This is a genomic window from Fervidicola ferrireducens (assembly GCF_001562425.1).
Classification (GTDB): Bacteria; Bacillota; Thermosediminibacteria; order Thermosediminibacterales; family Thermosediminibacteraceae; genus Fervidicola; species Fervidicola ferrireducens.
Window position 1 is genome coordinate 1 of record NZ_LOED01000006.1, and the last position, 57,552, is coordinate 57,552.

Consider the following 57,552-nt stretch of genomic DNA (forward strand, 5'->3'; position numbering starts at 1 on the left):
TCATGGTGAAAATACAGGCATATGGGTTAATCTGTCCATTTTTAGCTACAATGTCACCAAGTTAGCAAAACTGATGGTTCAAATCTGTTAGAAAATGGCAGGGTCGGTAAAAATAAATGAATAATGAATAAAGATTAGGTTATCAAGGTTCAACCAAAAAGGGATAAGATTTAAAATTGTGTTTTTCAATGGCAACTAATTAGCTGTTAATTATTATATCACAATAATGCTAAATGTGCTATATTATATATATTCAAAAAGGTAAAATATAATAGCATAACTCTCACAATAATACGGCATATAATGTTATGCTACATGCATACCTTCATACTTCAGCTCACAAGGCTGGGCTTTCTGGTGCTTTTTATTGTTGGCAGCGCGTTGATTTTTCCGGTGGTTGTGATAAAATAAGACTGTAATTCGTCCGGCATCCCGATGGAGCCGGAACGGGAGGTGAAAAAATGAACAGCAGCAGGGCGAAGGGAGCGGCACTCGGGGTAAGAACCCTAGCGGTAGCAGGGGTTCTGGGGGCTATCTCCATAGTCCTGGGTATGACTCCGCTGGGGTTTATACCGGTTCCCACTGCGGCGGGACATGCTACGATTATGCACATCCCGGCCGTGTTGGGAGGAGTGCTGGAAGGACCGGTAACAGGGGCCTTAGCAGGTCTCATTTTCGGCCTTCACAGCTTCATCAGGGTAGGCTCTCCAATTTTTGCCGACCCAGTAATTGCGATTTTGCCCAGGATAATGATTGGTGTGGTGGCGCACTACGCCTACCGGCTTACCGGTAGCGTGGCCCTGGCAGCGGCTTTCGGCACCATCACCAATACAGCGGGAGTCCTGGGGCTTGCGGTCCTGAAGGGGTATTTACCAGCACCCGCAGCATGGGCGGTTGCTGTTACCCACGGTATCCCCGAGATAGTGGCGGCTGTTTTGATAACCGCCCTGGTCTATAGGAGCCTTAAAAGGGCAAGAAGGTGATATTTTGCTTCTCACCATAGACGTGGGCAACACCAACATAGTTTTCGGAGTTTTCAAAGGGAAAGAACTCGCAGCCCACTGGAGATTTTCGACCCACAAGGAACAGACGGAAGACGAATACGGTATCCTTTTAAAGAACCTGATGGAAGATGCGGGTATCGACTGCGGGCAAATAAAAGGGGTCGTAATATCGTCAGTGGTTCCCACCGTTACTCCCTATTTGGAAAAAATGTGCGGGAAATATCTCGGAGTTAAGCCATTACTGGTCGGGCCGGGCATTAAAACGGGAATTAACCTAAGGGTGGAAAATCCCCGCGAAGTGGGAGCAGACAGGATAGTTAACATGGTGGGCGCAACCCACAAATATAAAGTTCCCCTAATCGTTGTAGATTTCGGGACCGCCACTACTTTCGACGCGGTAAGCTCTAATATGGAATTCCTCGGGGGCGCTATTGCCCCCGGACTTTTGATTTCGGCCGAGGCCCTTTTCAAAAGCGCATCAAAGCTTTTCCGGGTAGAGATAGTAAAGCCCGAAAGGGCTATAGGAAAAAATACCACGACTAACATTCAATCGGGCCTCTTTTACGGGTATGCGGGATTGGTAGACAACATAGTGGAGTTGATGAAAAAGGAAATGGAGGAAGAACTGGGTGAGGAAGACATATTTGTGGTAGCAACAGGCGGAGTTGCGCATCTTATTGCGCCCGGGACCAGAACGATAGATAAGATTGACAGCATGCTGACCCTCGAGGGGTTGAGGATAATATATGAAAAAAATGCAAGTTGATGGGGGAAACCGGGAAGGTTTCCCCAATCTTGACTTTCCGCCGATATTCCTTGCGCCGATGGCGGGAATAACCGACCTTCCGTTCAGGCTGATTTGCAAGGAGTTCGGAGCCGATGTGGTGATAACCGAGATGGTAAGCACCAGGGGCTTATGTTACGGCGATAAGAAGACCGAATCTTTGCTCTTGGTAGACCCATGCGAACATCCGGTAGGGGTACAGCTGTTCGGCAACGACCCTGAATTTTTCTGTAAAGCCATTGAAAAGATAAAGGATTACCCTTTTGACTTTATAAACATAAACATGGGATGCCCGACTCCGAAGATTGTGAAAAACGGCGATGGATGCGCCTTGATGAGGGAACCGGCACTTGCCCGGGAGATAATCAGGGAATCGGTGAGAGCATCAAGGGTGCCGGTCACGGTAAAAATCCGAAAGGGCTGGGATGACGAGCACGTAAACGCCGTCGAATTTTCGAAAATGGCCGAAGAGAGCGGAGCAGTCATGGTTATCATCCACGGAAGGACCAGGGAACAGTTTTACAGCGGGAAAGCCGATTGGGATATAATAAGGGAAGTAAAAAAAGCTGTAAGCGTCCCCGTCATAGGAAACGGCGATGTTTTTTCGGCTGAAGACGCTCTATCGATGCTGGAGCAAACGGGTTGCGACGGCGTTATGGTGGGACGCGGTGCTCTGGGAAATCCCTTTATTTTTCGTGAAATAAAGCATTATTTGAAGACGGGCGGAAAACTTCCGAAACCCACGCTGGAGGAAAGAAAGCTCGTAATATACAGGCACCTTGATTTGGCCTTTAATTTTCATGGTGAAAAAATCGGTCTGCTGGAGATGAGAAAGCACATAGCATGGTACTTGAAGGGGTTGCCTCATTCTTCAGCTATAAAGCAAAAAATTCAAAGAAGCAATAAGGTCGACGAAATTAAATCTTTACTGGAGGAGTATTTTGTAAGGTTGAGAAATGCCGCCGGGCAGGAGGTGATTTGATTGGAGACCTTTGCTCTTCCGATTACCAATGGCGTTTTACCCCGGATCAACGGGGGAAATATGACCGGCCTTTTTTTAGAACCCTATTTTTCAAAAATGCTCCTGAAGGCGGGAAAGGGAAGGGAAATATTTTTGTTTCCGATGTCACTGGAAGACCGGGAATTTTATCCGGTTGGAGTGATGGCCAGAATAGAAGAACTGTGGATAGAGCGGGTGGTGCCTAACAAAAACATCGTAGGGCTTTTCGCCAGGGTATCGGGGATGGAAAGGTATAAAGCGGGAGGCTTTGAATTTCACGACGAAGGGCTCGTAGCTTACAACTTGGAAAGAATAGACCTGACTGAACTGAGAGAAAGCGGATATCCCGTAATTTGCGGTGCGGGGTGGCGACCTGCGGGTGGCTATACCACCTTTGGTTCCGACAGAAAGAGCATGGAGATAACAATTTACGGGTGGGAATACGAGACGGGCAAAAAGGTGGCCATCGTGGCCCGCCTGAGCCGGGAAGAAATAGAGCCCCAGCAGGCGCACACAGTTGAGCATGCCATTATCAGGTCTTTAAAAAATTACGCCCTCTGCACTCCTAAAACCCTGAGGGTCTGCATGCAGAGGGAAGCCGAAGAGCTGAAGTGGTCGGTGGAAGTAGGAATCGCGCACAAACTTCCCGAAGTATTTGGGGTAACGGGAAGCGGCGTTTGCGGCAATCCTATGACCCGGATGACCTCGATTTACCTTGGGGAGGAATTAAGGAAACAATTGAAAAAAGGACTTGATATCTTTGAATCCTTGAGCGAAGCAAGAAAAAAGACATTATCCAGGATTACGCAGGACCTTGATATTTCCACGGAAAGAGGAGTAAGGGCGCTTCAGGGGCTTAAAAAGGGTATGTTTCACGACGATTCTCCGGTTGAGATGAGAAATCTAAAAAAAATTCTTATGAGATTTCCGCAAGACCCATGGCACTGACATGGGTTTTTTTTATTCTTGTTGATTTTCCATCTTATATGATGTAGAATAAAAAATGAGCACAAAATTGTGCACAGCAGGTGAGAGCATGGACCTCATACGCATAGGAGACAAACTGATAAGCATGACGAAAATAATCGCTGCGCTGGAGGAGATGCTGTCTTTAAGGCAAAAGGGATTGTCTCAGGCTGAGGTGGCGAAAAGATTCGGCATTGACAGGTCCTTCATTTCGAGAATAGAAAATTTGGGCGAAGTAAGGAAGGGAAAGACCATAGCCCTCGTTGGGTTTCCGCTTAAAAATACCGCCGATATAGAAAAGGTTGCCCGGGAAGAAGGGGTGGATTTCATCCTCCTCATGACCGACAGAGAGCGGTGGGATTTCGTTTATAAAAAATCCGGGATAGAGCTGGTAAACGAAATTATGAGTCTGATTTACAAGGTGAGGCAGCACGACGTAGTGATTATTTTGGGCTCCGACCAGCGGATAAAACTTTTCAGGGCGCTCCTCGATAACGAGGTGGTTGCAATAGAGATAGGGCGGTCTCCAATGAAAGAAGATGTTTACGTAGAGCCCGAGTACCTGAGGGAAATTATAAGGAAGATAAGGGAGTGATGAACCGTGAAGCACGTGATGAGTGTGAGTCTAGGTTCGTCGAAGAGAAACCATAAGGTGAAGGTGAACATATTGGGAGAGGAATTTCTTATAGAGCGGGTGGGTACCGATGGGGACAAGCAAAAAGCGGCCGAACTCATAAGGCAGTACGATGGCAAGGTTAGCGCCTTTGGCCTCGGGGGCATCGACCTTTACCTTTATGCCGGGAAAAAGCGCTACGTTATAAAAGATGCTGCAAAGCTGGCGGCTTGTGCCAGAATATCGCCCGTCGTGGACGGCTCGGGGCTTAAAAATACCCTGGAAAGAAAGGTAATAGAATACCTGAAGAGGGAAAACATCTTGGATTTTCGGGGGAAAAAGGTGCTTTTGGTTTCAGCCACCGACCGGTTCGGTATGGCTGAAGCTCTGGAAAAGACGGGTGCGTTGATGACCTACGGCGATTTAATATTCGCCCTCGGCATTCCAATTCCCCTTCACTCGTTGAAGGTTATAGATTTTTTAGCAAGGATACTGGTGCCGATACTGGCAAGATTGCCCTTTGAGATGCTTTACCCTACGGGCGAAAAGCAGGAAGTAAACAAATCCAGGTACGGCAAATTTTTTGAAGAGGCGGATATTATTGCAGGGGATTTTCATTACATAAAGAGGTATATGCCCTCAAAACTCCCGGGGAAGGTGATAATAACCAATACCGTAACCGCCGAAGACGTAGAGATGCTCAAAGAAAAGGGCGTTAAGATGCTCGTTACGACGACTCCGGAGCTTGAAGGCAGGTCTTTCGGCACCAACGTAATGGAGGCGGTCCTGGTTTCCCTTGCGGGAAAACCGTACAATGAGCTTACTCCTAATGATTACGAGGAGCTTTTAGAAAAAATAGGCTTTTTGCCCCGCATAGAGAAATTAAACTGAACGGATGAGGTGTTGGCAATGGACAGTTTCGCATTTATAATCCATCCTATCGATACTTACGATGCAACGAGAAAATTCAAATTCATGAGGTCGTGGCCGGAAAAGGTCATAGAGGGAATTATAAAGCACCTTCCGCCGGTGAAGGTTTCCCACATTACGGGAGTAAAATCACCGTACAACGAGGTAGAGGGTTGGTTCGTAGGCTGTCCCCTTACTACCCGGCAGATGATGACTCTTCCCGAAGATTTCGTGATAAAAAAGATAATAAAAGCGGGAAAGCTTGCCGAAAAGCTAGGTGCTAAGATAGTGGGCTTAGGGGCCTTTACCTCGGTAGTGGGGGATGCGGGAATTACCATATCGAAGAACCTGAACATACCCGTTACAACGGGAAACAGCTATACCGTAGCGACTGCCGTTGAGGGGGCCGTGAAGGCGGCGGAGCTGATGGGAAAAGACATAAGGGATGCCGAGGTAGTGGTAATAGGTGCTACCGGCTCCATCGGGAAAGTATGCGCGGAAATCCTGGCGAAGGATGCCCGGTTTTTGACATTGGTTGGAAGAAATACGCAGAGGCTCGAAGCTATTGCCGAGAAGATCCTGCGCGAAACGGGGCTTTCGGTACGAATTACCTCTAACGTAAAAAATGCCTTAAAGAAGGCGGATGTTGTGATTACCGTAACAAGCAGCGTGGATACAGTAATTGATGCGGAAGACTTGAAGCCCGGCGCGGTGGTGTGCGATGTGGCGCGGCCGAGAGATGTTTCTAAGGAAGTGGCCGAAAAGCGCGACGACGTTCTGATCATCGAGGGCGGCGTGGTGGAAGTGCCCGGAGATGTGAACTTCAATTTCAATTTCGGGTTCGAGCCGAAGACGTGCTATGCCTGCATGGCGGAGACCATGATACTCGCGCTGGAGCGGCGATACGAGTGCTTTACTCTCGGCAGAGATTTGACAGTGGAGCAGGTGGAAGAGATATCGCGGCTTGCCAAAAAGCACGGCTTTAAACTGGCGGGATTCAGGAGCTTCGAGCGGCCGGTGACCGAGGAGCAAATCGAGAGGATAAAGGAAAACGCCAGGCGAAATCTGGCAAAGTGGGATAGCAATGCCATATAAAAAAGGACGCCGAAAATGGCGCCCTTTTTAACCCATGGGATGGAGCGATTCGCGGTATATCCGCCCGATGAGCTCTTTCGTGGCCTCTACGGGAGAGAGGGAAAGCAAAAGCCCTAGCGACGGAGTGGTCATTGCCAGGTCAACGAGTTCGGGGATATCGGCTTCGGTAAAGCCGAAGTCGGAGAGTTTCTGCGTGCAGCCTACAGTAAAGAGCCATTCTTCCACTTTTTTTGCTGCGTAATCGGCTTCGCCGGGCACACCTTTCAGGTCAGGGACGATCGGAGCATAAACGTCGGCCAGCACATCAGCAGATACTGGATATATGGCCCTGACGATGGCGGGGAGAAGGGCTCCCAGCCCGAGACCGTGGGGAAGTTCGGGTTTTACCGCGCTCAAGGGGTGCTCCAGGGCGTGAGTGAGGTGCAGCAAGCCGTTGTCGAAGGAGATACCGGCCAGAGCCGAAGCGTAAAGTAGATAATAGCGGGCTATGAGGTTTTCCGGCTCATTTATGGCAACTGGCAGGTACCGGGCTATAAGCCTTACCGTTTCCTTGGCGGTCAGGATGCTGTACGGAGAAGCGCTCAGGGTAGTGGCGGCTTCGGTTATATGGTTCAGAGCGTCCACGGTGACCGAGACAGTTTGGGTCCTGTCGAGTTTGGTCATGAGCTGAGGATCGTCGATGGCGAACATAGGATAGATGCAGTCGTAAGCTATGGCGGGTTTGTGGTTCTTTTCGGGTATCGTGGCCACAGCGAACCTGTCTACTTCGGTGCCGGTGCCGTGGGTCAGGTTTACAGCTATGATGGGTACAGCCTTTTCCGGTATGAACTTCTGCTCGTACAGCTCCCTACCGTTTTTATCTCTGTACTCCAGCAGGATTGCCACGCCTTTGGCGGTATCGATGGGGCTGCCGCCTCCTATACCTATAACGGCCTGGGCTCCAAGTTCCTTGCCCATTTCAGCGGCCTCGTCGATCATGTCTACGGTGGGATTAGGTCCAACCCTGTCGTAGATTAAATACTCAAATCCCGCCCTTTCCAGCTCCGGTTTGACGACGTTCCAGGCACCGCTGGTTTTATACGAGTTTTTTCCAGTTACCAGAAGTACCTTGTTTATGCCTTTTTTCTTCAATTCGTCGAGGATGTCAGTGATCTTTTGTATTGCTCCAATCCCGAAATATGTGGTATTCTTGCACCGGAGCTCGAAAACTCTGTAAGGGTTGATTCTGGTTTCCCACATAATTATGACCTCCTAATTGTGAAAAATGTAACAATCTGATTTTATTATATTATAAATTAATCTGGTTGTAAATAGACTAATGTGAAAGAGGAACATCAGCCAGAAAAAAATGGTATAATAATTTTACGGCACCTTTATTATTATTGACGTGACATGTTTATGGAAATACTTGATATGAGACATTAAAGATACTCTGCCGAAGACGGGGGAAAATCCGCCTGCTGGGGACCCCCAATGGTAAGGGCGGAATAAAAATACCCCAGCCCCGGGTTGAACGCCCGGGCCAGGAGCCTGCCATGGGTATTGTTGGCTGTTACCTTATGCCCCATCCCCCAATAATGGTTCCGGAGGTAGGCGGGGATGAAGTACGGAAAGTTAACGCTTCCATCGAGGCCGCCCATAAAGTGGGAATGGAAATCCAAAAATTAAAACCGGATACTATAGTGCTCGTATCGCCCCACGGACCTGTCTTTCAGGATGCGGTATGCATTTATGATTTTCCTCTAAGAGGTAGTTTCGCTTCCTTCGGAGCGCCAAAGCTAAAGCTGGAATTTGAGCCCGATGAAGACCTCAAAGAGGAGATTATAAAAAGGGCCGGCAAAACTAGAATCCCTGCGGTTAAGTCCAGCAGTATGCACCTTTCTCGATACGGTATTATGGAAGATCTGGACCACGGGGTTATGGTGCCCCTTTATTTCATAACCCGCCACACTGCGGACTTCAAGCTGGTGCCGCTGGCCTTCGGGATGCTTCCCTACGAGGACCTTTATGCTTTCGGGAAGGCCATCGGGGAAGCGGCTGAATCTCTGGATAAAAAAGTGGTGGTGGTGGCGAGCGGCGATTTATCCCACCGGCTCCTTCCCGGAGCACCGGCGGGGTTTGATCCCGAGGGCAAGGTTTTTGACGAGAAACTGGTTTCTATTCTGGAGCGCTTCGACTTAGATGCTTTATACGACCTGGACCAGGACCTCATAGAAAGGGCGGGCGAATGCGGCCTCCGGTCCATCTGGATAATGCTCGGGACACTAGACGGCCGTGAGGTAAAAGCCGAAGTCCTTTCTTACGAAGGGCCCTTCGGAGTAGGGTACTGCGTGGCCGCGTTCCATCCCGAAGGGAAAACCGAAAGCTGGCTGGAAAGGCTATCAAAAAGGAGGGCCGAAGAGATTAAGATAAGGAGGGAAAACGAGGACCCTTACGTGAAACTGGCGCGCGAAAGCTTGGAGACTTACGTCAGGACGGGAAAGGTCTTAAAAGTGCCCGATGACCTCCCGGAGGAAATGCTCGAGAAAAGAGCGGGAGTTTTCGTTTCGATAAAAAAGCGCGGCCAGCTGCGTGGGTGCATAGGTACCTTTATGCCTACAAAAAAGAATATAGCCGAAGAAATAATAAGAAACGCTATAAGCGCAGGATGCGAGGACCCGAGATTTTCACCGGTTGAACCCGAAGAACTTCCCGAACTCGTCTATTCCGTGGACGTCCTCACGAAGCCGGAACCCGTGGATTCGCCGGATAAGCTGGACCCAAAAAAGTACGGCGTTATAGTAAAGAAAGGAGCGAGGACGGGGCTCCTGCTGCCGGATCTAGAAGGAGTGGATACCGTGGAAAAGCAGCTGGAAATCGCCTTGAGAAAGGCAGGTATAAGGCCCGACGAGGACTACGAAATTTTCAGGTTCGAGGTAGTGAGACACCACTAGAGGGGAGAGGGGTGTCAATCCTTGCAAGATGCGGGAAAAATGCCAATTAAAGAAGCAATGTTTTACGAAAAAGAGGAAGGCGAACTCGTCCGCTGTCTTCTGTGCCCCCACCGCTGCGCAATTTCACCTGGAAGGTCGGGTGCATGCAGGGTTCGGAAAAACGTAAAGGGCGTACTTTATTCCACCAATTACGGCAGGATATCCTCTTTGGGCATGGACCCCATAGAAAAAAAGCCCCTCTATAACTTTTACCCCGGCAGCCTAATCTTTTCGGTGGGCAGTTTCGGGTGCAACTTCCGCTGCAAATTCTGCCAGAACTGGCAGATAGCGCAGGTGACAGAAGTTCCTACCGAGTACGTCCCGGCCGAACGGCTGGTAAAAATAGCAAAAAGCCAGCCGGGAAACATCGGGATAGCCTACACGTACAATGAACCGTCGATATGGTACGAGTACGTGATCGAGTGTGCCCGGCTAGCAAAAAAAGAGGGGCTTAAAAACGTGCTCGTCACCAACGGGTTCATAGAGATGGAGCCGCTGGAGCAACTGCTTCCCTATGTAGATGCCATGAACATAGACGTCAAGGCTTACACCGAAGATTTCTACAGGGACCTGACCCTGGGGAATCTTTCGGCAGTCAAGCGGACCGTGGAGCGGGCTCAGAAGACCTGCCACGTTGAGATAACCACCCTGCTGATCCCCGGGCTCAATGATAAAGATGAAGAAATAGAAGCCCTTGCTTGCTGGCTTTCTTCCATCCGCAGGGATATCCCGCTGCACCTTACGCGGTATTTCCCCAATTACAAGATGGACCTGCCGCCCACCCCCGTCAGCACCCTGAAGAGGGCCAGGGCGATAGCCATGAGGTACCTGGACTACGTTTACACCGGCAACATCGCCGATGAGGAGGGCAGCAACACTTACTGCCCCCGGTGCGGGGAAGTCGCAATACGGCGGTATGGCTACAGGGTGCAGGTAGAGATCCGCGGCGGCAGATGCGGAAAGTGCGGCGGTGAAATTTCTGTGGTAAGCTGAAGGCAAAAATGCGACAGCGTTTGTCTATTTCCCGGGAAATGTAGGATATAATGTCGTTTAGGGTAGGTAAACGCCCAATTTTCGGTATTAAAGTTGCAAGCGAAGGGAGGGGAGAATATGATAAACTTTACCATAAAGGAAATAACAGCGAGCGACCGGGAATGGGTAGCCCGGTTTTTAGAAAAAAGCTGGGGTTCAACAAAAATAGTCAGCAGAAACAGAGTTCATGACGCGGTTAACCTACCCGGATTTCTTGCGGTAGAGGAAGGAAATCCCCTGGGTGTCATTATTTACAATATTGAGGGCGACCAGTGCGAAATCGTGGTACTGGAAAGTATGGTTGAGAACAGAGGCATAGGCTCGGCGCTGGTAGAAGTCGTCAAGAGGGCCGCCGTTTCCTCCGGATGCAGGAGGCTGTGGCTCATTACCACCAACGATAATATGAAGGCTCTGAAGTTTTACCAGAAAAGAGGTTTCTTACTTGTAGCTGTTCATAGAAACGCCCTGGAGCAAGCTCGAAAGCTGAAGCCTCAGATACCCGTGATAGGAATCGACGGTATACCTTTACGGGACGAAATAGAATTGGAAATGCCCCTCCAGCCTTTGGAAGGAAGTGGAATATGATTCTGGAAAGACTGGCCGTAAAAATATTTTCCGGTACTGAAATAGATAAGGAAAAGGCTCTGAGAAACGCATATGGAATCCTGAGCGGCGTCATGGGTATAGCCGTGAATGCGCTGCTATTTGCGGTAAAGTTTGCCATAGGAAGGATCACGAACAGCATAGCGATTCTCGCCGATGCCTTCAACAACCTGGGCGACATAGGGTCTTCGGTGGTGACGATAATCGGATTTAAATTGGCATCAAAGCCACCTGACAGGGAACACCCTTTCGGCCATGGAAGGGCTGAATATATCACGAGTTTAATAATCTCCCTCTTTGTAATGCTCGTGGGATTCGAACTTTTTAGGGACTCCATCGGGAGGATATCAGATCCTTCCGCCGTGGTCTTCAGCCTTCCTTCTTTTATTATTTTGATTTTTTCTATAGGTGCAAAGCTTTGGCTGGGCAAATTTACAGGAAAACTGGCGGAAAAAATAGATTCCAAGGCTTTGGATGCCAGTTCTATGGACAGCTACGGCGACGTGGTATCGACGTTTACCGCGGCTTTAGCCTTGCTTTCTTCAAGGTTTACTTCATTTCCGGTAGACGGATATGTAGGTTTATTGGTTTCCCTATTCATTATGTACGCCGGTTACAACCTGATAAGGGAAGCGGTGGACCTTTTAATAGGCGGAAGACCAGACCCAAACCTGGTGGAGGAGATAAAAAGGAAGGTGTTATCCTACGAGGGCATAATAGGAGTGCATGACCTGATGGTTCACAACTACGGCCCAGGGAGGTGCGTTGTATCGCTTCACGCCGAGGTCCCGGAGAACATGTCGGTGGTGAAAGCCCACGATATAATAGATAACGTGGAAAGGGACCTTTCCGAGGAACTCGGGGTTTTTATAACCATCCACATGGACCCCTTGAATGTAGATGATGAAGAAATAGTGAAAACGAGACGGGAAATAGAAATGATAGTAAATGAAGTTCCCGGAGTGCTTTCCATCCACGACCTTCGGGTGGTGGGCTCCGGCGAAAAAAAGAACGTCATTTTCGACGTGGTCGTATCGAGCGATGTAAGGGAGCACGAAGAACAGGCAGTAAAACATAAGATAATATCGGAGATAAAAAAAGTGTATCCGGGGTATAATCCGGTGATAACCGTAGACAGGCATTATGTTTGAGCTTTTTTCAAATATTTTCTGCAGGACCTTGTGTTAATAAGCCGCGTATGCTATAATAACAAAGGTTAGGTTTAAGTTTGAATGTGAAAACAATTTTCGGTGAGGTGATATAAATGAAAAAGGGCATACACCCCAATTATGGTAAAGCCATCGTGAGATGTGCATGCGGGGAGACCTTCGAGACCGGTTCTACAAAGCCCGAAATCCACGTCGAGATTTGCTCCAAGTGCCATCCCTTCTTTACTGGCAAGCAGAAGCTGGTTGACACTGGCGGGCGCGTGGAACGTTTCAAGAAGAAGTACGGCATAAAGGATGAAGAATGATTAAAAGGTTAGAGTTTCAACTCTAGCCTTTATTCGTATTATAGAAAGGGATAAAAGATGAAGAGGGAAGGACCAGCGATAGGCGGTCAAGCCGTTTTAGAAGGCGTCATGATGAGGAGCCCTAAATACACCGCCATAGCCGTGAGGAAAGACGGCGAAATCGTAATTAAAAAGGAAGAAAACTTTTCAATTTCCGACCAGTATCCTTTCTTGAAAGCTCCGATATTAAGGGGAGCCGTGGCATTAATAGAGATGCTGGTGGTAGGAGTGAGGGCCCTGTCCTATTCGGCGGGTGTAGTCTCCGATGATGATGAAGAAGAGCTAAATAGCAGGGATATTTTTTTAGCCGTTGTAATGGCCCTGGCATTTGCGCTGCTGCTTTTTATCGTTTTTCCGACCATTTTGACAAAATTCATAGCTGGAAGCATAAAGAATCCCTTTTTGCTCAACCTCATAGAAGGGCTTGTTCGCATTCTGGTTTTTTTATTGTATTTGATATCCATTTCCTCGATGAAAGATATAAAAAGATTTTTCGAATATCACGGGGCAGAGCACAAGGCCGTTCACTGCTATGAAAGCGGAGAGGAATTGACGATAGAAAACGCAAAAAAATACACGACACTGCATCCGCGCTGCGGTACCAGTTTCCTGTTGGTGGTCATGGTTGTGAGCATTTTGCTTTTTTCCATGCTGGGATGGCCGGGAATAGTAGCCCGCATAACTTTCAGGGTTTTGCTCTTTCCGATGGTGGCGGGGATATCTTACGAATTCATAAAGCTAGCCGGGAAAAGCAACTCCGTGCTTGTTCGGCTTCTCAGTGCACCTGGCTTATGGCTTCAAAAACTGACTACCCGTGAACCCGACGATTCCCAGCTGGAGGTGGCTTTAGAGGCTCTGAAGTGCGTATTGTCTGGAGGTGATGGATTTGTTCGATAAGCTGGACTCCATAGAGAAAAGGTACGAGGAACTCACAAAAGAGATAAGCGATCCCGCCGTGATAGCAAGACAGGAAGAATGGAGGAAGCTGGCTAAAGAGCACGCTTCTTTGGAAGAGATAGTATCTTGCTATCGTGAGTATAAAAAGGTCGTGGAGGAAATAAAAGAAAGCAGGGAACTTCTTAAGGAAAGTTCCGACGACCGTGAGATGGAAGAGTTTATCAAAGAGGAAATAGAGCGATTGAAAGAAAGGGAAAAGGAACTCCAGGAAAAATTAAAGATCCTGCTCTTGCCTAAGGACCCCAACGATGAAAAGGATGTCATAATGGAAATCAGGGCCGGGGCGGGGGGAGAAGAGGCGGCGTTGTTTGCCGGAGACCTTTTCAGGATGTATACCCGCTATGCCGAGCGGAAAGGCTGGAAGGTTGAGGTGATGAGCTCCAACCCTACGGAGCTGGGTGGATTTAAAGAAGTTATCTTTGAGGTGATGGGGAAAGGAGCGTACAGCCGCCTGAAGTACGAATCCGGCGTCCACCGGGTGCAGAGGATACCGGTGACCGAGGCCGGAGGGAGAATCCACACTTCCACGGCCACGGTGGCGGTGCTGCCGGAAGCCGAAGAGGTAGATGTGGAAATAAATCCCAACGAAATCAGAATAGATGTCTTCAGGTCCTCGGGTCACGGCGGTCAGTCAGTGAACACCACCGATTCGGCGGTGAGGATAACGCACCTTCCCACGGGGATTGTGGTCACCTGCCAGGACGAGCGTTCGCAGCTAAAAAATAGAGAACGGGCCCTTAAGATATTGAGGGCCAAGCTCCTGGAGATGAAGAGGCGGGAACAAGAAGAAAAAATAGCCCAGAGCAGGAGGAGCCAGGTGGGCACGGGAGACAGGAGCGAGAGGATAAGGACTTACAATTTCCCGCAGGGGAGGGTTACTGACCACCGCATAGGCTTTACGACGCACCAGCTGGAGAACATATTGGATGGGGAACTGGACGAACTGATAGAAAGGCTGATCGCGGAAGATCAGGCAAAGAAGCTTGCCGAGGCCGACGGCGATGAGATGAGGGCGGTTCAATGAACGTCGTTGAAGGTTTAAGGTACGGCCGAAAAGTACTCCTCGAGGCGGGGGTCGAAAATCCTTTGCTGGATGCAGAGGTCATACTTTCTCATGTGCTCGGGGCAAGGCGGATGGATCTCTACCTTGAACCTCAGAGAGAGCTGAAAGAAGAGGAAATCAAAACCTACAAGGCCTTGATAGAAAAGCGGAGTTCGCGGATTCCAGTGGCGTACATTACCGGGAAAAAGGAGTTTTTTACCCTGGAATTTTTCGTGAAAGAAGGGGTATTGATTCCCCGGCCCGAGACCGAGTTTCTGGTGGAAGAAGTTCTAAACCGTATTTCAAACATAAAAACGCCCAAAGTGGCGGAACTATGCTGCGGAAGCGGAGCTGTAGCAATATCTATAGCTTTTTTTAAAAAGGACGCTATCGTGTACGCTTCAGACATATCGGAAATAGCCGGGGAAGTGACCATGCTGAACGCTACCAAGCACGGTGTGGAGGACCGGGTTCGTTTTTTAAGGGGGGATCTCTGGCAACCTTTTGAAAAAGAGGGGCTAAAAGGATTTGACGTGGTGGTGGCCAATCCCCCTTATATCCCGTCCAATGAACTGGAAAACCTGCCCCCAGAGGTAAAAAAAGAACCGAGAGAGGCTCTGGACGGAGGTCCCGACGGGCTGGATTTTTACAGGCGCATAATTACAAGGGCTCCCAAATTTTTAAAATCCAGGGGAAGTATCGTCCTGGAAATCGGCAATGACCAGCGGGAGAGGGTCTGTAGTTTCCTCAAAGGAGAATGCTTTGAGGATATCAGGATTATAAAGGATTACGGCGGCTTTGAACGGGTGATAGCCGCATCACTACATGCGGGAGATGGAAAAAGTGAATGAAAAAATACCCTTTCGCAAGCTCTTTTTTATGTTTTGGGCTTTCTTTAAGATAGGGGCTTTCACCCTCGGGGGCGGGTTTGCCATGATTCCTCTCATGAAAGCGGAATTTGTTGATAAATTGAAGTGGCTCAACGAAGATGAATTTCTCGACATAATCGCGGTATCCCAGTGTGCTCCGGGAGCTGTTGCCATAAATTCTTCGATTTACATAGGGTACAGACTTTACGGGCTTCCGGGCGCGGCTATTGCCGCCTTGGGAACGGTTCTTCCGTCCTTCCTCATAATTTTGGCAGTTGCTTTGGTTTATGCAAAAATTAGATCAATGCCGGCAGTTCAAAAGGCTTTCAGGGGAGTATATCCCGCCCTGGTGGTGCTGGTTATGAGCGCCGCCATTAATCTCTGGAAAGCGGCCTTCAAAAACTATGTCGATATAGGTATAGCCGCAATCTGCCTGGCAGCGCTATTTATATTCGATGTGCATCCCGTTTTTACCGTTCTTGCCGCGGGAATCAGCGGAGTCCTTTTTGATTTGAGGAAGGAACACGGGGAAGAAGGCGATATCGGGTGATATTAATAAAGCTTTTTTGGGCTTTTTTTAAAATAGGGCTGTTCAGCTTCGGCGGCGGCTACGCGATGATACCTTTCATACAGAGGGAGATAATAGATATAAACGGATGGCTTACCCCCGAGCAATTTATGGACATAATCGCCATATCCCAGATGACTCCGGGGCCCATCGCGGTCAATGCGGCAACTTTTGTTGGATATAAAATTGCCGGTTTCTGGGGTTCGGTGTCTGCGACCTGCGGTGTGGCCGCTCCTTCGGCTGTAATCATAATTACCCTGGCTTTCATGATTAAAAAATACAGGAGCCTAAAATGGGTGGACCGCTTTTTTTTAAGGGTGAGACCTGCGGTTATTGCCCTGATTGTAAATGCCGCCTACTCGCTAGGCAAAAATTCTATAACGGGCATAAAGGATGTATTTATAGCCGTCCTGGCTTTGTTGGGACTTTACATGTTTAAGATAAATCCCATTTTGTTGATAGTTCTTGCTTCCTTTTTAGGAATTTTGCTCAACTAAGCGGGGAAAGTGATGCTATGGAGACGAAACTGATTAAAGTAAATCCTGAAAAGCCGGATTTGGGAAGCATTAGAATTGCCGCGGGCGTCATAAGAGCCGGGGGACTTGTAGCCTTTCCGACAGAAACGGTATACGGCCTTGGGGCCAATGCCCTTGATGAGGATGCTGCCCGCAAAATATATAATGCCAAAAACAGGCCTCAGGACAATCCGTTAATCGTCCATATATCATCTCATAAAGAAGTGGAAGGGCTTGTTCGCAATATGCCGCCTGAAGCTCGAATATTGATGGAGAGGTTCTGGCCCGGCCCCCTCACACTGGTCCTCGAAAAGTCGAATAAAGTTCCATACAGTACTACAGGGGGACTCGATACGGTTGCGGTGAGAATGCCGAGACACCCCGTGGCTTTAGCGCTCATAAAGGAATCGGGAGTGCCCATAGCCGCTCCGAGCGCCAACATATCGGGAAGGCCGAGTCCCACCACCGCCGAAGACGTGTACGAAGACATGGCCGGGAAGGTGGACGTAATCTTGGATGGGGGCCCATGCGAGGTCGGCGTGGAATCCACAGTCCTTGATTTGACCGGTGATGTCCCGGTGATTTTGAGGCCCGGCGGAGTGACCCGGGAGGAACTGGAAGAAGCGGTCGGCAGGGTGGAACTGGACGCAGGGCTTTTGCCCGGGCAGAAGCCCAAATCGCCCGGCCAGAAGTACAGGCATTATTCGCCGAAAGCCCCCATGCTGGTGGTAGAGGGCCCAGTTGAAGCTCAGATAAAAAAAATCTCCGAAGTGGCAGAAAGGCTTTCCGTCGAGGGCAAGAAAGTGGGCATAATGGCCACCGCCCAGACGCGCATGTATTATAAAACGGGATACGTGATTTCCGTTGGAGATAGAAATGCGCCTTTGACCATATCGGCAAACCTTTTTTCCGTGCTGAGAAAATTCGACAGAATGGGGGTAGACCAGATACTGGCAGAGGGTATTCCGGAGACCGGGCTGGGCCTTGCGGTCATGAATAGGCTTAGAAAAGCCGCAGGGTATAATATAATTAAGCTTGAATGAATATCTTGGGAGGGCGCCCTATATGAAAAGAGTGCTTTTCGTGTGCACGGGCAATACCTGCCGCAGCAGCATGGCGGAGGGCCTTTTTAGAAAAATGATAAAGGAGCGCGGCAAGGAAGGGGAAATAGATGTGGATTCATGCGGGATAGCCGCCGTTGCGGGAATGCCCGCGTCCCCTCAAGCCGTAAAGGTTATGAAGGATATTGGTGTAGACATTTCCTCGCATAGAGCAAAGACCCTTTCCGAAGAGCTTCTAAGGGCCGACCTTATACTCACTATGACGAAAAGCCACAAAGATTACATTGTAAATAAGTTTCCCCATACGAAGGGCAGGGTCTTTGTCCTTGCCGAGTTTGCCGAAGACGAAGGCGACGAAGGGGTGGATATCGCCGACCCTTACGGCGGTGATGAGGAGACTTACCGCCGTGTGGCGGAAGCATTGAAGGAGAAGCTCGAAAAGGTTCTGGAAAAGCTGGACAGGGCTTGATGGTTTCAAATATAATGTAGTTAGCGCAAAGGAGGAAAGTGCAATGAAAATAGCTGTAGCCAGCGACCATGGCGGATTTGGTTTGAAAGAGGAGATTATCAAATTTTTAGAAGAGAAAGGCATAGAATACGAAGATATGGGTACCTTTTCCGAAGAGCCGGTGGATTACCCCGATATCGCATTTAAACTCGCCGAAGCGGTTGCCCGCGGTGAGTACGACAGGGGTATTTTGATTTGCGGGACGGGAATAGGAGTTACCATAGCGGCCAACAAAGTGAAGGGAATCCGCGCTGCTCTGTGCCACGACGTGTATTCGGCAAGGATGTCCAGGCTTCACAACAATGCCAACGTCCTGACCATGGGAGGAAGGGTAATAGGCCCCGGCCTTGCCAAAGCTATAGTGGAAGAATGGCTCAAGGCGGAATTTGAAGGAGGACGTCACCAGCGGCGGATCGACAAAATAAGCTCTTACGAAAATCGATAAAAGAGGAGGGGTTTTATGGAAGTTTTGAAGGTGGTAGATCCCGAGGTTGCAGAGGCAATAGAAAACGAATTAAAGCGCCAGCAAAACCACCTGGAGATGATAGCCTCCGAAAATTTCGTAAGCAGGGCGGTAATGGAAGCGCAGGGGTCGGTGCTGACCAACAAGTATGCGGAAGGGTATCCCGGCAGAAGGTATTACGGCGGTTGCGAATTCGTGGATGTCGTGGAAAATTTAGCAAAAGAGCGGGCTAAAAAGCTCTTTAATGCCGAACATGCAAACGTCCAGCCCCACTCGGGGGCCCAGGCCAATACTGCCGTATATTTTTCCGTCCTGAACGTCGGCGATAAGGTCATGGGGATGAACCTGGCTCACGGGGGGCACCTAACCCACGGAAGCCCTGTGAACATTTCGGGGAAGTATTTCAATTTCATTCCCTACGGCGTTTCCAAAGAAACCGGATTTCTGGATTACGAAGAACTGGAAGCTCTGGCCGAGCAACACAGGCCGAAAATGATAGTGGCCGGAGCAAGCGCCTACCCCCGGATCATTGATTTTGGAAGGATAGCCGAAATCGCAAGGAAAGTCGGGGCGTATTTGATGGTGGATATGGCCCATATTGCAGGTCTTGTGGCTGCCGGCTTGCACCCCAATCCAGTGCCGGTATCCGATTTCGTGACCACAACCACTCATAAGACCCTGAGGGGCCCCAGGGGCGGAATGATACTTTGTAAAAAAGAATATGCCCAGGCCATAGATAAGGCGGTGTTCCCCGGAATTCAGGGAGGACCTTTGATGCACGTCATAGCCGCCAAAGCGGTTTGCTTCAGGGAAGCTGATACGGAGGAATTTAAAAAATACCAGGAACAGGTTGTAAAAAATGCAAAAGCCCTGGCAAAGGCCTTAATGGAAAGGGGATACAACCTGGTGTCCGGTGGGACGGACAACCACCTGATATTGGTGGACCTGAGAAATAAAAACCTGACGGGAGCCGAGGCGGAAAAACTGCTCGATGAAGTGGGCATAACCGTGAACAAAAACGCCATACCCTACGACCCCGAAAAGCCCAATGTCACAAGCGGCATAAGAATAGGAACGCCGGCTTTAACTTCGAGGGGCATGAAGGAGAGCGAAATGGAAGAAATAGCCGAACTCATAGACATTACCCTCTCTTACCGGGATGATGAGATAAAGAAGGCGAAGGTTATAAAGGCTGTTAAGGGCCTTTGCGAAAGGTTTCCGCTTTATTCAAATATTTAGAAATGGGGGATAGAATGAGGAACGTTTACGTAATAGACCATCCCTTGGTACAGCATAAACTAGCCCTTATAAGGGACGAGAGGACAGGGGCTAAAGAATTCAGAGAACTTGTGGAAGAAGTGGCGATGCTGATGGCCTATGAGGTCACCAGATATTTACCGCTGGAAGAGGTGGAGATAAAAACGCCTATAGGCCCGTGCAAGGCGAAGATGATTTCCGGCAAAAAACTGGGGGTCGTTCCCATCCTCCGGGCGGGTCTGGGAATGGTCAACGGCCTTTTAAAGTTAATCCCTGCGGCGAAAGTGGGCCACATCGGCCTTTACAGGGACCCCGAAACCCTACAGCCTGTGGAATACTACTGCAAATTGCCGGCCGACGTTGGAGAAAGGGAACTCATAATCCTTGACCCGATGCTCGCCACGGGTGGGTCTGCGGTTATGGCCGTAGACCTGTTAAAGGAAAAAGGCGCAAACAGCATAAAACTGATGTGCCTTATTGCAGCGCCGGAAGGCATAGAAGCCCTTCACAAAAAACATCCGGATGTGGATATATATACAGCTGCAATCGACGAACGCCTCAACGACCACGGCTACATAGTTCCAGGGCTTGGAGACGCCGGCGACAGGCTCTTTGGCACAAAATGAAAAAAGTAGAAAGGCCACCCTGGGATGATTATTTTATGGAAATCGCCAGGGTGGTGGCAAAAAGGTCCACTTGCCTCCGGCGCAGTGTGGGAGCTGTCGTGGTTCTGGAAAAGCGAATACTGACCACAGGTTACAACGGAGCGCCGACCGGCCTTGCCCACTGCCTTGAAGTGGGTTGTTTGAGGGAGAAGATGGGTATTCCTTCCGGGGAAAGGCACGAACTGTGCAGGGGGCTGCACGCCGAACAGAATGCCATAATCCAGGCAGCGGTCTGGGGGATAAGCATAAAAGGCGCCACTTTGTACGTAACGTGTCAGCCCTGCGCCCTTTGCGCCAAGATGCTCATAAATGCAGGGATTAAAAAGATTGTGTACGAAGGAGAATACCCCGACGAATTGGCGATGGAACTGCTGTCAGAGGCGGGAATCGAGATTGTAAATTATCGGCGGAATTGACAAGAAAGAATTTGTGGAATAAAATTAGAAAAGCGAAATCTGGCGTTAAAGGGGCGATTAAAAAATGCCATTATATATATACGCCTTTATAATGTCGATGGCCTTATCTTACCTTGCCACACCGAAGGTTATAAAACTGGCCTGGAAGATAGGTGCCGTCGATATACCGAAGGATGCCCGGCGGGTTCACAAAAAACCCACGCCGAGGTTAGGCGGGCTTGCCATATTCGCCGCATTTGCAGCGGTAGGATTGATTACCCTGCCGCTTGAGCAAAGCTCCATCCGCGGCATGTTGATAGGCGGAGCTTTCCTGGTTCTGGTAGGTGTGATGGATGACATTTACGGGCTCCCCGCCAAGGTGAAGCTGCTTCTTCAGACGGCTGCAGCATATATCCTGGTCCTTTTTGGGCTGAAGGTAGAGTGGGTGACCAATCCTTTTGGAGGGATGTTTTATCTTGGCAAGTGGAGCATTCCCGTTACGCTTTTCTGGGTAGTCGGCATAACAAATACCTTGAATTTCATCGACGGCCTCGACGGACTGGCGGCAGGCATCGCGGCCATAGCATCGGTGACGATGATGCTGGTCAACATAAGTCTGGGGCAGGTCAACGCAACCCTGGTTACGGCGCTGCTGGCAGGAGCCGCATTGGGATTTTTGCCGTACAACTTCAACCCCGCGAAGATTTTCATGGGGGACACGGGAGCCATGTTTTTGGGATATATCCTGGCCGCGGCAGCCGTTGACGGGGCGGTAAAGAGTGCAACGGCCATTGCGCTTATTGTTCCCATCTTAGCTCTGGGACTTCCCATCTTCGATACCGCCTTTGCTATAGTGAGGAGACTTGTGAACGGAAAGCCCATAATGCAGGCCGACAGGGGACACATCCATCATCGACTGCTGGATGTAGGTTTTTCCCATAGACAAGCCGTTATCTATATGTACCTCATGAGTCTGGCCCTTGGACTGTGTGCGGTGTTACTGATATGGGTGGGGATAAAGCAGGCCTTCCTGACACTTGTGGCCTTTCTCGTTGCCTTTTTGCTGGGAGGAAGGCAGTTCATTATCTCGCACGACAAAAAGTCGGAGGAACTATAGATAAAAAGGGGAATGGGCTTTGGAAAGAATAAAAGTTTTGAGCGTCTTTGGCACCAGGCCCGAGGCCGTAAAAATGGCCCCGCTGGTGCAGGAGCTCAAAAAGAGCAATTATATTGATTGCAAGGTGGCAGTTACAGCTCAACACCGCCAGATGCTCGACCAGGTGTTGAGCCTTTTTGATGTAAAACCCGATTATGACCTGGACATAATGGAAGAAAGGCAGAGCTTGTTTGACATCACCGTAAAGGCGCTTTCCGGGTTAAGGGATGTGCTAAATGAGGTAAGACCCGACCTGGTACTGGTCCACGGGGACACCACCACTACCTTTGCGGGAGCCCTTGCCTCCTTTTATATGCACATCAAGGTGGGACACGTGGAAGCGGGCCTGAGGACCCACAACAAGTGGCTGCCCTTTCCTGAGGAAATGAACCGGAAGCTCACCGGAGCTCTCGCGGACCTCCACTTTGCGCCAACGATGACGGCAAAGGAGAACCTCATCAAAGAAGGGGTTGACCCGGAATCCATTTTCGTTACAGGAAATACGGTAATAGACGCCCTGAGAACTACCGTTAAAAGGGATTACGTATTCAAACAACCGGTGCTCAATGCTTTGGATTACGAGAAAAACCGGGTGATTCTCGTGACCGCCCACAGGAGGGAGAACCTGGGGAAACCTCTTGAAGATATATGCCGGGGGCTCCGGGACGTGGTGGAGCGTAATCCGGATGTTATCCTCGTTTATCCCGTCCACCTGAACCCTGCGGTCCGAGATACGGCTTACGGCATACTCAAAGACAACGAGAGAATAATTCTCCTTCCTCCACTGGATACCGACGAATTGCACAACCTGATGGCCAGGTGCTACATGGTCATGACCGACTCCGGAGGCCTGCAGGAAGAGGCGCCTTCCCTGGGAAAGCCGGTGCTGGTGCTCAGAGCCGAAACCGAGCGGCCCGAGGCGGTGAAAGCGGGTACCGTGAAGGTAATAGGAACGGCAAGGGAAAACGTGCTGAAAGAAGCGGAGGTACTCTTGAAAGATAAGTCCGAATACACCCGCATGGCCAATGCGGTGAACCCCTACGGGGATGGATTCGCCTCAAGGCGGATAGTTGAGAGCATCCTTTACCATTTTGGGCTTTCGGACAAAAGGCCGGAGGAGTTCAGGCCGGAAAAGAAAACCTGTTGGCTAAAAAATGAGCCCTCCACAAAAGGCAAGGACGGTTTTTATAAAAGGGGTTGAGGCAAGGTTATGCCGGATATACCTTCGGAAAGGGTTTACAAAGTAGGGGAAAAAATCACCCTTTATCTTGAGGATTGCCTATCGGGTATAAGAAAATACTTAAAGCAGGAAGAAGTGGACGTGGTGGTCACTTCCCCGCCTTACAATATAGGCATCCGTTACAACAGCCATTATGACAACATGCCGCGGGAGCAATATTTGGAATGGCTCGAGAAAGTGTCGGTGGAGATTAAAAGGGTGCTAAAAAACGACGGTTCTTTTTTCCTCAATATTGGAGGAAAACCGAGCGATCCATGGATACCCTTTGATGTGGCGCAGAAACTAAGAAAGCATTTTGTACTTCAGAATGTTATCCACTGGGTAAAGTCTATCGCCATCGAGAAAAGCTCGGTCGGCAAATATCCTGGCATATCCGGCGATGTGGCAGTAGGTCATTACAAACCCATCAGGGGAAAGCGCTTTTTGCACGATAATCACGAATACATTTTTCACTTTACAAAAACCGGAAGGGTCGAGCTTGACAGACTTGCCATAGGAGTGCCTTATCAGGATAAGTCCAATATTGGCCGCTGGAAAAGCGCAAAGCAGGACAAAAGATGCCGTGGGAATACCTGGTTTATTCCGTATGAAACTATATGGGACAGGGAAAAACAGCGGCCACACCCGTCTACTTTCCCTGTTGCTCTTCCGGAAATGTGCATAAAGCTCCATGGGGTTGAGAGAACCAAACTGGTTCTCGACCCTTTTATGGGTATTGGCACCACGGCCATTGCGTGTTTAAAGCTGGATGTAAATGCCGTAGGATTTGAGATAGACGAAGAGTATATGAAAAAGGCGATAGAGCGTCTCCAGTCCTTTAAAAATTTTTAAGTATTGACTATAGACCCCCTGTGTGATAATATATTACAGAGCAAAAAATGAATAAGCAAGCCTTTAAACTGGTCCTGTGAGGCTAGTAAGGCAAAGGGAAGAAAAAAGAAAGCCTTTCTCTGCCTGACAGAGGAAGGCTTTTTTTATAAGAAAGCCCCTGCTGCCTCACAGCAGGGGTTTAAATTTTGAAAGGAGGAAAAGCGTGAAAGAATTGACCGCAAATTCCAGGGAATTGTCAGGTCCTTTGAAAGAAGAAGACAGGATATCACTATTGCAGCTTCTAATCCTGGGGCTTCAGCATACCTTCACAATGTTTGGAGCTACTGTATTGGTTCCGCTTCTTACCGGGCTGGATGTCGGAGTGGCTCTTTTTACGGCGGGAATAGGCACACTGTTTTTCCACATGGTCACGAGAGGAAAAGTGCCGATTTTTTTGGGTTCGTCCTTTGCATTCATCGCACCAATAGCACTGGTGGTAAAACAGTGGGGAATTCCGGCAGCTCAGGGCGGCATTATAGTGGCAGGGCTTTTGTACGTATTGATGGCACTGCTGATTTACTTTCTCGGAAGAGAATTCATGGAAAGGCTCCTTCCTCCAGTCGTAACCGGGCCGATAATTATGGTGATAGGTTTGAATCTTGCGCCGGTAGCGGTTCAAAGCGCCTCCAAAAACTGGGCAATTGCTTTAATAGTACTCGTCACCGTGATGGTGGTCAGCGTTTATGGCAGGGGATTTTTTAAGCTCGTGCCGGTGCTGGTGGGATTGATCGCAGGCTATGCTGCATGCTTGATATTTGGAATAGTGGACCTAAAACCCGTTCAGGATGCAGCTCTTTTTGCCGTACCGAACTTTACCAAGCCCGAATTAAACCTTGCTGCCATAGGATTGATAGCTCCGGTAGCCGTAGCTACAATGGTGGAACACGTTGGAGACATGCTGGCAGTCGGGGCAACGGTGGGGAAGGATTTCGTAAAGGATCCAGGACTGCACTGGACCTTGATAGGGGACGGTATAGCCACGTCCCTTGCAGGACTTTTTGGAGGACCTGCCAATACAACGTACTCTGAAAACACTGGAGTACTTGCTTTGACCGGTGTTTGGAAGCCCCAGGTGATGAGGGTGGCGGCTTTCATGGCTATCCTGCTTTCGAGCTTTCAGAAACTTACCGCTCTAATTAGGACAGTTCCGGAACCGGTGATAGGCGGCATATCCATAATCCTGTTCGGGATGATATCAAGCATTGGAGTGAGGACCGTGGTGGAAAACAACGTGGACTTCAAAAAGTCTAGGAACCTGATAATTTCCAGCGTTATCCTGGTAATTGGCATCGGTGGTGCTGTGATTAAATTCCCGGGAGGAATTCAGCTGGGCGGTGTGGGCCTCGCAGCGGTTTTGGGCATAATTTTGAACCAATTGCTGCCGAGAGAATAATGGAAATGAGTTAACGTGGGTAAAAGGGGGATTATACCTCCTTTTTTTTTGTTTAATAACCGCCGGAATTTCTGCTATAATTGAATGGGGTTACTTTTTGGCATTTGGAGGTAGCCATGACTCAACCTTCCATAAACGAACGGGTAATGATGATTAAGAAAAATGTAGACGACATAAGTCAGTTCATCGAGGAGTACAAGCCCTTCATCGCTTCAGTGGTAGAAAAATGCGTGGGACGTCGTGTTGAATACGGCATCGACGACGAGCTTAGCATCGCCATGATAGCTTTTAACGAAGCCATTCAAAAATACGACATCAAAAAGGGCAATTTCCTTGCTTTTGCCAGAAATGTGATAAAAAACCGCCTTATAGACTACTACAGAAAGGAACAAAAGAGTTCGGAAACTTTGATTTATATCGGCCAGAGCACGGAGGATGAGGAGGAAATCGAACTGGAAATAGGCACTGAAGAATCCATAAAAAAACACCGGGAAGATGAAATAAGTCGGTTAAGAAGGCTCGAAATACTGGAGATTAAAGAAGAACTTGAAAAATGGGGGATTTCCTTTTCGGATGTTGCAAAGAGCTCGCCCAAACAGGAAGGCACCCGCAGGATTTATCTTCAGGTTATCGACTACATTATGTCTTCGCCCGAAATCTTGAAGATTATAATGGAAAAAAAATATCTGCCCATAGATAAAATTGAAAAAGCCACAAAAATACCCAGAAAGAAAATAGAGCGCGGGCGAAATTATATAATAGCGGCGATTGTAATCCTCTCGGTGGACTATAAATACATAAAAGATTACATAAAATGGAGGTAAAAGGGTGAAGGCTGTTATTGTAGATATTCAGCGTGACTACATTATAGCGGTCAATCAAAAAGGGGAATTCATAAAAGTACACAATAAATACAAAGACCGGCAGATTGGCGACGAAATAGACATTCGCGAAATAGATACCCGTATGATATTTAGAAGAATAGCTTCCATAGCGGCAGTTTTGATAATAACGGCAATCCTTACCGGATACGGGATGGCTTTTTACCGTCCCGTGACCTACGTTACGATGGACGTGAATCCTAGCGTAGAAATATCCCTCAACCGGTTCGACCGGACGGTTGACGTCGTGGGTTTAAATGAAGAGGGAGAGCGATTGGTAGGGGACGGGAAATCTTTTAGGGCTTTGCCCGCCGAAGAAGTTGTGGGAATCCTGCTTGACAGGGCAAGAGAGCAGAAGTTTCTCACTGTGGAATCAGTGGTGATGATTACGATATCCAACCTGAAGGATGAGAAAAAGTTAGATCTGGAAAGAAAGCTGGAATATACTGTCAGAAAGGAATTAGAAAAAGTTAAAGGAGAAAACGGTATTTCCGTGCAGCAGGAAGGCGGGAATGAAGTTGAACTATACGTGCAGCACGCTTCCATAAAATTGCACAACGAAGCGAAAAAACTTGGAATATCTCAGGGAAAACTGGTGCTTTACGAAAAGTTGAAGGAACGGGACTCTAAGTTGGAGTTAGAAAATATAAAAAAGATGCAGGTTAAAGACATACTCGAGGAGCTGAAGTTTAGCTCCGGAAACGAAGAAAAAGAAAACGAAGGCAAAGCCGGCGATACGCCAAAAAAACCCGAAAAGGGATTAAAAGAAGAAAAGAAGTTGAAAGAAAACCAGGCTATCGATGATGGTAAAAATAAAATTGTGAAAACTAATGAGGAAAAAATAAATCAGAAGCAAGAAGTCAAAATTAATAAAAAAGAAAATGATGCAGGTTATGGTAAGCAGCAAAATAAACCGGATAAAGAAAAAGTGCCGCGACTGAAGGAAAAATCCAAGAATAGCCCTGAGAGGCCAAAGTAGTATTGAAAGATTGTGATACAGTTCACAAAAAAGTGTTATAATTGAGTTTAAAAAGAAGATAGTGTAAGAAATCGGTCGTAAGTTTCCAATCATCTGGTTTGAATTTTTTTTGGCTATATTGTATAATTACCTCTATGAAAGATATAAGATTAGTTCAATATATTGCACTTTTGACTCAAATCGGGTTGAATATGGCGCTGCCTATCCTGGGCGGTGTGTATTTCGGAGCCTATCTGGACGCGAGGCTTTCGTCGGGCAGCCTTTTTTTGATTCTAGGAGTGTTTTTGGGAGCTCTTTCAGGAGCATTGAGCGTATATAAGCTTTTATCATTAGAATTCAAAAAAAAGAAATAATTTATATCAGCGGGAGGTGATTTCAGCTTGAGAGAGATACTGGACGATATAAGGATGACCGAAAGCAGAGCCAAAGCCCTGGTGGAAGAAGCCGAAAAGGAAGCAAAGTCCATTGTAGCCAGGGCCAATCGCGAAGCGGAAGAATTGATTTCTAGTGCCCGCAAAAAAAGCGAAGAAATCTTCAATGACATTGTAGAAAATGCAAAAAAGGAAGCGGAAAGAGAAGCGCTGTCTTTAAAGGGAGAGTACGAGGAAAAAATAAAAAAGTTAGTTGAAAGATCAAAAGAGCGCATCCCACAAGCAGCTGACTTTATCGTAAAGAAGGTAGTGACTTCATATGGCGATAGTTAAGATGAAAAAGATGTACCTTTTGGGTTTAAAGAAGGATTTAGACCGCTTCCTCGATGCGCTACAGAGGCTGGGGGCGGTTGAAATAGCGGACATTGAAGAGGAAGAGGGAGGCAGTTCAAAAATAACTGCCGAGCTTTCAGACCTGGATACGAAACTTTCGAGATTGAAATTTGCCATAGAATTTTTAAGGCCTTACGCCAAGGAGCAAAACCCTCTTTTTTATGGAAGGCCAAAAGTTAGTTTGCGAAAACTGCGGGAAATTTCAAGCCGCGAGGGAGAAATTTTTGAAATAGTAGACGCCATTTACGGCTTTGAGCAGAGGTTTTCAAGGTTAAAAACGGAAGAAGGAAGGATAGGAAACCAGATAGAATTAATAAAACCTTGGGGAGCTCTCGATATTCCCGTAGAGGACCTTGGCACCACGGGAAGGGTTGATTTAAAAGCCATCTCTGTTCCGAAAAAGAATTTTAAAGCGCTCTTGGATAAGTTGAAAGAAACCGACTTGCCGCTGGAAGTAATTCCGGTTGGCGAAAGCCGGGAGGAAAACCTGGCCTTAGCCATTTATCATCGCTCGGCTAGGTCTGAGGTGCAGGAACTCTACAAGGAATTTTCGGTAAATACCGAAGAATTCAACGGATTTGCGGGAACGCCTGCGGAAATTGTTCGCAAGTTACAGGAAAGGTTGGAGGCTATCGAAGTCGAAAGGAAAAAAATAAAAGAGGAAATTGCTAAGCTGGCAGATAGGCTGATGGACCTCAAAGCATTTTACGATTACTGGCTGCTGGAACGGCAAAAGAAAGAAAATCTGCAGAAGATGGCCGACACCGAAAAGATATTTGTAATGAAGGCGTATGTTCCCGAAAATTCGGTAGAATCGGTAAAAAAGGCGGTAAATTCTGTTACCGATGCAGTGCATCTGGCTTTTGAAGACCCTGCAGAAGACGACGATATACCGGTAGTCTTATCAAATCCGAGGCTGGTGCAGCCTTTTGAAATAGTGACGGAGCTTTACAGCCTTCCTGACCCAAGAGGAATCGACCCCAACGTGTACATGGCGCCGTTTTTCTTCGTATTTTTCGGTATGATGGTCAGCGATGCGGCTTACGGATTGGTACTGTCGCTACTGTCGGCCCTTGCTTTGTGGAAGCTTAAATTGGCCGGGATGGGCAAAAAACTGGTGGAGCTTCTCTTTTTAGGTGGAATATCTACTTTCATCTGGGGGATGATTTTTGGTAGCTGGTTTGGTGATCTTATAAAGATAAAGCCCCTTTGGCTGAATCCTTTGGATAATCCCATGGCGGTTCTGTATTTGAGTTTTGCTATGGGTCTTGTGCAAATATACACCGGAATAATTTTAAGCGCCTATAAAAACATAAGAAACGGAAAAGTTGCCGATGCGTTGATGGACCAGGGGTTGTGGCTGGTATTCCTGACCGGGCTCATAATGCTGGCTTTTCCAAGTATGGTAGGGATGGCGAAATATATTGCTCTCGCTGGAGCTGCAGGCCTTGTACTAACTCAAGGGAGAACGCAAAGGAGCCTAATTAAAAAATTTACGTCGGGCTTATTGAGCCTTTACAACGTGACAAGTTACCTCAGCGATGTGCTTTCGTATTCGCGACTTTTGGCCCTGGGCTTGGCGACGGGTGTGATAGCCACCGTTATAAATACCATGGCGAAAATGCTCGGCGTAAATATCGTAGGGTATATAGCGATGATTGCAGTAATGGTAGGAGGTCATATATTCAATATAGCGGTAAATGCCCTTGGCGCTTACGTCCACAGCAGCCGTCTGCAGTACATTGAATTTTTCGGAAAGTTTTATGACGGTGGTGGAAGACCCTTTGACCCCTTGAGGATGAAGACCGAGTACCTTGATCTAGAGGATTTCTGATGACACCGATAAGCAAAAATTAAATTATATTTAACATTTTTCATAAAAATTAAAACAGTATTGAAGGAGGAGTTTTAAAATGGAAATTACTCTTGGACAAGTTCTTGCACTTTTAGGAGCTGCCATGGCAGTTTTTCTGCCGGGAGTAGGTTCCGCTAGAGGAGTAGGAATGGTAGGCGAAGCTGCAGCTGGGGTTGTAACCGAAGATCCGAGTAAATTCAGCCAGACCCTGATACTTCAGGCGCTGCCGGGAACGCAGGGAATTTACGGACTCCTCACTGGATTCGTGGTCATGCAGAGGATAGGTCTATTGGGAGGCAAACTTCTACCTCTAACAACGTACCAGGGACTGTTGGTATTTGCAGCATGCTTGCCAATTGCTATAGTAGGGTTGCTTTCCGCTATCTCCCAGGCAAGGGCAGCGGCTGCAGGCGTAGGAATAATAGCAAAAAGGCCGGAAGAACTGGCCAAAGGTATTACCTATGCGGCGATGGTAGAAACTTATGCAGTGCTGTCGCTGCTCGCATCGATATTGATGCTCTTTGGTCTAAGGTTCTCTTAAGGAGTGCTTAATAATGCAGGGCATTGCAAAAATAAAGGAAAAGATAATGGAAGAAGCTTCTGAGGAAAAAAACCGGATAATTAAAGAGGCAGAAAGGGAAGCATCCGAAATCCTGAAGAAGGCCAGGGAAAAAGCACATGAAATTGAAATTGAGGCAAAAGCCAGAGCGCAAAAGATGGCTGCGGAAGAAAAAAGGAAGATCCTCTCCATGGCGGAACTGGAAGAAAAAAAGCGCTTTCTTGAAGCAAAGCAGGCTTTGATAGATGAGGCCTTCGCCCAAGCCGAAAAAAAGCTCTGCAGCCTAGATGTCCAGAGATATCTGGACCTCATCCGGCGGATGCTTATCTTAACTTCGGTTGACGGCAATGAAGAAGTCATAATTTCGGAAAATGATAGGACAAAAATAACCCCGGAATTCCTCTCGGCGGTCAACGAAGCTTTGAAAAAACAAGGTAAAGCGGGCAACCTTCGCCTGTCTGAAGAAAAAAGGCCTATAAAAAGCGGATTTATATTAAAGTCGGAAACTCTAGAGATAAACTGCGCCTTCGATTACCTGCTCAAAGCCCAGCGGCAAGAGTTAGAAACCGAAGTGGCTCGACTACTTTTCGAGGAGTGATGCCGGTGCTGAGGGATGAGGAATTCCTCTATGCGTCGGGCAGGATAAAAGTCCTTGAAAACAGGCTGTTGAGCAGGAGCGTCATAGAAAGGGTACTTGAGGCGGAAAATACGGAGGCGGTGCTGAGGGTCCTGTCTGAGACCGATTACGCTCCGGAATTTGAAGAACTGGAGTCAGTATACGATTTCGAAAAAGCGCTCGAGAATAGTATGAGAAAAACCCTGAATACAGTAAAGGAATCGCTGAAAGACCACAGGATAGTGAGGTTTTTCACCTTAAAGTATGATTATCACAACCTCAAGGTCATAGCAAAGAGCAGGATTCTAGGCGTGGATGCTCCGGAGAACCTTTCAAATTTAGGTGATGTTCCCGTTGATGAACTTATAAAACTGGGCAAAGGCGAAGGAGATGCTGCCGTTCCGGAGACCATGAAGGCTGCTTTCGAAGGAGCAATGAGGTTATTTGAGGAAACCCGGGACCCCCAGCAGATAGACCTTTTTCTGGATAGGGCATTGTACGAAGAACTGGTTGAGCTCACGAAAAAAATCGGCCACGAATTTTTAAAAGATTACCTGGCTGCTTCGGTGGACTTAATCAATATTAAAACGATGGTAAGATTAAAATATATGGAATCCGATTTCAGGACTTTAGAAAAATCCCTGCTGCCCGGTGGGACCATCGAGCCGGCGTTTTTCGAAAAATATTTCCAAGAACCGTTACAGTCACTAGTAGAGGCCCTTTCTTCCTCCAGGTACTCCGGAGTTGTCAAAGAGGGACTGGAAAATTGGATTTCCACGGGAAGTCCGGCCGCTTACGAGAAACTGTCGGACGATTTCCTGCTGGGCATACTGAAGAAAGGGATTTATAAGCCCTTCGGGCTTGAAACGGTGGCGGGATATATCGGAGCAAAAGAGAACGAAATTAAAATCCTCCGGGTGTTGATGGTGGGGAAAATAAACGGCATTTCTGAAGACGTGATTCGAGAAAGGTTGAGGGATGTGTATGTATAAGATTGGAGTAATTGCAGACCATGATACGGCTCTTTCTTTTAAATCTACAGGCATAGACACTTTCCCCACCGTCGATGAGTCGGAGGCCGCCGAAAAGCTGTTGAAGCTGGCACGGGAGAATTACGCCGTGATTTTCATTACCGAGTACTTGGCGGAAAAAATAATGGACAAAATCGACCTCTTCAGAAATAAAACCCTGCCCATAATCACCCTGATTCCCAGCAACCGGGGTACTCTGGGAATCGGTATAACTGACGTGAAAAAATCTGTCGAGAAAGCTATTGGAGTGGATATCATTTTTGAAAGAGAGGGAAGGAAATGAGCCAGGGAATAATAACAAAAGTTTCCGGTCCCCTCGTGGTAGCTACGGGTCTTCCCGAGGCCAAGATGTTCGACGTGGTAAAGGTAGGGACACAGGGCCTCATCGGTGAAGTTATAGAGATCCGGGGAGATAAAGTTTCGATTCAGGTTTACGAAGAAACTTCGGGATTGGGCCCCGGAGACCCGGTGGTATCCACAGGAGAACCCCTCAGCGTCGAACTGGGGCCGGGAATGCTCGAAGGCATTTTCGATGGAATCCAAAGACCTCTTGACGTCATAGCGAAAAAAGTCGGCAGCTTTATAACCAGGGGTATCGACGTGCCGGCTTTAAATCGAGAGAAAAAATGGAAATTTACGCCCAGAGTAAAGCCCGGAGACAGGGTTGCCGGCGGTGATATAATCGGCACAGTCCAGGAGACGGTGATAGTGGAGCACCGAATAATGGTGCCCCCTGGGATTTCGGGAGTGATAGAAGACATCAGGGAAGGAGAATTTACGGTAACCGAGCCGGTAGCCGTACTGAGGACCGAATCCGGGCAGACGCTGGAGCTTACCATGATGCAAAAGTGGCCAGTAAGAAAAACCAGGCCGTATAAAGAAAAGCTGCCGCCTGAAATTCCTATGTCGACAGGCCAGAGGGTTATCGATACGTTCTTCCCTGTGACAAAAGGTGGGACGGCCTGCATACCGGGACCCTTCGGCAGCGGAAAGACCGTGGTGCAGCACCAGCTGGCAAAGTGGGCCGACGCGGAAATTGTCGTCTACATCGGCTGTGGCGAGCGAGGCAACGAGATGACCGACGTTCTTTTGGAATTCCCGGAATTAAAGGATCCGAAGACCGGCGAGCCGCTCATGAAGCGCACGGTATTAATTGCAAATACGTCTAACATGCCGGTTGCGGCCCGAGAGGCTTCCATTTACACGGGAATAACCATTGCCGAATACTTCAGGGATATGGGGTACAGCGTGGCCTTGATGGCCGATTCCACTTCCAGGTGGGCGGAAGCCCTGCGCGAAATGTCGGGCAGGCTTGAAGAAATGCCGGGCGAAGAGGGCTACCCTGCATACCTTTCAAGAAGGCTTGCGGAATTTTACGAGAGGGCAGGAAGGGTTATTTGCCTTGGCAGCGATAACCGCGAAGGAGCCCTAACGGTAGTAGGAGCCGTATCGCCCCCCGGCGGAGACCTTTCGGAACCCGTTACCCAGGCGACGTTGCGCGTGGTAAAGGTGTTCTGGGCTTTAGATGCGCAGCTTGCTTATGCGCGCCACTTCCCCGCCATCAACTGGCTGACGAGCTATTCGCTTTACTCCGATGTGGTGGAAGAATACATGAACAAAAATGTCAGCAGCGATTGGGGGGAACTCCGCTCCGAGGCCATGAGGCTCTTGCAGGAAGAAGACAACCTGCAGGAAATCGTGAGGCTAGTAGGTATAGATGCCCTTTCCACAGGAGACCGCCTGGTGCTGGAAGTGGCAAGATCCATAAGGGAAGATTTCCTACACCAGAATGCTTTCCACGAGGTTGACACCTACTCTTCTATGAAAAAGCAATACAGGATGCTGAAATTAATACTGCTGTTTTATCACGAAGCGCAAAAGGCGTTAGAAAAAGGTGCTTCTTTCCCGGATATAGAAAAGCATCCGGTGCGCGAGAGGATAGCCCGTGCCAAGTACATCGAAGAATCTAATATGCACGTGTTCGATGAAATAGAAGACGAAATAAGGAAAGCTATGCAGGACCTCGCAGAAGGAGGTGCAGCCGATGCTTAAAGAGTATAAAACAGCCAAAGAAATCGTCGGACCGCTGATGCTGGTTGAGAACGTGGAAGGGGTAAAGTACAATGAGCTTGTTGAAATCGAAACCGGGAGCGGTGAAATTCGCCGGGGACAGGTGTTGGAGGTCAGCGGCGATAAGGCACTGGTTCAGCTTTTCGAGGGTTCTACTGGCCTTAATATACACGACTGCAAGGTCAGGTTTGTCGGAAAAAGCATAGAGCTCGGTGTTTCCATAGATATGCTGGGCAGGGTGTTCGACGGCTTCGGCCGCCCACGGGATAAAGGCCCAATGATAATACCGGAAAAGCGGCTGGATATAAACGGCAGCCCCATAAACCCGGCGGCCCGGGACTACCCTTCCGAATTCATACAAACGGGAATTTCGGCCATCGATGGGCTGAACACACTGGTAAGGGGACAGAAACTTCCGATTTTCTCGGGTTCGGGTCTGCCCCACGCCCAGCTGGCGGCGCAGATAGCAAGACAGGCAAAAGTTATCGGAACCGAAAGCAAGTTCGCAGTAGTTTTCGCAGCGATGGGTATCACATTTGAGGAAGCCGACTACTTCATCTCGGATTTCAGGCGCACCGGAGCCATAGATAGGTCGGTTCTGTTCATTAATTTGGCCAACGACCCGGCTATCGAACGTATAGCCACACCGCGCATGGCCCTGACGTGTGCGGAATTCCTGGCGTACGAAAAAGATATGCACGTGCTTGTAATCCTAACGGATATGACCAATTACTGCGAAGCCCTTAGGGAAGTTTCGGCTGCCAGAAAAGAAGTCCCCGGACGCAGGGGTTATCCGGGGTACCTTTACACGGACCTTTCCACCATATACGAAAGAGCAGGACGAATAAGGGGTAAGAAGGGGTCCATAACGCAGATACCGATTCTGACCATGCCGGAAGACGACAAGACTCACCCCATACCGGACCTTACAGGATATATAACCGAAGGCCAGATAATCTTGAGCCGCGAACTTCACAGAAAGGGCATATATCCTCCGATTGACGTGCTCCCGTCCTTGTCGCGACTCAAGGACAAAGGCATAGGCAAGGGTAAGACGAGAGAGGACCACGCTGATACCATGAACCAGCTCTTTGCTTCCTACGCCCGCGGCAAACAGGCCAAGGAGCTGGCTGTCATCCTGGGTGAGGCGGCCCTTTCCGATACGGATAAGCTCTATGCGAAATTCGCCGATGAGTTTGAGAAAAGGTATGTGGCCCAGCGGGAAGACGAGGACAGGAGCATTGAGGAAACCCTGACGATAGGATGGGAACTCTTGACCATACTTCCGAGAGCAGAACTCAAGAGGATAAGGGACGAATACATCGAAAAGTACCTTCCCAAAAAAGGAGAAGAATAGACATGGAAATAAGGGCTAATCCCAACCGGATGGAGCTTTCTCGATTGAAAAGAAGGCTTGTGACGGCAAAGCGGGGCCACAAGCTCTTAAAAGATAAACAGGACGAGCTCATAAAGAAATTCATAGATATGGTAAAGCAGAATAAAGCCCTGCGGGAGGAAGTAGAGCGCGAACTCGTAGCAGCCTTCCAAAGTTTTACGATGGCACGAAGCCAGATGCCCGCGAACGTAGTGGAAGAAAGCCTAATGATTCCAACAGCTAAAGTCAGCATAGATATAAAAAAGAGCAATATAATGAGCGTCAACGTGCCCCGCATAGAGATATCCATGGAAGAAGGGAAGAATTTGTACCCTTACGGGTTTGCGGGTACTTCCGCCGAAATGGACTCGGCCATCCGGACTTTGTCGGCCATGCTGCCGAAAATGTTGAAGCTGGCCGAATTCGAAAAGGCATGCCAGCTCATGGCCGATGAAATAGAAAAGACGAGGCGCAGGGTGAACGCCCTGGAGTACGTGCTTATTCCTCAGCTAGAAAACACCATAAAATATATCACGATGAAACTGGACGAAAACGAGCGCTCCAGCCGCACAAGATTGATGAAGATAAAGGAAATGGTGATGCAGGAATAATATATAAAGCAGGTTAGACGTAGCCGAACAGTCTAACCTGCTTTTTGCACCTTATATTAATTTGTAAAGAGGTGAAGGTTTTGGAAAACTACCTGGAGTTTATTAAAAAGGCCTGGAGAGATTTCGTAGAAAACGGAAATCTGAATCCATTCATAAAACCCATAATTGCAGAATCGTGGAAAAGATGCAAAAAATTTGGAGTAGACCCCATGGGAGGAGTTGGAAAAGTATTAAGCAAAGATTTATTGGAGCTACGGATAAAGGAGAACGAGGAATTGATCTCTATAGCTCATCCGATAATGGAAAACATATATAGTATGGTGGCTGGTTCGGGTTTCGTAATAATTCTTGTGGATAAAGATGGTTACCTGATAGATGTCATTGGAGACGAAGAAGTTATGGAAAGGGCCGTTGAATTAAACTTCGTAAAGGGTGCGCTGTGGACGGAAAAAGCAGTTGGGACAAATGCCATAGGAACTTCTTTATTTACGGATAAACCCGTGCAGGTTATAGGTGCAGAACACTACTGTATAACGCATCATTCCTGGACATGCTCCGCAGCACCCATCCATGATGAGGAAGGCAATATAATAGGATGTCTCGATATGTCCGGGAGCTGTTATAAAGCTCATCCCCATACTCTGGGTATAGTTCTGGCAGGTGCTTATTCCATAGAAAAACAGCTGGCTTTAATGAGATCGCATAAACTCATAAACGCTACTTTTGATTCAATATCCGAAGGCATGATAATAACGGATGAAAATCTACAGGTGAAAAAGGCAAATGACATGGCTGCAAAAATTTTAGGGCTTACACTAGAGGAAATCTTGAAAGTAGATATTAAAGATTTACTGCGGGATGTGAATCTCGTAAATACTGTTTTGAAATCAGGGAATCCCTACTATGACATAGATTGCAATTTTTATGTAAAGGATAAGAGAATAGCGTGCAGCGTGAATGCGGTTCCTGTGGTATCGAACAAAAAAAGCATAGGAATTGTCATAACTTTTCGAGAAGCAAAGTATATTCACAATGTTGTTAATAGAGTAGTGGGATATAAAGCAACTTACAGGTTTGAGGATATAATAACAAGGAATGAAGAGATGAAGAGGATTATAGAATCGGCCAAAAGGGCGGCACTGAGTGACTGTAATATCCTTATAGAAGGAGAGAGCGGGACGGGGAAGGAGTTGTTCGCCCAGGCCATTCATAATTACAGCAGACGTGCCCAGGGACCGTTCGTTGCAGTGAATTGCGCTTCACTTCCAAGGGAACTGGTTGAGAGTGAACTCTTCGGGTATGAAAAGGGAGCCTTTACGGGTGCTTTGAAAGAAGGTCATCCTGGCAAGTTTGAATTGGCCGACGGCGGTACTATATTTCTCGATGAAATCGGAGAGCTGCCCCTGGACCTGCAGTCCAAACTGTTGAGGGTTCTGGATAATAAGAGGATTACCAGAATTGGAGGGACCTATGAAAAAAGACTCAATGTGAGGATAATAGCAGCCACCAACAGGAACCTGAGGGAAGAGGTGGAAAGGAAAAATTTTAGAGGAGATCTTTATTACAGGCTTAATGTTATAAACATAAAACTGCCGCGCCTGGTGGAAAGAAAAGAGGACATTGAATTGCTGGCCCACTATTTTATAGACAGGCTAAACCACAAAAATGTCGCTCATCCCAAGATTTTGAGCAAAGAGTATATAGAAAAATTAAAAAATTATGACTGGCCCGGAAATGTAAGAGAGCTTCAGAACGCGATAGAAAGGTCGTATTATTTGTGTGAAGGTGATGTCATTACAGAAGAATATTTACCGGATAACATACTTCGCAATGCGAAAATGGGCAAGATGAATTTAGATTCGGTTCTTCCTTTTGAGACTCTGGAAAAGGAAAATGTAAAAAATGCTCTTTTAAATTGCAAAGGCAATGTGAACAGAGCAGCTGAACTTCTTAATATAAGCAGGGCCACGATGTATCGAAAGATTAGAAAATATAATATAGACTTGAAATCCATAAAAATGAATCAAAATGAGATTTTTAATTAGGTTTATATAGTTTGAAAATCTGTATTATATCAATAATGAGAAATCGCGTTGTATCACAACTGAGACACGTGGACCTAAAGCCCGCGGAAATGCGGGCTTTTTTGTTTGGCACGAACTTTGCACATATTATATAACCAAGAAAAGAAAGCAATATATAAAAAGAGTTTTAGCGTGGAAAAATATGAGTATGACAAAGGAGGTGGTTTTATAAGAAGATTCGTGATCGAATTTGGATATGGAGTTGACCTTCATGGTCAGGATGTGAACAACGCAGCCAAAAAAGCTGTGAAAGATGCGATTTCTCACAGCTGCCTGTGCGGGCTTACCGAAATTTTAAACATTGAGAACCTGGACGACGTGATTGTAGAAGTTACGGTAGCGGTATCGAGGCCCGATGAAATTGATGAGGACGCCATAAAAGAATTATTGCCGATAGGGAAAAAGTCTGTGAAAGCGGTGGAAGGTGGAATGAGGGTCTCGGGTCTAAATCTGGCTCAATTTGGAGATATAAATGACAGTATAGAAGTTGCTGTTGCTTGTGTAACGGTAGGTATAGAATGAGGAAGGAGGGGTATTTGTGGATTTAACGAAAGAATTGCTTCTCGATATGTATACCAAAATGAATAAGATCAGAAAGTTTGAGGAGAGGGTTTCGGAATTATTTGCCCAGGGTAAGATTCTCGGTTTCGTTCATTTGTATATAGGTGAGGAAGCCACCGCTGTAGGAGTTTGCGAAAATTTAACGGATAAAGATTATATAACCAGCACTCACAGAGGCCACGGGCACCTGATCGCCAAGGGTGGCGACCTCAAATTTATGATGGCCGAGCTTTATGGTAAAGCGACGGGATACTGTAAAGGTAAGGGAGGCTCCATGCATATCGCCGATGTTCAGAAAGGAATTTTAGGAGCCAATGGCATAGTAGGCGGGGGCCTGCCTATAGCCGTCGGTGCCGGACTGTCGGCAAAATTGAGGCGCACCGACCAGGTGGCGGTGTGCTTTTTCGGCGATGGGGCTTCAAATCAGGGAACTTTTCACGAGGCTTTAAATATGGCTTCCATCTGGAAATTGCCTGTTGTGTTTGTATGTGAGAATAACCTTTATGGTATATCCATGAGGCAGGATAGGCACCAGGCAATAGCCGATATAGCGGACAGGGCAATGGCCTACGGCTTCCCCGGCGTCACTGTAGACGGCAATGACGTGCTGGCCGTATATGAAGTAGCCCGTGAAGCTGTAAAAAGGGCAAGAGAGGGTGCTGGGCCGACACTTATCGAGTGCAAGACTTACAGGTGGAGAGGTCACTTTGAAGGGGACCCAACGGTGTACAGGCCAAAGGAAGAAGTGGAAGAATGGATGGCGAGGGATCCAATACCCAGGCTGGCCCGGTATATATTGGATAATAATATCGCCACAGAAGAAGAATTAAAGGAAATTGAACACAACATAATTAGTGAGTTGGAAGAAGCTGTAAAGTTTGCAGAAGAGAGCCCCTATCCTGAGGAGACCTCTGCTGTTGAAGATGTCTATACAGACCTTGTGGAGGAAGGGAGAGTAAGATGAGACAATTAACGTATGCTGAAGCTATAAGGGAAGCTATAAGGAATGAGATGAGAAGGGACCCGCGGGTATTTATATTAGGTGAAGATGTGGGGAAATTCGGCGGGTGCTTCGGCGTCACCCAGGGTCTTATAGATGAGTTTGGAGAGGAATTGGTAAGGGATACTCCGATATCGGAGGAAGCTATAGCCGGCGTCGCAGTAGGTGCTGCGGCCACGGGTATGAGACCGATAGCGGAAATAATGTTTATGGATTTTGTGACTGTTGCTATGGATCAGCTGGTGAACCAGGCAGCAAAGATGAGATACATGTTTGGCGGCAAAATCTCTTTGCCAATGGTTATAAGACTTCCCGAAGGCGGTGGGCTCCAGGCGGCAGCTCAGCATTCGCAATGCCTTGAGGCCTGGCTGACCCATGTTCCGGGCATTAAAGTGGTATATCCCTCAACTCCCAAAGATGCTCTGGGGTTGCTCATTTCCTCCATAAGGGATGATAATCCCGTTGCATTTATAGAGCACAAGCTCCTGTATAATTTAAAAGGAGAGGTCCCGGATGAGAATGAACCAATTCCTCTGGGAGTTGCCGATGTAAAAAGGCCCGGCAGGGATGTAACTATAGTGGCTACCGGTTTAATGGTTCACAAGGCGTTAAATGCGGCAAATGAGCTCGCCAAAGAGGGTATAGAAGCGGAAATCGTTGATCCCCGGACGCTATTCCCGTTGGACAAGGAGACGATCTTTAACTCCATAAAGAAGACCCATAAGGTAGTTATAGTTACGGAAGAAGTTAAGAGAGGGGGATGGGGAGGAGAACTGGCTGCTCTAATTGCCGAAGAGATTTTTGATTATCTAGATGCTCAAATAGTGAGAATAGGATCATTAAATGTGCCGATACCGTTCACCACTGTGCTTGAAAACTATGTAATACCCAATGAAATCGACATAATAAATGGGGTTAAGTCAATTTTATAGATTAAAAAAAAAAAAAAAAAAAAAGGGGGGTAACTTCAGTTACCCCCCTCACCTTGATGGAGGATGGCATGAGTAAAATTGGAATAATAGCAAATCCCGCCTCAGGTAAGGATATAAGAAGGTTGGTAGCTCATGCGACGATAATAGATAACAACGAAAAAGTAAATATCGTAAAAAGAATAATACTGGCATCCCAGGAGCTGGGAATTGAGAAGATTTATATAATGGCTGATACTTTTAATATCGGTTACAAGGCGGTGAACGACCTCGTTTATTTAAAACAATTGAAAGCTGATGTGCAAATACTGGACATGCCTCTAACTGCCGGATTCAGGGATTCTATGGTTGCCACCAGTATGATGGAGGAGAAGGGCGTCGGCTGCATAGTGTCTTTGGGCGGGGACGGAACCAACAGGGCCATTGCCAAGGTTATTAAGGATACGCCACTGCTTCCGATTTCAACCGGCACCAATAACGTCTACCCATCGATGATCGAGGGTACAGTGGCCGGCATAGCTGCGGCTGTTGTAGCTTCAGGTCTATTTGACAAAGCTGCCACATGCAATAAAAACAAACGAATAGAAGTATATAAAGGAAGGGAATTGGTAGATATTGCCCTAATAGATGCTGTCATTTCCAGGGAGAGCTTTGTCGGCGCAAAAGCTATATGGGATCAGGAAAGTATAACCGATATATTTGTGACCAGAGCTCATCCGGCTTCAATAGGGTTTTCTTCAATAGTGGGCTATAAGGAAATAATTGATGACGGGGATGACGTTGGGGCTCACGTGCAATTGGGGGCAGGAGGTGAAACCATCCTGGCGCCTATTGCTCCGGGGATTGTGAGAAAGATAAACATAAAGAAATTTAACCTGCTAAAGCTGGATGAAGATTATATTTACAATGCCGAGAATCGAGGTATTATAGCCCTTGATGGTGAAAGAGAAATACCCGTCAGGGCAGGTGACTGTATTTTATTCAGGATTTCAAGGAACGGACCTTATCAGGTAGATATCAGGAGGACTTTAGAAATAGCTCAAAAATCTAATTTTTTTAGAAAGGTGTGATGGCGTATATGGCGGTTTATATAGTAATGCCAAAACTTGGTCTCACAATGAAAGAAGGAACTTTAACCAAATGGTTGAAAAAAGTGGGGGATAGAGTAGCAAAAGGGGAAGAGGTAGCTGAAGTTTCCACCGAGAAAATCACAAATGTGGTTGAATCTCCTGCAGATGGTATTCTGGGGAAAATTTTGGTGAGTGAAGGCGCTGTTGTACCTGTAGCTACTCCGATCGGCATTATCCTGGCTGAAGGCGAAAAACTCCCGGTAGAAGATGAGGCAGGTCCCGCAAATACTTCTTCTTCCACAGTAGCTGTACAGGCTAGCGAGCTTGAGACACCGGAAGTGGAAAAGAATCAGGAAAAGTTTGTAAAAGCCACACCTTTGGCTAGAAAGATTGCAAAAGAGAACAATGTGGATCTTTCCCTCATTGCTGGCACCGGACCCGGTGGCAGAATTACCGAGGAAGACGTAAGGAAATATATAGAAAATAGAATGAATGTAAAGAAAGAGAGCCCTGCGGTGGTTGAAGAAATCACGGGATCTGTAAAGAAAGTACCGATGGACAATATGAGAAGGGTCATTGCCGAAAGGATGAAAAATAGCTGGAATAGCGCTCCCCATGTCACGGAGAATATTAAGGTTGATGTTACCGAACTTGTTAAGTTTAGAGAAGAGCTTAATAAGTTTGCGGATGAGAAATTTACTTATACCGACTTAATAGCTAAAGCGTGTGTGCTTGCACTCAAAAGAAACCCTGTAATAAACTGGTCTATTGAAGGAGAGTATATAATCCAGCACGAAAAGATAAATCTCGGAATAGCAGTCGCTCTAGAAAATGGGTTAATAGTTCCGGTGATAAAGGATGCCGGGTCAAAATCCCTCACGGAGATCTCTAAGATGATAAAAGACCTGAGTGCTAGGGCCAGGGAAAACAGATTATCTCCCGAGGAAATAAAAGATGGCACGTTTACCATAACGAATCTCGGCATGTACGGTATAGATAGCTTTACGCCTATTATAAATCCGCCGGAAAGCGCTATATTGGGAGTTAACACGATATACAAAGAACCCGCAGTGGTCGGAGACAGTATCACTATAAGACAGGTTATGATGCTGAGCCTGTCCTTCGACCACAGACTTATTGATGGCGCGACGGCTGCCAAATTCCTGATGGATCTCAAGCGTATACTGGAAAATCCTGCAGCACTGGCTCTGTAGAGATTTGGATTTTACGGGGTGAGGTGGTAAAGCATGGACTATAACGTAATAGTAATAGGGGGCGGACCCGGTGGTTATACGGCAGCCATAAGGGCGAGTGAACTGGGAGCAAGGGTTGCCCTGGTAGAGGAAGATTCATTAGGGGGCACATGCCTGAACAGGGGGTGTATCCCTACTAAGGTTTATGCGCACGCCGCATCGATAATAAATGAAATAAAAAAGGCCGGGGAGTTTGGTGTAGCATCCCAGTATACTCTCGACGTGGATAAACTGAGGGCGAAAAAAGAGAAAGTGGTAAAAAGGCTCGTAGACGGCGTGGGCTATCTGATGAGGGCGCACAACGTGGACGTCATAAAAGGCAAAGCCAAATTTCTCGACAGAAACACAATACAGGTGGATAGGAAATACACGGCGGAAAAATTCATCATAGCTACAGGTTCCAAAGCACTGATTCCACCGGTGCCGGGTATTGACCTTCCCGGGGTTATGACCAGTGACAGGGCCCTCGAGCTGGAAAGGGTACCGGAAAGAATCGCGATAATAGGAGCGGGGATAATAGGGCTGGAGTTTGCCAATATATATAGCTCGTTGGGTAGCCAGGTCACTGTAATAGAAATGCTGCCGGAGCTGTTGCCCATGGTAGACAGGGACATAGCCGGTATATTGCAGAGCGCTCTTGAAGATAAGGGAATTGAGCTATATCTCAACAGCAGGGTTGAAAAGATAGAAGAGGGCCCGATAGTGGTGTTTACAAAAGGCGGGAATACCGAACGGCTGGAGTGCGATGCGGTACTGGTGGCAGTAGGAAGGGTAGCAAACGTGAACGGCGTTGAAGCGCTCAACCTGCAGATGGAAGGAAAAGGAATAAAAGTGGATGACTTTATGAGGACGAATATTGACAACATATACGCAGTGGGAGATGTAACGGGAGGAATACAGCTTGCCCACGTGGCAGCCTATCAGGGTATAATTGCAGCTCACAATGCCGTTGGGGAAAAAAGGAAGGCCGACATGAAGGTCGTGCCGAGCTGCGTATACACGGAACCGGAGATCGCGTGGGTGGGGCTGAATGAGACTCTTGCCAGAAAAAAATACGGGGATATCAAAGTAGGAACCTTTACCTATTCGGCCTCAGGCAGAGCGCTGACTATGGGAGAAGATTATGGCTTAATAAAGATAATAGCCGAAGCAAAATACAACCAGATAGTGGGAATGGAAGTTATCGGCAGGGATGCTACGGAAATAATACACGAAGGCACGCTGGCTATAAAGGAAGAATTTACGGCAGAGGAAATAGCGGAGACGATACATGCGCACCCGACCATATCGGAGTGCATAAAGGAAGCGTGTGAAGATATATTGGGCAGACCTATTAATAAATAACTAAAGTAAGTTTTAAAATAATACACACATAGAAAAGGCAGCGAGAAGCTGCCTTTTCTATGTGCGCCTGGCATGGGCGTTAACTCGGTGGTGAAAGTCCACTGCAGGCGAGGGCCTGACGAGCTTAATCGAACGCTATCAGAGACTTTGTCAAGCTTGGTGAACTGGCCGGATGCGGACCCGCATATCCGGTGGTGGGTGAGGGGAAGGGTGTTACTCACCCTTTCCTACTTGATACCTGACAGTAACTAGCCTTTCATATTAAATTACCCCCTTTACTCATCTAAAAATAGGCATAAAAGTTGTAGCCGGCAAATATTAATTGAAAATAAGACAATCATTACAGATTTAAAGGGGGTAGGTCAATTGAGTTTTTTCGGTTTGTTCCTATGTCTTGCTGTCTTTGCCATTGGAGATATCTTGGGAGTAGGGACCAGGGCCAAGCTGTCGTCGGTATTTGTGGCATTGATGCTGTTTTTGATTGGATTTTTAACAGGTATTTTTCCAAAAAATATTATAGAACAGGCTGGGCTTAGTCAGATAGCTAAATGGGCATCGCCATTCATTATTTTTCACATGGGGACCATGATAAATTTTAAAGAACTGATTAAGGAATGGAGAACGGTCGTATTGTCTATAATAGCAATGGGGGTAGCTGCGATCTCAATTTTTGCTGTGCTTCCTATAATAGGAAAAGAATCGGTTATTGTGAGTATTCCGATAATTAACGGTGGTATTGTGGCAACCCAAATAATGACCGAAGGAGCAATGGCGAAAGGGTTGTCGCAGGCTGCGGCTCTCGGAGCAATTATATACGCCGTGCAAAAATTCGTGGGGACACCGCCGGCATCAATTTTTGGATTGAAAGAGGCTAATATCCTTATTGAAAAGTACCGCGGGGGGTTGATTGAAAAAGGAGCATCATCTGTGGATGAAGGTCGTGAAAATAGACAGAAAAATAAAGATGTAAAATTCTTTTATCAAAAATATGATAAATACTTTACTCCTTTTACTTGCCTGGGAGTTACGGCCTTTTTTGCCTGGCTGTCTAGGTTTCTCGAAAGCTTAACTCCGGTTAATTACTCAATTTGGGCTTTGCTGCTAGGTGCAATTATGGGATACATCGGTCTTGTCCCGCCTAAAATATTGGAAAAAGGTAATTCCGCCGGTTTATTGCAAATGGCTATTTTTGCAAGCATAATACCTTCATTGGCGGACATAAACATCTTGGACCTTGCAAAACTCAGCTTACAGACTGCATTTATTTTTGCAGTGGTGCTAATAGGAATATTTATCTTTATTTATTTGTTGCCCTTGTGGAAAATCGTCGGCTCGAAAAATTTGGCGGTTGGAATTTCCATGGCCCAGCTGTTAGGTTTTCCCGCAACTTACTTGATTGCGAACGAAATAGCCACGGCTGTTGCAAAAAACGAAGAAGAAAGGGAACTCATCCTCAGTAAAATAATGCCCGCTTACGTGGTAGCGGGTTTTGCATCTGTAACCACATTGTCGATCGTGGTAGCGGGTATTTTCGTGAAGTTTCTTTAATTAAAAGGGAGGTGCTATATATGGAATTTGACTTACTCCAATACAATTATCCTTCCCGGAGAAACGTGGTTATGGCCAAAAGGGGTATGGTTGCGACTTCCCAGCCCCTTGCTGCTCAAGCGGGACTTGAGATTTTACGAAAAGGCGGAAATGCTGTGGATGCCGCCATTGCTACAGCTGCGTGCCTTACAGTAGTCGAGCCTACCGGCAATGGGATAGGCGGGGATGCTTTTGCGATAGTATGGTTTGAAGGAAATCTCTATGGCCTCAATGCCAGCGGGCCGGCACCGAAAGAAATTTCAGCGGAAAAACTGCGCGAAATGGGAATAAAGGAAATTCCAAAATACGGCTTTATACCCGTTACGGTTCCGGGGATTCCCGCGGCTTGGGCTGCGCTTTCGAAGAGGTTTGGCAAGCTTCATCTTAAAGAAGTTTTGGAGCCGGCCATCAAGTATGCCGAAGAAGGATATCCGGTCTCGGTAAACGTAGCAAAACTCTGGAAAAAAGCTTACGATACATTCGCAAAGCTTGAAGGTGAAGAGTTCAAACCCTGGTTCGAAACTTTTTGCCCCGATGGGAAGCCCGTGAAAGCCGGGGAGATATGGAAGTCGAAAGCCCATGCAAAGACCCTTATTTCCATTGCGGAAACCAATGCAGAATCCTTTTATAAAGGGGAATTGGCCGATAAAATCGATGCATTTTCGAGAAAATACGGTGGATTCATCAGGAAGGAGGACCTGGCTTCCTACGAACCGGAGTGGGTAGAACCCATAGGCGTAAATTACCGAGGATACGATGTATGGGAGATTCCGCCAAACGGTCAGGGCGTTACGGTGCTTATGGCCCTAAATATCCTGAATGAGATGGAATTTGACGCAAAAGAAACGGTAGATACGTACCACAAGCAGATTGAGTCAATAAAACTTGCCTTTGCTGACGCTAAAAAGTACGTTGCAGACCCTAGATTTATGAAGGTGTCGGTAAAAGACCTGTTGAGTAAAGAATATGCGAAAGAAAGGAGAAAATTAATAACTGAGGAAGCATTGATGCCCGAAGCCGGGAAGATGCCAAAAGGAGGAACTGTCTACCTTGCAACCGCCGACGGCGAAGGGAATATGGTTTCGTACATTCAGAGCAATTATATGGGATTTGGTTCAGGGCTTGTGGTGCCCGACACGGGGATTGCTTTGCACAACAGAGGAAACAATTTCAGCCTTGAGGAAGGCCACGTAAACTGCATAGCACCGGGCAAAAAACCTTACCACACCATAATTCCCGGCTTTTTGACGAAAGACGGCAAGGCCATCGGTCCCTTCGGAGTCATGGGGGGATTCATGCAGCCCCAGGGACATCTGCAAATCATTGTCAATATGATAAACTTCCATTTAAATCCCCAGGATGCCCTTGATGCTCCAAGGTGGCAGTGGGTTAAGGGGAAAACCGTACACGTGGAACCGGGCTTTCCGGTAAATATAGCGCAGGCCCTCTCCAGGAAAGGTCACGATGTCGTGTACGAAACCGACTCTATTAATTTCGGAAGAGGACAAATTATATGGAGGAAAGAAGATGGGGTGCTGATTGGAGGTACCGAGCCGCGCACCGATGGACATATTGCTGCCTGGTAGTGATTATATTATTGAATCCCGCCTCTTTTGTAGAGGCGGGATTTTTTTAATAAAAAAGGATTGAAGGGAGAAAGATAATAAAGGGTGGGAAGAGTGGACCGGGCGAGAAATACTTTTCTAGAAATAACAAAAAAGAGTTTAGTATTGACGATGGTAGTTACCTTATTTTTACTATTTTTAGAAAAGGATGGTTTACTGGCGAGGGGATTTATTTTAGGGGCCTCTCTTTCAAATTTAAAATTTCTACTCATTTACAGAGAACTTACAGGGCTTGCTTCCCGAACGCAAAAGGAGGCGGTATTAATTGCTGTCAAGGGATTCTTGTTGAGATTCTTCGTGACCTGCATCTTTTTAATTTTCGCTTTAATTTGTGATGAAAAGTTTTTTATTGCGTCGGCTACAGGCTTGATGGTGATAAAAATCGCCATCTTGTCAAATACTATCCGGTGGAGGCAAAAAAGATGGAGTTCTTCCCGCGGGTAGTTTTTTACCTCAAGTTTCTGGATTATAAAGTGCCCATTACGGAAACGGTAGTCGTCACCTGGTGTGTAATGGTTATCCTTATGGTTTTTTCATACTTTGCGGGGAAAAGCGTGGGCAAAGAAGAAGGGACCTTGCAAAAGGTATGCGCTGTTTTTTACGAGGCGATGGAGGAAGTCCTCAACGAGACTATGGGCGAGACTGCTTCCACTTATATTCCCTATATCGGAACACTTCTGGCATTTCTTTTATTGTCGAACCTGTCAGGACTCTTCGGAGTAAGACCGCCTACTGCGGACCTTTCAACGACCCTGGTGCTGGCCTTTATAACCTTTTTTCTGATACAAAAGGAAAGCATAGGGCGTAAAGGTCTTCTAGGGTATATAAAAAGTTTTTTTGAACCATCACCCGCCCTTTTTCCATTGAATGTAATAGGTAGTTTTTCCACTCCGGTATCTATGGCTTTCAGGCTTTTCGGCAATATACTCGGCGGTCTAATTATAATGAATCTCGTGTATTCTGCCCTTCCATTATTCGTTCCCGTGCCCTTGCATTTTTACTTCGACATTTTCGCTGGGATACTTCAAGCTTTTATATTCGTCATGCTGACAGCCGTGTTTATAGCAACGGCCGATTAGAAAAAATTAAAGGAGGTCAATTTTATGCCTGCAATCGACGGTAAAGCTCTGATACTCGCCTTCTCGGCCTTGGGGGCAGGGATGGCCATGATAGGAGGGTTAGGTACCGGTATCGGGCAGGGAATAGCCGCAGGGAAGGCGGCGGAAGCGGTGGCCCGCCAGCCCGAAGCCCAAGGAGACATCATTAGGACGCTGCTTTTAGGCGATGCGGTGGCCGAAACCAGTGCCATATATTGCCTGATAATAGCCTTGATACTCATCTTTGCAAACCCGCTTGTCAGGTTGCTTTAAGGTTAAGGGAGGGAGTGCCTGTTGCTCTTTAACGTCCCGACAGCTATCTTTCAACTTGTGAATGTAGCAATATTGTTTTATTTCATGAAAAGGTTTTTCTTCAGGCCTTTAAGCGATTATCTGAAAAAAAGAGAAGAAACAATAAGGGGCAGGTTTGAAGAAGCCGAAAAACGGCTTAAAGAAGCGGAGGCCATTTACGAGAGGTACAGGGAAAAAATTGAAAAAGCAAATCAAGAAGCCCGAGAAATTATCGAAGCTGCGAATAGCCGGGCGAAGGTCATAACGGAAGAAGCGGAACGAGAAGCAAGGGAAAGGGCAAGGCTTCTCGTCGAAAGGGCTCGGGATGAGATCGAACGCGAAAAAATAAAGGCCCTCGCTGAGATAAAGTCAAAAGTAGCCGAACTTTCAATTAAGGTGGCCTCAAAAATAATTGAGGAGAGGCTAACTCCTCAGGAGCATCATCACCTCATAAAAACGGCCATCGATAGATTGGGTGAGGAAAAATGGCTGCAGTAGGTGGTGCATATGCAAAAGCTTTTTTTTCTTTGGCAAAGAGAATGAATAAGGTTGAAGACTCTAAAGAGCAGCTTTCCCTCGTGATAAGGATAAAAAAAGAATCAAAGGCCTTCAGAGATTTTCTTCATCATCCGGAGATTAAAAAAAATGAGAAGAAAAGAGTAGTGACCGAAATGTTTTCAGGGGTTTTATCGCCGCTCATGATGAACTTCTTTTTCCTTTTGATTGACGACGGGTTAGAACGTTTTCTTGAGGATGTATTTCGTGAATACGTGGATTTATGCCGCAAATATGAAGAATCTCGAATAGCAAGGGTGATAACGGCAGTAGAATTAACTCCAGATGAAGAAAAAGCGCTGAAAGATAAACTCGAGGAAATATATGGGAAGAAAATAATAATGAAAAAAGAAGTTAACCCGGAAATTATAGGTGGACTAGTCGTCAGGCTGGGTTTTCAGGTGATCGATGCCAGCATCAGGACCAGTCTTGAAAATATAAAGGCAGTGATAGAATGGTAGATAAAATAAATCGGGATTTAAATTTAAATGAATTGATAACGACAATAGAACGGAGAATCCTCGATTACCAAAAAAAATTGGACGTTGAGGAAACGGGGTACGTGATAAGCGTCGGCGATGGAATAGCCAGGATATACGGGTTGAATAAGGCCATGGCAGGAGAATTGATAGAGTTTCCAAGGGGCATTTTTGGCATTGCTATGAACCTGGAAAAAGATACGGTGGGATGCGTGCTTCTCGGCCCGGATTCACTGGTGAAAGAAGGGGACGAGGTTCGAAAGACAGGCAGGATAGCACAGGTGCCTGTGGGAGAGGAATTGTTGGGACGGGTCGTTAACGCATTGGGAGAACCTCTAGATGGGAAAGGACCAATAAATACCAAAAAGACAAGGCCCATCGAGCACCCTGCTCCCGGAATACTAGAGCGAAAACCGGTAAACACCCCCCTCATGACGGGGATTAAAGCCATAGATGCGATGATACCCGTAGGACGGGGGCAACGGGAGCTCATAATAGGCGACAGACAGACCGGGAAAACGGCCATAGCGGTGGATGCCATACTTAACCAGAAAGGAAAGGGTGTTTACTGTATTTATGTGGCGATAGGTCAGAAAAGTTCAGAAGTGAGTCGGATAATCGAAACTTTAGAAGAACGGGGTGCTATGGAATATACGGTAGTTGTAGCGGCTCCCGCAAGTGAAAGCGCATCCCTTCAGTATATAGCGCCTTTTTCGGGATGTGCCATAGCCGAAGAGTTCATGTACTCCGGCAAACACGCCTTAATAGTATACGACGACCTTTCAAAGCACGCCGTGGCTTACAGGGCCGTGTCCTTGCTTTTAAGAAGACCGCCGGGACGGGAAGCATTTCCCGGGGACATATTTTACCTGCATGCCCGGCTGCTCGAAAGGTCGGCATGCCTTAACGAAAAGATGGGGGGAGGCACGATGACGGCTTTGCCCATAGTGGAAACGGTGGCCGGCGACATATCGGCTTATATTCCAACCAACATTATTTCCATTACCGACGGGCAAATTTATCTGGAACGCGAACTTTTCAATGCGGGCGTGAGGCCAGCTATAAATGCAGGTCTTTCGGTTTCAAGAGTGGGGGGAGCAGCTCAGTATAAAATCATGAAGCAGGTGGCAGGGAGGGTGAGGCTGGAGCTTGCTCAGTACAGGGAACTTGAGGCATTTGCCCGATTCGGCCTGGAACTTGACAAAAAGACCCGGGAAAAACTTGCCCGGGGAGAAAGAATAGTGGAGATTTTAAAGCAGGGCCAGTATGAACCCCAAAATCTTGAAGAACAAATCCTCTCCTTATATGCGGTGACTCACGGGTACTTAGATGATGTCCCCGCTTCCGATATAAAGCGGTGGGAAAGGGAAATGCTGGAATTTGCAAGGACATCACGCCAGGAAGTGCTTAATGAAATAAGGGAAAAAAAGGAAATGGATGACGGACTGGAGGAAAAGATAAAGGGAACTTTAGAAGATTTCAAAAAGAGATTCGTTATTTCAGAAAATGTCCTCCGTGATGAAGCTGGCGAAAAAGAAAAGGCTGTGGTTCCTCACGGGTGATGCTGTAAGGAGTGTCATTAAATGTCAGCGGTAAGGGAAATAAAAAAAAGAATTATTGCCGTAAAAAATATACGAAAAATAACGGGGGCACTGCATCTTATTTCTTCCGTCCATCTTAAAAACGCGCAAAAAATATTGGAAAATTTCAGGCCCGTATATGAACGCATGAAAGAAATGGTTTCCTTAATTCCCTTTGAAGGTTGGGAGATAAAGGAAAGGTCCGTTTTGATAGTTATATCGGGCGACAGGGGATTTGATGGCGGATACAATGCGTCGGTTTTGGAAGAAGCAAAAAATAAAGTTCAAGAATTGGGAAAACCTGTATTGCTGACCGTTGGGAAAAAAGCGGAAAAATTTTTTAAAGAACGAGGATTTGAAGTGGCTTTAAACGTGGGAGAAATTTCTAAAAAGTTGCATTGGGATGCCCTCGAAGACCTGGCGGAGTTTTCAATTGAGCATTTCATCAGTGGAAGAGAAATTTTTGTAACTTACACCAGATTTACAAACCCCTTCGACATAAAGCCGCATACGGAGCGCATTCTTCCACCTAAAGCGGCAACAAAAGAGGGTTTTTATTTTTCTTTCGAACCCGAGCCTCGGGAACTTTTTTGGCATATCGCAAGGTTTTACTTTAAGGTATGCGTTTATGACTTTCTACTGAATTCATTCTTAAGCGAACAATATTTGAGAACAAGGGCGATGGAAACCGCGACCGAAAATGCGGACAACCTTATAGAAGAACTGACGTTGGAATTTCACAAGGAACGAAAAGCTTTGATAACAAGGGAGATAGCGGAAATAGTAGGCGCAGAGAATCTAGGTGGAGGGGAAGGCTTTGGAAGGTGAAATAATCAAAGAGTCTTACGGAAGGATTGTATCGATTGTTGGCCCCGTGGTGGATGTGCATTTTGAAGGTGGGGAGCTGCCATCCATCCACACGGCCCTCGTAGTTGAAGACGAATCCTTAGGAAGACCTCAGGAAGGTCCGAGGAATAACGATGTCAATAAACCCCTGAAGGTAGTGCTGGAAGTTATGCACCATCTGGGAGATGATACCGTAAGAACTATTGCCATGTCCAGCACGGATGGCCTCGTCCGGGGAATGAAGGTGAAGAATACTAAAAAGCCCATCGAAGTGCCGGTGGGAAAAGAAGTGCTGGGCAGGGTTTTCAACGTCCTGGGGGAACCCATAGACGACGTAAGGGGTGTAAAAGTAAAAGAACGCTGGCCCATCCACAGGAAAGCTCCTCCTTTAGAGGAACAGGAAACCCGCGAGGAGATTTTCGAAACCGGCATAAAGGTGCTGGACCTCCTGGCCCCGTATCCCAGGGGTGGGAAAATAGGTCTTTTTGGCGGTGCCGGAGTAGGCAAAACGGTACTTATTATGGAACTTATAAGGAACATCGCTATAGAACACAAGGGTTATTCGGTATTCGCGGGGGTGGGGGAAAGGAGCAGGGAAGGTAACGAGCTATGGTTGGAAATGAGGGCTTCGGGAGTCCTTGACAAGACGGTACTGGTTTTCGGTCAGATGAACGAACCGCCGGGGGCGAGGATGAGAGTGGCACTGACTGCGCTTACCATGGCCGAGTACTTCAGGGACGAACTGGGGCAGGACGTGCTTTTGTTCATCGACAATATATTCCGTTACATCCAGGCGGGTTCCGAGGTTTCGGCGCTCCTCGGCAGGATTCCGTCGGCGGTAGGTTATCAGCCCACGCTGGCAGAAGATGTGGGGATGTTGCAAGAGCGGATTACTTCCACCAGGAAAGGGGCAATAACTTCGGTTCAGGCGGTGTACGTACCGGCTGACGATTTGACAGACCCCGCTCCTGCCACAGCCTTTGCACACCTGGACGCTACCACGGTGCTTTCCAGGCAGGTGGCGGAGCTCGGATTTTACCCGGCGGTTGACCCTCTAGATTCCACATCCAGAGCATTGGACCCGAGGATAGTGGGAGAGGAGCATTATTCGGTGGCCGAAGGGGTAAGAAAAATTTTGCAAAGGTATCGGGAACTCCAGGATATAATAGCGATTCTCGGCATGGAGGAACTTTCAGAAGAAGATAAGCTCGTGGTGTCAAGAGCCCGAAAAATTCAAAGGTTCCTCACCCAGCCTTTATTTGTGGCCGAGGCCTTTACGGGCACTCCAGGCAGGTACGTAAAGCGAGGGGACACGGTAAGGGGTTTTGCGGGAATTATAAGGGGGAAATACGATGATCTTCCGGAGTCTGCTTTTTACATGGTAGGAACTATTGAAGAGGCTTTGGAGAAAGCAGAAAGAATAAAGGGGGATAGAAAGTGACTTTTAGATTTATCATGTTTTCTCCCAGCGGTTCTGTTGAGCATGACGTTACAAAACTCATATTGCCGGGGCTTGAGGGCGACATTGGTGTGCTTGCCCGGCATGCCCCGGAAATTATAGCCCTGAGAGCAGGAAGGTTAAAAGTGCTCGGGAACGATTTTGAAGAATATTATAGTGTGGGAACGGGGTTGGTCAAGGTGCTCCCGCGCGAAACAACGGTCATAACCGAATATTTCAAAAGGGACGGAGCATAAAAAATACAATTTATGGCAATAATCTTTAATGAATAACCTGAACCGGGAGGAGATATTTGTGAAATTTATGAAAATATTTGTCATATCGGTTTTTTTTATGCTGGTAAGCCCCTTTTCGTCATACAGCATGGTTGAGGAAGACCTTTTGGTGAGAGCCTTAACAGCTACCAACGTCCAGATTGAATCGTTCGATGTGGCGGACTGGTCTGTAATAAATAGGGACTTTATGGAGTTTTCAGACATGAAGAAAATCGCAGAAAACGTTTTTCGAATTTTTCAAACTATAGATGAAAAATTTACCATGACCCAGGAATCAGACAATATGTACAGGGTGGTTATACTGGAAAGTCTCCTTTACGATGGAAATTACGTTAGGATAGTGGTACAGACCGTAAAATTGCCCGAGGAGTTCGAGAAAGAACCTCAGACTTATCTGGCGATCAGCGTGACCGGCAGTGATGTAAGAAAACTGAAAGATATGAAGCAAAAAGTAGCCTGGGCTGTTACATCAAGCGGAGGGCAATCAAGAATTACCACTTGCCTTGCTGGGGCTATTTATGGTAAACTTAATCGGATAGAACAGGACAAAATTGCAAGGAGAATACTCGAAGAGCTCAAGATAAAAGAAGTGGAGAAGATGGAAGACCTCGAAATGCAAAACTTTATTGGTTACAGCCCGCTTATCCCGGATAGCCTTGAAATAATGGGAAAAAAGTACAACGTGAATATAGCCGTAAGAGATAGTGACCAAGATGACAAGACTTATATCTGGTTGGGGGTACCGGTTCTTTCGATTGAATATTAGATTCGGGGGGAAAGAGATTGGCGAGTTTCATAATAGAAGGTGGTGTAAGCCTTAAAGGAACTGTAAGAGCCAGCAGTGCCAAAAATGCCGTTTTGCCCGTAATGGCTGCAGCGCTCCTCGCGGATGGGGAGTGCACGATAGAGGATGTTCCTGAACTTGAGGATGTCAGGGTCATGAGGGAGGTACTCCTCGCCCTGGGGGCAGGATGCGAGAAGGAAAACGGAGCTTTGAAAATAAATTCGTCTAATATAAATGCCGTCGAGGCCCCTTATGAGCTTGTAAGGAAAATGAGGGCTTCTTTTTTGGTGATGGGACCGCTTTTGGCGAGATTCGGAAGGGCGAAGATATCTTTGCCCGGTGGATGTGCCATAGGGAGCAGGCCTATTGACTTGCATTTGAAGGGTTTTGCCGCCCTTGGAGCCGAAATAGAAATGGGGCACGGCTTTGTGGAAGCTAAATGCGAAAAACTTAAAGGGAACATAATTTACCTTGACTTTCCCAGCGTAGGCGCTACCGAAAACATCATGATGGCCGCCGCCATGGCCGAAGGCCAAACCGTCATAGAAAACGCCGCCAAAGAACCGGAGATTGTGGACCTTGCAAACTTCCTGAATTCCATGGGGGCTCATATCAGGGGCGCGGGTACCGACGTCATAAAAATAGAAGGGACCAAAAGCTTAAGAGGGATTTCATATACCGTAATACCTGACCGGATAGAGGCGGGGACGTATTTGATAGCCGGTGCCATTACGAATGGAGACGTGCTTGTGGAAAACGTGGTGACGGAACACTTAAAGCCCCTTATCGCCAAGCTCGTTGAGAGCGGGGCGGAACTTGAAGAAAGCGAGGAAGGCGTGAGGGTTGTAGGAAAGGGAAGGCCCAGCCCGGTGGATGTAAAGACCATGCCGTATCCGGGTTTTCCAACCGATATGCAGGCGCAGATGATGGCGTATCTCAGCCTTTGTACCGGCATAAGCGTGATAACCGAAACCGTGTTTGAAAACCGGTTCATGCACGTCGAGGAATTGAAGCGCATGGGAGCCAAAATTAAGATAGAAGGAAGAAGTGCAATTATTGAAGGGGTAGAGAAGCTTACGGGAGCTCCTGTGAAAGCAACGGACCTTAGAGCGGGGGCCGCGCTGATATTGGCCGGTCTTGCAGCCGAAGGCAAGACGATAGTATTAAACGCCCATCATGTAGACAGAGGCTATGAAAATATCGTTGAGAAGATAAAGGGACTCGGTGGGAAAATAGAAAGAGCCGATTGAGGCTCTTTTTTTGTTCGGATTCATCATATTCCCTGAAATAAGAAAATAAAATTTAAAAAGGACAACAGGGGGCTGGGGATATGATGAAAAGTATTGCGTATTACCTTATTTTTTTTATATTTTTGCTGGTTATCGTTTTACCTGCAGCTATAGTCAGGAGCTGCAGCGGTTTTTTGCCCGAAAAACTCGATGAAGAAAGCCAAATGGTAAAACCTCGGGAATTAACGGTATCGCTTTACGTAACTTCAAAAAAGAGGATAGAGAAAATCCCGCTGGAAGAATACGTAAAGGGAGTGGTAGCGGCTGAGATGCCAGCCTCTTTTAAAATCGAGGCATTGAAAGCCCAGGCGGTGGCAGCCAGAACCTATGTTTACAAAAGGATGAGGTCCAAAGGAGGGACGGGGTGCAGCCTGCACCCCGAAGCGGATGTATGCGATGATCCCACACACTGTCAGGCCTGGATCAGTACCGGTCAAATGTTGAAAAAATGGGGAATATTTGCATTTTACCACTATTACAGCAAAATATCCCAGGCGGTGAAGAGTACCTCCGGGATGGTCATCCTTTATCAGGGAGAGCCGATAGATCCTCTTTTTCATTCTACAAGTGGAGGGAAAACGGAAAACTCCGAGGATGTATGGGGCAATTTTGTTCCGTACCTGCGCAGTGTCACGAGTCCCGGAGAGGAATCATCGCCGAAATTTATCGCGGTAAAACAACTGCCCGTGAGCGAAGTTGTTTCGAAGATAAGGCAGAAATGGCCTGATATCTCTATAGACCCACAAAATCCCGAAGGTCAGTGGGAAGTGGTTGAAAGAAGCGAAGGCGGACGGATAAAAAAGATGCGGATAGGAAACAGGATAGTGAGCGGAACCGAAATAAGGGAGCTGTTCCAGCTTAATTCGACTAATTTCAAATGGGAAAGAGATAAAGACAAAATAAAATTTACCACCATAGGTTACGGGCACGGGGTTGGCCTCAGCCAGTACGGAGCAAATGCCATGGCTGAAGAAGGTGCTAGTTTTATAGATATACTGAAGCATTATTACACAGGCGTAGAAATCAAAAAAATGGATGCATAATGGAGGAAAATTCTGGTCATAATAAGAACGAGGTGATGTGCATGTTCCGCGCAGGGCAGTTCATCAAGAAGTTATCCTCCGTTATGCAGAGCGTGAAAAAAAAGGTATCTATAAAAAAATTACTGCTCCTGAGCTTCCTGGCGGTTCTATTTACGGCAAACGGTGCATTTTGGTACCTGAGGCTTTCAAATAATCCGCCCCAGCAGCCCC

64 protein-coding genes (1 of these 64 only partly in view) are annotated in these 57,552 nt (G+C 47.2%); 62 read left to right on the top strand and 2 right to left on the bottom strand.

What is annotated here, in order from left to right:
- Positions 1-461 precede the first annotated feature (461 nt).
- From AN618_RS03560 to AN618_RS03590, 7 genes are all read left to right on the top strand, one after another.
- Positions 462-983, top strand: coding sequence for an ECF transporter S component (locus tag AN618_RS03560; protein WP_066352191.1), 522 nt, complete (start codon positions 462-464; stop codon positions 981-983).
- Positions 984-987: 4 nt separating this feature from the next.
- Positions 988-1,770 carry a type III pantothenate kinase gene (locus AN618_RS03565; RefSeq protein WP_066352193.1) on the top strand — a complete coding sequence of 261 codons (783 nt, stop codon included), beginning with the start codon at positions 988-990 and terminating at the stop codon, positions 1,768-1,770.
- Positions 1,760-2,770: a tRNA dihydrouridine synthase DusB gene (gene dusB / locus AN618_RS03570; RefSeq protein ID WP_066352365.1), complete on the top strand. Its 1,011-nt coding sequence runs from the start codon at positions 1,760-1,762 to the stop codon at positions 2,768-2,770. Before AN618_RS03565 ends, dusB begins: the two co-directional genes overlap by 11 nt.
- Complete coding sequence (locus tag AN618_RS03575; RefSeq protein WP_066352194.1) at positions 2,771-3,736, top strand: hypothetical protein; 966 nt, start codon at positions 2,771-2,773, stop codon at positions 3,734-3,736.
- A gap of 88 nt (positions 3,737-3,824) precedes the next feature.
- Positions 3,825-4,349, top strand: a complete 525-nt coding sequence (locus AN618_RS03580; RefSeq protein WP_066352197.1) for a helix-turn-helix domain-containing protein — start codon at positions 3,825-3,827, stop codon at positions 4,347-4,349.
- Positions 4,350-4,355: 6 nt separating this feature from the next.
- Entirely contained in the window at positions 4,356-5,258 is a 903-nt protein-coding gene (locus AN618_RS03585) for a quinate 5-dehydrogenase (RefSeq protein WP_066352200.1), read from the top strand.
- Positions 5,259-5,276: 18 nt separating this feature from the next.
- Entirely contained in the window at positions 5,277-6,371 is a 1,095-nt protein-coding gene (locus AN618_RS03590) for a saccharopine dehydrogenase NADP-binding domain-containing protein (protein ID WP_066352201.1), read from the top strand.
- A gap of 27 nt (positions 6,372-6,398) precedes the next feature.
- Here AN618_RS03590 and AN618_RS03595 read toward each other — a convergent pair whose 3' ends face one another.
- Positions 6,399-7,610 (bottom strand): iron-containing alcohol dehydrogenase, encoded by a 1,212-nt coding sequence (locus AN618_RS03595; protein WP_066352203.1) that lies wholly within the window; start codon positions 7,608-7,610, stop codon positions 6,399-6,401.
- A 182-nt stretch (positions 7,611-7,792) separates the two neighbouring features.
- On the bottom strand, positions 7,793-7,939 hold the full coding sequence (locus AN618_RS13300; protein WP_187694876.1) for a hypothetical protein: 147 nt from the start codon (positions 7,937-7,939) through the stop codon (positions 7,793-7,795).
- Between AN618_RS13300 and amrA the strand changes: the two genes are divergently transcribed.
- From amrA to AN618_RS03860, 55 genes are all read left to right on the top strand, one after another.
- A complete protein-coding gene (gene amrA / locus AN618_RS03600) occupies positions 7,907-9,304 on the top strand; it encodes an AmmeMemoRadiSam system protein A (protein ID WP_066352204.1) in 1,398 nt (465 codons plus the stop codon). The genes AN618_RS13300 and amrA overlap by 33 nt on opposite strands.
- Before the next feature lie 39 nt (positions 9,305-9,343).
- Positions 9,344-10,336 carry an AmmeMemoRadiSam system radical SAM enzyme gene (gene amrS / locus AN618_RS03605; protein WP_066352367.1) on the top strand — a complete coding sequence of 331 codons (993 nt, stop codon included), beginning with the start codon at positions 9,344-9,346 and terminating at the stop codon, positions 10,334-10,336.
- Between the two features lie 117 nt (positions 10,337-10,453).
- On the top strand, positions 10,454-10,960 hold the full coding sequence (locus tag AN618_RS03610; RefSeq protein ID WP_066352209.1) for a GNAT family N-acetyltransferase: 507 nt from the start codon (positions 10,454-10,456) through the stop codon (positions 10,958-10,960).
- Positions 10,957-12,129 (top strand): cation diffusion facilitator family transporter, encoded by a 1,173-nt coding sequence (locus AN618_RS03615; RefSeq protein ID WP_066352210.1) that lies wholly within the window; start codon positions 10,957-10,959, stop codon positions 12,127-12,129. Before AN618_RS03610 ends, AN618_RS03615 begins: the two co-directional genes overlap by 4 nt.
- A gap of 113 nt (positions 12,130-12,242) precedes the next feature.
- Positions 12,243-12,452: a 50S ribosomal protein L31 gene (rpmE, locus tag AN618_RS03620; protein ID WP_066352212.1), complete on the top strand. Its 210-nt coding sequence runs from the start codon at positions 12,243-12,245 to the stop codon at positions 12,450-12,452.
- Positions 12,453-12,509: 57 nt separating this feature from the next.
- The gene (locus AN618_RS03625; RefSeq protein ID WP_066352213.1) at positions 12,510-13,388 is read left to right on the top strand and encodes a DUF1385 domain-containing protein; all 879 of its coding nucleotides are present in this window, start codon (positions 12,510-12,512) and stop codon (positions 13,386-13,388) included.
- Entirely contained in the window at positions 13,378-14,472 is a 1,095-nt protein-coding gene (prfA, locus tag AN618_RS03630; protein WP_066352215.1) for a peptide chain release factor 1, read from the top strand. Before AN618_RS03625 ends, prfA begins: the two co-directional genes overlap by 11 nt.
- A complete protein-coding gene (gene prmC / locus AN618_RS03635; RefSeq protein WP_066352218.1) occupies positions 14,469-15,341 on the top strand; it encodes a peptide chain release factor N(5)-glutamine methyltransferase in 873 nt (290 codons plus the stop codon). The genes prfA and prmC overlap by 4 nt, the downstream gene beginning before the upstream one ends.
- Positions 15,334-15,909: a chromate transporter gene (locus AN618_RS03640; RefSeq protein ID WP_245628378.1), complete on the top strand. Its 576-nt coding sequence runs from the start codon at positions 15,334-15,336 to the stop codon at positions 15,907-15,909. The genes prmC and AN618_RS03640 overlap by 8 nt, the downstream gene beginning before the upstream one ends.
- Positions 15,906-16,424, top strand: a complete 519-nt coding sequence (locus AN618_RS03645; RefSeq protein WP_066352222.1) for a chromate transporter — start codon at positions 15,906-15,908, stop codon at positions 16,422-16,424. The genes AN618_RS03640 and AN618_RS03645 overlap by 4 nt, the downstream gene beginning before the upstream one ends.
- Positions 16,425-16,441: 17 nt before the next feature.
- Positions 16,442-17,485 (top strand): L-threonylcarbamoyladenylate synthase, encoded by a 1,044-nt coding sequence (locus tag AN618_RS03650; RefSeq protein ID WP_066352223.1) that lies wholly within the window; start codon positions 16,442-16,444, stop codon positions 17,483-17,485.
- 22 nt (positions 17,486-17,507) lie between these two features.
- The gene (locus AN618_RS03655) at positions 17,508-17,972 is read left to right on the top strand and encodes a low molecular weight protein arginine phosphatase (protein WP_066352224.1); all 465 of its coding nucleotides are present in this window, start codon (positions 17,508-17,510) and stop codon (positions 17,970-17,972) included.
- Positions 17,973-18,015: 43 nt separating this feature from the next.
- On the top strand, positions 18,016-18,456 hold the full coding sequence (gene rpiB, locus AN618_RS03660) for a ribose 5-phosphate isomerase B (RefSeq protein ID WP_066352226.1): 441 nt from the start codon (positions 18,016-18,018) through the stop codon (positions 18,454-18,456).
- A 15-nt stretch (positions 18,457-18,471) separates the two neighbouring features.
- Positions 18,472-19,713 (top strand): serine hydroxymethyltransferase, encoded by a 1,242-nt coding sequence (locus AN618_RS03665; protein WP_066352228.1) that lies wholly within the window; start codon positions 18,472-18,474, stop codon positions 19,711-19,713.
- Between the two features lie 14 nt (positions 19,714-19,727).
- Positions 19,728-20,357, top strand: a complete 630-nt coding sequence (gene upp, locus AN618_RS03670; RefSeq protein WP_222926287.1) for a uracil phosphoribosyltransferase — start codon at positions 19,728-19,730, stop codon at positions 20,355-20,357.
- Positions 20,354-20,812, top strand: coding sequence for a deoxycytidylate deaminase (locus tag AN618_RS03675; protein ID WP_066352229.1), 459 nt, complete (start codon positions 20,354-20,356; stop codon positions 20,810-20,812). The genes upp and AN618_RS03675 overlap by 4 nt, the downstream gene beginning before the upstream one ends.
- 64 nt (positions 20,813-20,876) lie before the next feature.
- On the top strand, positions 20,877-21,908 hold the full coding sequence (locus tag AN618_RS03680) for a glycosyltransferase family 4 protein (protein WP_066352236.1): 1,032 nt from the start codon (positions 20,877-20,879) through the stop codon (positions 21,906-21,908).
- Positions 21,909-21,927: 19 nt separating this feature from the next.
- Positions 21,928-23,148 carry a non-hydrolyzing UDP-N-acetylglucosamine 2-epimerase gene (gene wecB / locus AN618_RS03685; protein ID WP_083515027.1) on the top strand — a complete coding sequence of 407 codons (1,221 nt, stop codon included), beginning with the start codon at positions 21,928-21,930 and terminating at the stop codon, positions 23,146-23,148.
- 9 nt (positions 23,149-23,157) lie between these two features.
- Positions 23,158-24,018 (top strand): DNA-methyltransferase, encoded by an 861-nt coding sequence (locus AN618_RS03690; protein ID WP_066352240.1) that lies wholly within the window; start codon positions 23,158-23,160, stop codon positions 24,016-24,018.
- A 202-nt stretch (positions 24,019-24,220) separates the two neighbouring features.
- On the top strand, positions 24,221-25,450 hold the full coding sequence (locus AN618_RS03695) for a uracil-xanthine permease family protein (protein ID WP_066352243.1): 1,230 nt from the start codon (positions 24,221-24,223) through the stop codon (positions 25,448-25,450).
- 116 nt (positions 25,451-25,566) lie between these two features.
- Positions 25,567-26,274 (top strand): RNA polymerase sigma factor SigI, encoded by a 708-nt coding sequence (gene sigI, locus AN618_RS03700; RefSeq protein ID WP_066352246.1) that lies wholly within the window; start codon positions 25,567-25,569, stop codon positions 26,272-26,274.
- 4 nt (positions 26,275-26,278) lie between these two features.
- A complete protein-coding gene (locus AN618_RS03705; RefSeq protein ID WP_066352248.1) occupies positions 26,279-27,310 on the top strand; it encodes an anti-sigma factor domain-containing protein in 1,032 nt (343 codons plus the stop codon).
- 134 nt (positions 27,311-27,444) lie between these two features.
- A complete protein-coding gene (locus AN618_RS12570; RefSeq protein WP_083515028.1) occupies positions 27,445-27,663 on the top strand; it encodes an AtpZ/AtpI family protein in 219 nt (72 codons plus the stop codon).
- A gap of 27 nt (positions 27,664-27,690) precedes the next feature.
- Complete coding sequence (locus AN618_RS03710) at positions 27,691-28,014, top strand: V-type ATPase subunit subunit G family protein (protein ID WP_066352252.1); 324 nt, start codon at positions 27,691-27,693, stop codon at positions 28,012-28,014.
- Positions 28,001-29,908 (top strand): V-type ATP synthase subunit I, encoded by a 1,908-nt coding sequence (locus AN618_RS03715; RefSeq protein ID WP_066352255.1) that lies wholly within the window; start codon positions 28,001-28,003, stop codon positions 29,906-29,908. Before AN618_RS03710 ends, AN618_RS03715 begins: the two co-directional genes overlap by 14 nt.
- A gap of 79 nt (positions 29,909-29,987) precedes the next feature.
- Entirely contained in the window at positions 29,988-30,470 is a 483-nt protein-coding gene (locus AN618_RS03720) for a V-type ATP synthase subunit K (protein WP_066352257.1), read from the top strand.
- Between the two features lie 13 nt (positions 30,471-30,483).
- On the top strand, positions 30,484-31,086 hold the full coding sequence (locus AN618_RS03725) for a V-type ATP synthase subunit E (protein WP_066352259.1): 603 nt from the start codon (positions 30,484-30,486) through the stop codon (positions 31,084-31,086).
- Positions 31,086-32,096 (top strand): V-type ATP synthase subunit C, encoded by a 1,011-nt coding sequence (locus tag AN618_RS03730; protein ID WP_245628380.1) that lies wholly within the window; start codon positions 31,086-31,088, stop codon positions 32,094-32,096. The genes AN618_RS03725 and AN618_RS03730 overlap by 1 nt, the downstream gene beginning before the upstream one ends.
- Positions 32,089-32,418 (top strand): V-type ATP synthase subunit F, encoded by a 330-nt coding sequence (locus AN618_RS03735; RefSeq protein WP_066352266.1) that lies wholly within the window; start codon positions 32,089-32,091, stop codon positions 32,416-32,418. The genes AN618_RS03730 and AN618_RS03735 overlap by 8 nt, the downstream gene beginning before the upstream one ends.
- On the top strand, positions 32,415-34,187 hold the full coding sequence (locus AN618_RS03740) for an ATP synthase subunit A (RefSeq protein WP_066352268.1): 1,773 nt from the start codon (positions 32,415-32,417) through the stop codon (positions 34,185-34,187). The genes AN618_RS03735 and AN618_RS03740 overlap by 4 nt, the downstream gene beginning before the upstream one ends.
- Positions 34,180-35,562, top strand: coding sequence for a V-type ATP synthase subunit B (locus AN618_RS03745; RefSeq protein ID WP_066352269.1), 1,383 nt, complete (start codon positions 34,180-34,182; stop codon positions 35,560-35,562). The genes AN618_RS03740 and AN618_RS03745 overlap by 8 nt, the downstream gene beginning before the upstream one ends.
- Positions 35,563-35,564: 2 nt before the next feature.
- Complete coding sequence (locus tag AN618_RS03750; RefSeq protein ID WP_066352270.1) at positions 35,565-36,191, top strand: V-type ATP synthase subunit D; 627 nt, start codon at positions 35,565-35,567, stop codon at positions 36,189-36,191.
- An 80-nt stretch (positions 36,192-36,271) separates the two neighbouring features.
- Positions 36,272-38,236 (top strand): sigma-54-dependent Fis family transcriptional regulator, encoded by a 1,965-nt coding sequence (locus AN618_RS03755; RefSeq protein ID WP_066352271.1) that lies wholly within the window; start codon positions 36,272-36,274, stop codon positions 38,234-38,236.
- 171 nt (positions 38,237-38,407) lie between these two features.
- Positions 38,408-38,797, top strand: coding sequence for a Lin0512 family protein (locus tag AN618_RS03760; protein WP_157081619.1), 390 nt, complete (start codon positions 38,408-38,410; stop codon positions 38,795-38,797).
- A gap of 16 nt (positions 38,798-38,813) precedes the next feature.
- Positions 38,814-39,800, top strand: a complete 987-nt coding sequence (gene pdhA, locus AN618_RS03765) for a pyruvate dehydrogenase (acetyl-transferring) E1 component subunit alpha (protein WP_066352274.1) — start codon at positions 38,814-38,816, stop codon at positions 39,798-39,800.
- Positions 39,797-40,768, top strand: a complete 972-nt coding sequence (locus tag AN618_RS03770; RefSeq protein ID WP_066352276.1) for an alpha-ketoacid dehydrogenase subunit beta — start codon at positions 39,797-39,799, stop codon at positions 40,766-40,768. Before pdhA ends, AN618_RS03770 begins: the two co-directional genes overlap by 4 nt.
- A 68-nt stretch (positions 40,769-40,836) precedes the next feature.
- Positions 40,837-41,835, top strand: coding sequence for an ATP-NAD kinase family protein (locus AN618_RS03775; protein WP_066352376.1), 999 nt, complete (start codon positions 40,837-40,839; stop codon positions 41,833-41,835).
- Positions 41,835-43,049, top strand: a complete 1,215-nt coding sequence (locus AN618_RS03780) for a dihydrolipoamide acetyltransferase family protein (protein WP_222926289.1) — start codon at positions 41,835-41,837, stop codon at positions 43,047-43,049. Before AN618_RS03775 ends, AN618_RS03780 begins: the two co-directional genes overlap by 1 nt.
- Before the next feature lie 33 nt (positions 43,050-43,082).
- Positions 43,083-44,432, top strand: a complete 1,350-nt coding sequence (gene lpdA / locus AN618_RS03785; protein WP_066352279.1) for a dihydrolipoyl dehydrogenase — start codon at positions 43,083-43,085, stop codon at positions 44,430-44,432.
- A 72-nt stretch (positions 44,433-44,504) separates the two neighbouring features.
- A complete protein-coding gene (locus tag AN618_RS13020; RefSeq protein ID WP_157081615.1) occupies positions 44,505-44,684 on the top strand; it encodes a hypothetical protein in 180 nt (59 codons plus the stop codon).
- 114 nt (positions 44,685-44,798) lie between these two features.
- Positions 44,799-45,980, top strand: a complete 1,182-nt coding sequence (locus tag AN618_RS03790) for a hypothetical protein (protein WP_066352287.1) — start codon at positions 44,799-44,801, stop codon at positions 45,978-45,980.
- A 20-nt stretch (positions 45,981-46,000) separates the two neighbouring features.
- Entirely contained in the window at positions 46,001-47,605 is a 1,605-nt protein-coding gene (gene ggt / locus AN618_RS03795; protein WP_066352289.1) for a gamma-glutamyltransferase, read from the top strand.
- Positions 47,606-47,689: 84 nt separating this feature from the next.
- Entirely contained in the window at positions 47,690-48,088 is a 399-nt protein-coding gene (locus tag AN618_RS03800) for an ATP synthase subunit I (protein ID WP_157081616.1), read from the top strand.
- The gene (locus tag AN618_RS03805) at positions 48,067-48,723 is read left to right on the top strand and encodes a F0F1 ATP synthase subunit A (protein WP_066352291.1); all 657 of its coding nucleotides are present in this window, start codon (positions 48,067-48,069) and stop codon (positions 48,721-48,723) included. The genes AN618_RS03800 and AN618_RS03805 overlap by 22 nt, the downstream gene beginning before the upstream one ends.
- Positions 48,724-48,747: 24 nt before the next feature.
- Positions 48,748-49,014, top strand: coding sequence for an ATP synthase F0 subunit C (gene atpE / locus AN618_RS03810; RefSeq protein ID WP_066352292.1), 267 nt, complete (start codon positions 48,748-48,750; stop codon positions 49,012-49,014).
- A gap of 21 nt (positions 49,015-49,035) precedes the next feature.
- Positions 49,036-49,530, top strand: a complete 495-nt coding sequence (gene atpF / locus AN618_RS03815; protein ID WP_066352294.1) for a F0F1 ATP synthase subunit B — start codon at positions 49,036-49,038, stop codon at positions 49,528-49,530.
- On the top strand, positions 49,518-50,048 hold the full coding sequence (gene atpH / locus AN618_RS03820) for an ATP synthase F1 subunit delta (RefSeq protein ID WP_066352296.1): 531 nt from the start codon (positions 49,518-49,520) through the stop codon (positions 50,046-50,048). Before atpF ends, atpH begins: the two co-directional genes overlap by 13 nt.
- Positions 50,042-51,628, top strand: a complete 1,587-nt coding sequence (gene atpA, locus AN618_RS03825; RefSeq protein ID WP_066352298.1) for a F0F1 ATP synthase subunit alpha — start codon at positions 50,042-50,044, stop codon at positions 51,626-51,628. The genes atpH and atpA overlap by 7 nt, the downstream gene beginning before the upstream one ends.
- A gap of 21 nt (positions 51,629-51,649) precedes the next feature.
- Positions 51,650-52,474 carry a F0F1 ATP synthase subunit gamma gene (locus AN618_RS03830; RefSeq protein WP_066352301.1) on the top strand — a complete coding sequence of 275 codons (825 nt, stop codon included), beginning with the start codon at positions 51,650-51,652 and terminating at the stop codon, positions 52,472-52,474.
- Complete coding sequence (gene atpD / locus AN618_RS03835; protein ID WP_245628384.1) at positions 52,464-53,933, top strand: F0F1 ATP synthase subunit beta; 1,470 nt, start codon at positions 52,464-52,466, stop codon at positions 53,931-53,933. Before AN618_RS03830 ends, atpD begins: the two co-directional genes overlap by 11 nt.
- Positions 53,930-54,187, top strand: a complete 258-nt coding sequence (locus AN618_RS03840; protein ID WP_066352303.1) for a F0F1 ATP synthase subunit delta/epsilon — start codon at positions 53,930-53,932, stop codon at positions 54,185-54,187. The genes atpD and AN618_RS03840 overlap by 4 nt, the downstream gene beginning before the upstream one ends.
- Before the next feature lie 67 nt (positions 54,188-54,254).
- Positions 54,255-54,992 (top strand): YwmB family TATA-box binding protein, encoded by a 738-nt coding sequence (locus AN618_RS03845; RefSeq protein WP_245628387.1) that lies wholly within the window; start codon positions 54,255-54,257, stop codon positions 54,990-54,992.
- Positions 54,993-55,009: 17 nt separating this feature from the next.
- Entirely contained in the window at positions 55,010-56,260 is a 1,251-nt protein-coding gene (gene murA / locus AN618_RS03850; RefSeq protein ID WP_066352307.1) for a UDP-N-acetylglucosamine 1-carboxyvinyltransferase, read from the top strand.
- Between the two features lie 83 nt (positions 56,261-56,343).
- Positions 56,344-57,342, top strand: a complete 999-nt coding sequence (spoIID, locus tag AN618_RS03855; RefSeq protein WP_066352381.1) for a stage II sporulation protein D — start codon at positions 56,344-56,346, stop codon at positions 57,340-57,342.
- 41 nt (positions 57,343-57,383) lie between these two features.
- Positions 57,384-57,552 carry the 5' end (the start) of a M23 family metallopeptidase gene (locus AN618_RS03860; RefSeq protein ID WP_066352308.1) on the top strand. It continues 608 nt past the right edge of the window, so only the first 169 of its 777 coding nucleotides appear in the window; the start codon lies at positions 57,384-57,386; the stop codon falls past the right edge of the window.

Bases quoted from the DNA above. Each gene is read 5' to 3' on its own strand.
- prmC (WP_066352218.1), top strand. From the start codon at position 14,469: ATGAACGTCGTTGAAGGTTTAAGGTACGGCCGAAAAGTACTCCTCGAG.
- AN618_RS03580 (WP_066352197.1), top strand. From the start codon at position 3,825: ATGGACCTCATACGCATAGGAGACAAACTGATAAGCATGACGAAAATA.
- dusB (WP_066352365.1), top strand. From the start codon at position 1,760: ATGCAAGTTGATGGGGGAAACCGGGAAGGTTTCCCCAATCTTGACTTT.
- AN618_RS03655 (WP_066352224.1), top strand. From the start codon at position 17,508: ATGAAAAGAGTGCTTTTCGTGTGCACGGGCAATACCTGCCGCAGCAGC.
- AN618_RS12570 (WP_083515028.1), top strand. From the start codon at position 27,445: ATGAAAGATATAAGATTAGTTCAATATATTGCACTTTTGACTCAAATC.
- AN618_RS03665 (WP_066352228.1), top strand. From the start codon at position 18,472: ATGGAAGTTTTGAAGGTGGTAGATCCCGAGGTTGCAGAGGCAATAGAA.
- AN618_RS03830 (WP_066352301.1), top strand. From the start codon at position 51,650: ATGTCAGCGGTAAGGGAAATAAAAAAAAGAATTATTGCCGTAAAAAAT.
- AN618_RS03745 (WP_066352269.1), top strand. From the start codon at position 34,180: ATGCTTAAAGAGTATAAAACAGCCAAAGAAATCGTCGGACCGCTGATG.
- AN618_RS03610 (WP_066352209.1), top strand. From the start codon at position 10,454: ATGATAAACTTTACCATAAAGGAAATAACAGCGAGCGACCGGGAATGG.
- upp (WP_222926287.1), top strand. From the start codon at position 19,728: ATGAGGAACGTTTACGTAATAGACCATCCCTTGGTACAGCATAAACTA.
- AN618_RS03650 (WP_066352223.1), top strand. From the start codon at position 16,442: ATGGAGACGAAACTGATTAAAGTAAATCCTGAAAAGCCGGATTTGGGA.
- AN618_RS03720 (WP_066352257.1), top strand. From the start codon at position 29,988: ATGGAAATTACTCTTGGACAAGTTCTTGCACTTTTAGGAGCTGCCATG.
- AN618_RS03625 (WP_066352213.1), top strand. From the start codon at position 12,510: ATGAAGAGGGAAGGACCAGCGATAGGCGGTCAAGCCGTTTTAGAAGGC.
- ggt (WP_066352289.1), top strand. From the start codon at position 46,001: ATGGAATTTGACTTACTCCAATACAATTATCCTTCCCGGAGAAACGTG.
- atpA (WP_066352298.1), top strand. From the start codon at position 50,042: ATGGTAGATAAAATAAATCGGGATTTAAATTTAAATGAATTGATAACG.
- rpmE (WP_066352212.1), top strand. From the start codon at position 12,243: ATGAAAAAGGGCATACACCCCAATTATGGTAAAGCCATCGTGAGATGT.
- AN618_RS03680 (WP_066352236.1), top strand. From the start codon at position 20,877: ATGCCATTATATATATACGCCTTTATAATGTCGATGGCCTTATCTTAC.
- AN618_RS03775 (WP_066352376.1), top strand. From the start codon at position 40,837: ATGAGTAAAATTGGAATAATAGCAAATCCCGCCTCAGGTAAGGATATA.
- AN618_RS03805 (WP_066352291.1), top strand. From the start codon at position 48,067: ATGGAGTTCTTCCCGCGGGTAGTTTTTTACCTCAAGTTTCTGGATTAT.
- sigI (WP_066352246.1), top strand. From the start codon at position 25,567: ATGACTCAACCTTCCATAAACGAACGGGTAATGATGATTAAGAAAAAT.
- atpH (WP_066352296.1), top strand. From the start codon at position 49,518: ATGGCTGCAGTAGGTGGTGCATATGCAAAAGCTTTTTTTTCTTTGGCA.
- AN618_RS03590 (WP_066352201.1), top strand. From the start codon at position 5,277: ATGGACAGTTTCGCATTTATAATCCATCCTATCGATACTTACGATGCA.
- AN618_RS03595 (WP_066352203.1), bottom strand. From the start codon at position 7,610: ATGTGGGAAACCAGAATCAACCCTTACAGAGTTTTCGAGCTCCGGTGC.
- spoIID (WP_066352381.1), top strand. From the start codon at position 56,344: ATGAAAAGTATTGCGTATTACCTTATTTTTTTTATATTTTTGCTGGTT.
- rpiB (WP_066352226.1), top strand. From the start codon at position 18,016: ATGAAAATAGCTGTAGCCAGCGACCATGGCGGATTTGGTTTGAAAGAG.
- AN618_RS03740 (WP_066352268.1), top strand. From the start codon at position 32,415: ATGAGCCAGGGAATAATAACAAAAGTTTCCGGTCCCCTCGTGGTAGCT.
- AN618_RS03750 (WP_066352270.1), top strand. From the start codon at position 35,565: ATGGAAATAAGGGCTAATCCCAACCGGATGGAGCTTTCTCGATTGAAA.
- AN618_RS03770 (WP_066352276.1), top strand. From the start codon at position 39,797: ATGAGACAATTAACGTATGCTGAAGCTATAAGGGAAGCTATAAGGAAT.
- AN618_RS13020 (WP_157081615.1), top strand. From the start codon at position 44,505: ATGGGCGTTAACTCGGTGGTGAAAGTCCACTGCAGGCGAGGGCCTGAC.
- AN618_RS03675 (WP_066352229.1), top strand. From the start codon at position 20,354: ATGAAAAAAGTAGAAAGGCCACCCTGGGATGATTATTTTATGGAAATC.
- lpdA (WP_066352279.1), top strand. From the start codon at position 43,083: ATGGACTATAACGTAATAGTAATAGGGGGCGGACCCGGTGGTTATACG.
- AN618_RS03735 (WP_066352266.1), top strand. From the start codon at position 32,089: ATGTATAAGATTGGAGTAATTGCAGACCATGATACGGCTCTTTCTTTT.
- AN618_RS03690 (WP_066352240.1), top strand. From the start codon at position 23,158: ATGCCGGATATACCTTCGGAAAGGGTTTACAAAGTAGGGGAAAAAATC.
- AN618_RS13300 (WP_187694876.1), bottom strand. From the start codon at position 7,939: ATGGGGCATAAGGTAACAGCCAACAATACCCATGGCAGGCTCCTGGCC.
- AN618_RS03715 (WP_066352255.1), top strand. From the start codon at position 28,001: ATGGCGATAGTTAAGATGAAAAAGATGTACCTTTTGGGTTTAAAGAAG.
- AN618_RS03730 (WP_245628380.1), top strand. From the start codon at position 31,086: ATGCCGGTGCTGAGGGATGAGGAATTCCTCTATGCGTCGGGCAGGATA.
- AN618_RS03780 (WP_222926289.1), top strand. From the start codon at position 41,835: ATGGCGTATATGGCGGTTTATATAGTAATGCCAAAACTTGGTCTCACA.
- AN618_RS03615 (WP_066352210.1), top strand. From the start codon at position 10,957: ATGATTCTGGAAAGACTGGCCGTAAAAATATTTTCCGGTACTGAAATA.
- AN618_RS03560 (WP_066352191.1), top strand. From the start codon at position 462: ATGAACAGCAGCAGGGCGAAGGGAGCGGCACTCGGGGTAAGAACCCTA.
- atpE (WP_066352292.1), top strand. From the start codon at position 48,748: ATGCCTGCAATCGACGGTAAAGCTCTGATACTCGCCTTCTCGGCCTTG.
- amrS (WP_066352367.1), top strand. From the start codon at position 9,344: ATGCCAATTAAAGAAGCAATGTTTTACGAAAAAGAGGAAGGCGAACTC.
- AN618_RS03725 (WP_066352259.1), top strand. From the start codon at position 30,484: ATGCAGGGCATTGCAAAAATAAAGGAAAAGATAATGGAAGAAGCTTCT.
- AN618_RS03845 (WP_245628387.1), top strand. From the start codon at position 54,255: ATGAAAATATTTGTCATATCGGTTTTTTTTATGCTGGTAAGCCCCTTT.
- amrA (WP_066352204.1), top strand. From the start codon at position 7,907: ATGGGTATTGTTGGCTGTTACCTTATGCCCCATCCCCCAATAATGGTT.